This is a genomic window from Arthrobacter crystallopoietes, from assembly GCF_002849715.1.
Classification (GTDB): Bacteria; Actinomycetota; Actinomycetes; order Actinomycetales; family Micrococcaceae; genus Crystallibacter; species Crystallibacter crystallopoietes.
On sequence record NZ_CP018863.1, the window covers coordinates 2,385,331 to 2,438,446 of the forward strand.

Consider the following 53,116-nt stretch of genomic DNA (forward strand, 5'->3'; position numbering starts at 1 on the left):
AGCGGGGCGGTAGAGCAGGGAGGAGGCCGGGCTGACCGGGCGGCTGAACCGGAAGCGGCTGAGCCGAAACGCCGCTAACCGAAACGCCGCTTAACCAAGCGGTGCCGGCTCCCGCAGGAACCGGCACCGCCGTCGTCGTACTTTTATTTCATTTCACTGCTCAGGTCCATGTTCTTGCCTTCCTTGGTGGCCAGCACACAGACGGCCGCCACAACGAAGGACAGGAGCCAGACCAGGCCGACCAGCCACAGCTCCCCGCCGGCGACGATGACCAGACCGGAGACGATCATCGGCGTGAAGCCCGCGCCGAGGGTCGAGGAAGACTGGTAGGTCAGCGAGGCGCCCGTGTAGCGCATCCGGGTGGGGAAGAGCTCGGCCACGAAGGCACCGAACGGGCCGAAGATGACGCCCTGGATGATGCCGTTGGCCAGGAACAGGCCGATGGCGAAGCCCCACAGCGTGTCGGTCTGCAGCAGCCACAGGATGGGGTAGGCCAGGACGGCGCCGGCGATCATGCCGGCCAGCATGACCGGCTTGCGGCCGTACTTATCGCTCAGGCGGGCCGCGAACCAGATGGCCACGATGGTCAGGGTGGCGCCGACGGCCTTGATGTTGAGGACCGAGGTGGTGTCCACGCCCGCTTCGATGATGTAGGAGACGGCCCACACCGTCATCAGGCCCTGCACGGTGTAGGAGCTCATGCCGGCCAGTACGCCCAGCACCAGGTTCTTCGGGTACTTGGTGACGACCTCGACGAACGGGATCTTCTTCTTTTCCGCGGTGGCTTCGAGTTCCAGGAACAGCGGTGTCTCGGCAACCTTGAGCCGGATGACCAGGCCCACGGCGATCAGCACGAGGCTCAGCAGGAACGGAATCCGCCAGCCCCAGCTCATGAACGCTTCCTCGGGCAGGGTGGAGAAGGCCGAAACGGTCAGCGTGGCCAGCACGGCGCCGGCGGGACCGCCCATATTGGCGAAGCTGGCGGCGAAACCGCGGCGCTTGGCCGGGGCGTGCTCGAGGGCAACCAGCATGGCTCCGCCCCATTCACCGCCGACGGCGAGTCCCTGGACAAGCCGCAGCAGCACCAGCAGGATGGGCGCCGCCATACCGATCTGCGCCGTGGTGGGCAGCAGGCCGATGAGCGTGGTGCCCGCACCCATCAGGGTCATGGACACGATCAGGACGGTCTTGCGGCCGATCCGGTCGCCGAAGTGGCCGAAGATCGCTCCGCCCAGCGGGCGGGCAACGTAGCCGACGGCGAGGGTGCCGAAGGACATGAACAGCCCGACGGCGGGGGAGACGTTCGCGAAGAACACCTGGTTGAAGACGATGGACGCTGCCATCGCATACAAGATGAAGTCGTAGAACTCGATGGCGCTGCCGATGAAGCTGGAGGCCAGGATACGGCGCATCTGCTTCGTGTTCAGGCTCTCCGAGATGGAGGATGCCTGGGGCTGCGGGGGAGTCATTGTATTAGCACTCATTGGACAGTGGCCATTTCTTCCAGAATACGGTCAGTGGAGTCAGTACCGAAGGGGATAACGTCAAGATCGTTCGGGACGTAGAAGCGGCCGCCGAAGTCGGCGCCGGCGCTTTCCCACACGGACACGGGCGTGGTGCCTGGTACTAAATGGTGCAGGGCCAAGGCTTTTGCCCCTGCACGGTTGGCCAGTGCGACGGCTTCAGCGGCACTGGTGTGCGATTTCTTGTGGTGGTCGATGGAGGCCTGGCCGGTGGAGTTCGCCGCCGAGCCATACGCGCGCTGCACCCAGTCAAAATCGATCGCCTCGTGGAGCAGCAGATCGGTATCTGCGGCGAGGCGGACCAGGTTGTCGCACGGTGCGGTGTCGCCGGAGATGGTGACGGAGCCATGCACGGTGTCGAACCGGAAGGCGAAGGCGGGGGCGATCGGCGGATGCTTCACCAGCGTTGCCGTCACCGTGACGTTTTCGTCCCGGTAGATCTCGAAGCCCTCCATGGCGGGAGTCGGATTTTCGTTCGGGTGGTAACCACTCGCCGTCGGGATTTGGATGTCCTCGGGTACAAAGTAGTCGAACGGCGAAGGCCGCAGCGCGTCCAGAATGCGGTCGTTCAGGTCCGTGGCGTAGGCAGCCATCAGGTGGGTGAACATCGCCTTGGTGCCGGGCGTCGGGTTCTCCGGGAAGACCGGCGAAGGTGCGACGGCGGCACGCGCGGAAACCGGGGGAAGCTCGCCGCGGTCGCCGGGGCCCATGATCTTGATCTGGTGCTGGTTCTCCTTCAGCGTGAACATGCCGAAGATCGCCAGGCTGCCCAGATCGATCGTGTGGTCCGAATGCAGGTGCGTGATGAAGATGCCGCGCAGCGAGTTGACCGGAAGCCCGGCGAGCATGAGCTGGCGTCCCACGCCATGGCCGGCGTCCACCAGGTAGGTGCTGTCGCCAACAACGACGGCGGTGGCGATCCCCGAGCGCTTCCCGGCATTCTCGCCGGTCCACCAGCGTGGGCCGCCGGCGGTGCCTAGGGTGACGACGCGTGGCGTCAGATCGGTACCGGTCATGTTGCAGAACTCCTTGTGTTGCCTATCACTTCCTATCGATAATCCGGTATCTGCAATGACCTGTAAAACTGTTTAAACCGGAGATCTAAACTGGTTTTACTTATGTGTCGAGCGGGTAACGCCGGATGATGAGGCCGGCCTGCAGTCATCGGGCCAATTAGCTCCAGGTGATGAGGCCCACGGCTGCGCCGGCGCTGAGCAACCCGACCAGCTGCCGCACGGTCAGCCGTTCCCCCAGCACGGTGATGCCCAGGACAACGGGGAGCACCGGATAGAGGGACGAGAGAACGACCGCGATGCTCATCAACTGCAGCTGGGCCGCGAGCATGTAAAGCGTGAGGGCCAGCGCCGCCATGCCTCCGGTCAGTGCGGCGGCCAGGACCGTACGCGTCCCGATGCCGCGCAGTTTGGCGCTGGACGGCCGGGCGAGCGGCAGGATGGCCAGGGCAGCGGCGACGCGGCCGGCAACAATCGGCCACAGTCCTGCTTCTGCCCCGGCCTGCGCCAGGGCGATGTACTGCAGGGCGATTCCGATGCTCGAGAACAGGGCATCGAGCGTGCCGGCAGCGCGTGAACCTTGCGGGCCGTTCTTGGTGACCGAGATCAGCCACAGTGCCGGGATGGCCAAAACGATTCCCAGCCAGGCCGGAACGGTGGGTCGGTCACCCAGGACCGTTACGCCGATGAGGACGGGAAGGGCGGTGCCGCCGACAGCGACGAAAGGAACGACGACGCTCATGCTTCCGTGGCTGAGGCCGCGGTAGAGGAACACCATGCCCATGCCCGTCCCGATGCCGGACACCGCACCCCAGATCAGGTCCGCCAGCTCGACGGACGGTGCCGGGAAGAACGGCGCGGCAGCCAGGCTGAGCAGCAGCGCACCAAACTGGCCGATGAGGGCGATCGTTGTCGGATCTGCCCACCGCGACAACAAACCGCCGACAAAGTCCGCGACGCCGTAAAAAAACGCCGAACCAAGGGCGAACAGAATTGCCACGGCTCAGGCTGTCCCTGCCGAATACTGCATGCCTCATGCAACCATCAGCAGCTGCCCGTGGCAACGGCCGGTAACTGACGGAAGCTTGTCCTGGTATCAACAGGACGGCGCCGTCGTCGTTCTTGAATGGTCCTTGAACATTGGCCGGGTGACGTTCCTCTACCGCGCATCCATCATTGTTCCTACACTGCAGTATGGGAATAGACATCCAGCAGCTGTACCGGGACCTGCATGCACACCCCGAGCTTTCCTTCCAGGAACACCGGACCGCCGGGATCGTCGCCGAGCATCTTCATGCCTTGGGCTTCACGGTGCACCCCGGCATCGGTATCACCGGTGTTGTCGGCATCCTTACCAACGGTCCGGGTGGCACCGTGCTGCTGCGGGCGGACATGGATGGCCTGCCCGTCGAAGAGGCAACAGGACTGGACTATGCCAGCACCGCCCGCGGTACTGACACGGACGGCAAGGATGTGCCGGTCATGCATGCCTGCGGCCACGACGTCCACGTCGCCTGCCTCCTTGGCGCCTTGGAAAGGCTCGTGGACGAGCGCGCAAACTGGCAAGGAACGGTCGTCGCGGTTTTCCAACCTGCCGAAGAGTCGGGCGGCGGGGCCCAGGCCATGGTTGACGCCGGGCTCTTCGACCTTGTTCCCCGCCCCGATGTGGTTCTCGGCCAGCACGTAGCACCGTTTCCCGCGGGTTGGATCGGCATCAGGCCCGGCGTCGCCATGGCCTCGGCGGATTCGATCAACATCACGATGTTCGGTGCGGGCGGCCATGGCTCCAGGCCGGAAACAACCGTCGACCCGGTGGTCATGGCGGCTGCGACAACCATGCGGCTCCAAGGGATTGTTTCGCGGGAGCTGGCGGCCGGCGATTCGGCGGTTCTCACCGTTGGGCAGCTCCACGCCGGAACCAAGAACAACATCATCCCCGCGGAAGCGACGCTGGGAATCAGCCTGCGCACCTTCGACGAGCCGGTCCGGACGAAGATGGTGAATGCCATTGAGCGGATCGTCCGAGGTGAAGCATCGGTATCAGGCGCCCTGAAAGACCCGTTGATCAGCTACGACGAACACTTCCCGCTGACCCGCAACGACGAACAGGCAACTCTTCGAACGACGGCGGCACTGGGCAACGTTTTCGGCCAGCAGATTATTGATCCTGGCCCAATCTCCGGAAGCGAAGACGTCGGGGTGCTCGCGACTGCTGCCGGGGTTCCGCTGGTTTTCTGGTTTCTCGGCGGTTCAGATCCAGCCCTGGCCGAGGCCTTGGCAGCTACCGGCAGGCTGCCTGAGGACATACCGTCGAATCACTCGCCGCATTTCGCGCCGCTCATCCGGCCGACGCTCGGCCTGGGGATCGACGCGCTCGTCGCTGCGGCACGCGAATGGCTGAATTAGCCAATGACGAAGCGGCGGGGATAATGGGCGGGTGAAATCTACACTTTGCCCCTGCCAGAGCGGGCAGGAGTATGCCGAATGCTGCGGCCGGTTCCATCGAGGTGACGCTGCGGCGGGCACAGCGGAGGAACTTATGCGGTCCCGCTATTCAGCTTTTGCTGTCGGCGCCGAAGACTACCTTCTACAGACCTGGTACGTCGAGACCAGACCCACCGCAGTGGAACTGGATCCCAAACAGAAGTGGACGGGACTGGAAATCCTCGGCACTCGCAAGGGCGGCCCGCAGGACAAGATGGGCACCGTCGAATTTACAGCCCGTTTCCGGCAGGACGGCGCCGACCACGAGCACCACGAGGTCAGTACGTTTGTGCGCGACGACAGCGGCCGCTGGGTCTACCGCGAGGCGATTTAGCCCTCGAGCAGCCCGCGGATGTCATCGGCGGTGAGTTTCGAGGAGAACATGGCGTCGTCGTCCATCACGGATGAGAAGAGCTTGGACTTGCCCTCCTTCAGGGCCATGACCTTCTCCTCGATGGTGTTCTTGGCGACCATTCGGTAGACCATCACGTTCTTGGTCTGCCCGATCCGGTGCGTCCGGTCCACCGCCTGTGCCTCGCTGGCGGGGTTCCACCAGGGATCAAGCAGGAAGCAGTAGTCCGCCTCCGTCAGGTTCAGGCCGAAGCCGCCGGCCTTGAGGCTGATCAGGAAGACGGGCGCATGCCCTTCCTTAAAGCGGTTGATGACCTCGGCCCGTCGGCGGGTGGAGCCGTCCAGGTAGGTGTACTCGACGCCCTCGACATCGAGGCGTTCGGCTGCTTTCTTGAGGAAGCTGGTGAATTGGCTGAAGATCAGTGCCCGGTGGCCTTCCGCCAGCACATCCTCGAGCTGCTCGAAGAGGACATCCAGTTTGCTCGACGGCACATTGGCGTAGTCGTCGTGGATGAGCGAAGCATCCAGGCTCAGCATGCGCAGCAGCGTCAGCGACTGGAAAATGGTGAACCGGTTCTTGTCCATGTTGTCCACTAGGCGCATGATCTTTTGCCGCTCGCGCTGCAGGTGGGTGTCGTAAATCTTCCGGTGCTTGGCGCTGAGCTCAACCTCGAGGACCTGCTCCTGCTTGGGCGGCAGGTCCGAGGCGACCGCCTCCTTGGTGCGGCGCATCATGAGCGGCCGGATCCGACGTCGTAATCTGGCCAGCAGGTCGGTGCTGCCGCTGCGTTCAATGGGCCGCTGGTATGTGTCCGCGAATTTCAGCGCCGAGGGGAACAACCCCGGGGCCGTAATCGCGAAGATCGACCACAGCTCCATCAGATTGTTTTCCATCGGTGTACCAGTGATGGAAAGCTTGAACGGAGTCTGCAGGTGGCGGGCGGCCTGGTGTGCCTTGGTGGTGCGGTTCTTCACGAACTGCGCCTCGTCAAGAATCAGCCCGGCCCACTTCTGCTCCTGGTACTCCTCGGCGTTCAGCCGGAAGATTGTGTAGGAAGTGATAACGACGTCGGCCTCTGCCACCGTTTCGGACAGCGGGAGGCGGGTTCGTGCCTGGGTGTCGGTGATCGAGGTGACGCGCAGGCCCGGAGCGAACCGGCGGGCCTCGGTCACCCAGTTGGGTACTACGGAGGTGGGGGCGACGACGAGGAACGGGCCGACGTCGTCCGTTGCGGTTTCCTTGGCGTGAAGCATCAGTGCCAAAGCCTGCAGCGTCTTGCCCAGGCCCATGTCGTCGGCGAGGACTCCGCCGAGACGGTACCGCCACAGGAAGGCCAGCCAGTTGAACCCCTCGGCCTGGTAGGGGCGCAGCTCCGCGTGCAGCCCGGCCGGCAGCGGCGTGGGTTCCACCTGGTCAAGCTTCAGCAGCCCGCTGACCGATTGCTGCCAGGCCTGCGCCTGCTCCGTGTCCTCGGCGAGCTCCTCGAACTCGGCCCACAGCCCGGCCTGGTACCGGCTGATCTGCAGTTCGCCGCTGCCGCGGTCCTGCAGGGCCATGGCCTCATCCACCAGTTCGCGCAGCTTGTCGAACACGGGCTGTTCCAGCGACAGATAGGTCTTGTCCACCAGCAGGAGTTTTTTCTGCCCCTTGGACAGCGCCTTGAAGATGTCGCCAAAGGGGATCTTGCGGCCGGCCACTGTGACCATGACGCCCAGATCGAACCAGTCGGTCTGCTCGGTTTCCACGGTGCTAATGGTCAGTTCCGGCGTCTCAGTGAGTTCGCGGTAGTCAGGCTGCTCGCCGACGACGTCCACGCGCACGCCGTCGATCTTTTCCAACCGGGGCATGGTCTCCTGGGTGAATTCCACGGCACCCATGTCCTTAACCATGGTCTCGGCCGGAATGTGCTCAACGTGCAGGATCTTGCGGACGGCAGCCTTCAACTCGGCTTCGGCTTCTGCGTCCCGGTACCCGGTTTCCTGCGGGTCTGCTTCGAGCGGCTTGCGGGCCGCCGACTCATCGCGGCCGTATTCGAAGGCCCATTCCAGCTTCAGGCTGTTCGCCTTGCCGTAGGTCGCGGTAAGGACCAGCGACGGCGGCAGGATTTCCGGCAGCTCCACGGAGGCGTCGCTGCTGGTGACGCTGATGGTGCGCTGCAGCCGGGGGTAGACCTGTTCGAGGAACTGCGGGACGTCTTCCTCGGGAACGGCGACGGCGGCAGGCCGCTGCAGCAGCTGCTGCTCGCCTGCAGTCAACTGCTTTTGCGTGGGAGCCAGCGTGATTTGGCGCAGCACGTTGTCGTAGCTGTAGGCTCCGTGGTTGCCGATGGCGCCGGCCATTTCCAGCGGCTGCGGTGTCCCGTCGATGTAGAGCGAGGGTTCCAAGGTCAGCCCGGCCTCGGGAGCCCGGGCATCAAGGCGGAGCTCGGCGTGCCGGCCGATGATGACCGCGGTATCCGCCTTGGCGCCGAGCATGGCAATACCGAGGCGCTTGGCCTCGTCAAGCAACTGCCACAGCAGCGGGCTGCTGAACTCATCCAGGTACAGCCAGTCATTGTCTTCGCCGAAATGCAGCTGGCCGCTGGCGCGGTGGAGCGGTACGAACTGTGAAAACCAGCGGTGCTGCTCGGGATCCAGACTCATCCCGAAGGTCTTGAAACTGATGGAATTCCATCGCAGGTTGTTCCTGACCCAGCGGTCTTTGTCGTTCCGGACCACCGGACGCACGCCCAGCTGGATCCGGTTGGTGGGAACGCGGCCGCTATGGCTCACGCCCGATCCGGGCCGCCATTGCTGGTGCGCCTGCAAGGTCTGGTCCCGCACTTCGAACTGCAGTCCCAACGGCATCAGACGGCTGCGTGTCTTGCGGCCGATGCTGCTGGCAGCGCGCTTCGGGGTGGACTGCGGCCCCGTTGCCAGCAACGAGTCCAGCGCCTGCTGCCACTGGGGAACGGCCGGAGAGGCCGATGCGCCGTAACCGGCAAATGGGGCGGGATCAGCGGACAGCTTGAATTCCTCGTTCGCGCGCAGATTCATCAGGTTGCCGTACAGCAGAGTGGCCGCCACGTGTTTGCAGTCGTAACCCACCGGGCAGCTGCAGGAATTATCGAGCAGGCTGTAACCGGCGTCGTGCTTCTTCTTGAGCTGGACCCGGCAGCGGTACGGAACTGCAGCCGTGCCGTTGACTCTGCTCTGCAGCACGCCGGTGTCCGGATCCCAAGTCAGGTCCTCCACGGCATTGCCCGAGGAGTAAGCCTTGCCGCGGGCAAACGCGGCACCGCCGACATGGCGGATGATCTCGCCGGCATCCACCTGCGGAAAAGAAAGTTGGGGCACATCTTCCATCTTGTCACGCACCGCCGACAGGCTGTGGCCGGGTTCGCGCACGGCTCACAGCCGAGGTGGCGCGTACCTATTTGCTGGCGCTTGTGCCGTTGCCCGGTTGGTCAGTGCTGCCGTCGGCATCGCTAGTGTCGCTGTCCGGTTCGAGTTCCGTTCCCGCGGCAACCGACAGGTTCGCCGGGACCTGGCTCCGGGCGCCGAGAACGGCGATGTCGCCGTCGTCGCCGATCTTCGCATTGCGGCCGACGACGACGCCATCGTCGGCGATGACCCGGACCAGCTGGGCATCACGCCCCACCCGGACGTTGTGCAGGAGGACCGAATCCGCAACGACGGCGCCTTCTTCCACAACGGCGCCGGGGCCGATGACGCTGCGCTGTACCGTTCCGTGAACTGCAGCTCCCGCCGCGATCAGGCTGTCCTCGATCCGCGCGCCGGCGGCAATGAACGCGGGCATCAGCTGCGGGCTGGCGGTCAGGACGGGCCATCCCGGATTATGCAGGTTGAATCCGCCGCCGTCGAGCAGCTCCATGTGCGCTTCCCAGTAGCTGGGCACCGTGCCGAGGTCGCGCCAGTACCCGTCCAGCCGGTGCTCGGCCACTACGGCTTTTTCCACTAGATGCGGGACGAGGCTGTCCCCGTAGTCCTGCAGCCCGGCCTCCGAATCTGCGAGCAGATCCATGGTGTCGAGCAGGACCTGGGCGTCGTAGAGGAATACCTCAGCGGCCACCAGTTTGCCCTGCGGTTCCTTCGGCTTGTAGTCGAATCCGTTGACCCGGCCGTCGTCGACCTGGACCACACCATAGCGGGAGGCATCGCCGTCGATCTCTGTGGTGACCATGGTCATGGCGGCGCCGGCCTGCAGGTGTGTGTCCACCAGGTCCCGGAAATCCAGCCGGTACAGGTGGTCGGCGCTGAGGACCAGGACCAGATCCGGATCGAAATCGCGGATCAGTTTGGCCTGCCGGTAGAGCGCGTCCGCGTTGCCTTCGGCGAAACCCTCGCCGTCCGCGCCCTGGTACGGCGGCAGGATCTGCAGTCCGCCGTGCGTGCGGTCAAGATCCCAGGGCCGGCCGTTGGCGATGTGGTCGTTCAGCGAATAGGGCAGGTACTGCTCCACGATCCAAACGTCCGAAATGTGGCTGTGCTTCAGATTGGACAGCGGGATGTCGATCAGGCGGTAGTGGCTGCCGAACGGGACCGAGGGTTTGGACCGCTGGTCCGTCAGCACGCCCAAGCGGCCGCCCGCCCCGCCGGCGAGAATGATTGCCAGGATACTCGGTCGTTTCATCTTCCAAGCCTACTGACTAACGTGCTTCGCCGGGCGAACGACGGCGGAGACTTACCTTTGGCGACAAGCACTGTTAGCGTGGAAATCACCGGCCGCAGGCTCTGCAACGCAGCCTGGGAACGCCGCCTGAGGATGAGAAGGAGAAGGCCAATGAGCACTGACGCCAGCAATCCGCAAGAGGATCCGACGACCGAGCCGGAGGGGACTATCCCCAACACCGAGGACGGCGTGGGCATGGGCGCCGGCGGAGAGGAAAGCACCTTCGAACCGGAAGAAACCCCGGAGGCCACTCCCGAGGACACCGGGCATTCGGACAGCGGTTCTGCCGGCAGCAGCAGTTCTTCCGAGAGCGGTACCGACGACCTCAACGACGGACGGCCCGCCCCGGTAGCGCACGAGGAAAGTTCGCCGGATCTGGGTGCGCCCCAGCAGGCTTCCGCCGAGGACGCATCGGCCGATCCGGAATCAGTCGAAGTTCCGGTGGCAGGCGAACCCACGGGACCGGCAGCGGAAAAGGACCGGCAGCAGCCGGACGACCGCGGACTGACCACGGACACGTCTTCCAGCGAGTAACGGGACTCAGCAGCCGTCCGTCCGGGTGGGGCGCCGGAGGGACGGCTGCTGCTTGCTTGCGTCCTACGGACGGAAACGCGAGAGCGGGTTGGCCAGCGTCCCCTGCAACTGCAGGCTGCCGGACGGATCGGCCAGATCGAGCATCTGCTGGTTGTTGCGCAGCTGCAGCCGGTTCAAGCAGGACAGCGTGAACTCCGGCGCGAAAAGATCGTGCCGGGCGAAGGCGTCCGTGAGTTCGGGATGCTGCTCCTGGTATTCACTCACGACGGCGGCGACGGTGTGCCAGAACTGAAGCTGGTCCAGCTCGCCGTGCTCATGCAGGATCGCGGCGAGGAAACGGAAGAAGCAGTCGAAGACATCGGTGAAAATGGACAGCACTTTGTCCTGCTCCGGCACCTCGACCCGGATGCGCGCGGCCTCGGCCGGCACATGAACCGTGTCGCCCAGCAACACGATCTCTTCGCCGATGTCCTTCATGATGGCGCGCACCGGGACGCCGTCCTGCAGCACCAGGATCAGGTTTTCGCCATGCGGCATGAAGACCAATTCGTAACGGTAGAAGCAGTGCAGGACCGGAACCAGGTACGCCCGCAGGTAGCGGGTCAGCCAGACTGTCGGAGACAGGCCTGAGCGGCGGATCAAAGCGGCGGCCATCGGCTGGCCGTCCGCATCCAGATGGAGCAGCGACGCCATGGTGGCTAACTGTTCTCCCGGTGCCAGCGAGGGCATCGGACTCTCCCGCCACAGCGCCGAAAGCATCTTGCGGTGCCCGGAGCCTGCGGGCGAGCCGGCCTCGAAATAGCGGTTGCGGTAGCCCATGGCAGCGGTTTCGCGCAGGATGCTGAAGCTAAGGTCCTGCAGAGTTCCATCCGACTGGAGAAGGCGGTAGACCCAGTCGTTGATGGCGGGTGTGCTCTCCATGTAGTCGGGTGAGAGCCCGCGCATGAAGCCCATGTTCAGGACCGAGAGTGCCGTTTTGACGTAGCACTTGGTCCCGGCACTGCGGTTGAAGAACGTGCGGATCGACTGTTGTGCCTGGTAGAGATTCTCGCCGGGCCCCAGATAGACAATGTGCTGCCGGGCGATCTCGGCGGCGAAGGTGACCGTCAGTTTGTTCTCCCACTGCCAGGGATGGACCGGCATCAGCAGGTAGTCCTCCGGCGGCAGGCCACGGGAGGTCAGCTCGGCGTCGTAGACGGCCAGGGCCGCTGCACCGAGCTCGGCCTCCATATGCTCCCGGTAGCCCAGTCCGTCTATCGCGTGGAACGCCGCATGGTCCCGGTGCACGGCAATCCACGCCAGGCGCACACTGCTGCCGGTTTCGGGTGCGTACGCGAGATAGTCGTGCAGGCCGAAACCGAGCCGGCCGTTGTTCGCGACGAAACAGGGATGCCCCTCGGACATGGACCGCTCGATGGCCTGGAAGTCCGCGGCGGGATCTGCCCCGCGCGTGACACCCTGAGCCAGCGCCGTGGAATCCGGGGCACCCGGGCGGGTCGCCGGACCCGCTGCAGTATCCCCGGCGGGATCCGCGGCCGGGCCGGAATTCTTGTAGGCATGTCCGGACAGCGTGCTGCTGATCTCCTCCAGATAGACCGGCAGCATGGCCTCGTTGATGCCGAGGGTCCGGCGGAACTCGGTGATGAAGTCGAGGGCATCGAGGGGCCGCTCCGCTCCGTCGATCACGCGGTGGATACTGGCAGCGGGGATCAGCCAGTGGCCCAGCTCCAGCAGTTCGGCGGCGAAGAGATACTGCACCCGCCCGTCGTCGGAGACCAGCCGGTAGGCGCCGCCGCCGCGGGGTTCGGGTATGAAGATCCGCTCGTGCGAGAACTCGGACAGGGCTTTCCGGACCAGATGGCGGTTCGCCGCGGCCCAGCGGGCCGGTGTCAGATGGACAGGCTCACCAGCGGTGGGCCCGGGGGTCGTGACGTTCTCCCAGGCACCGGGGTGAAATGCGGCGTCGTGGGTTGGCAGGGGAGCGGGGCGGGAATCGGCTGCGGTAGTCATGATCGGACTCCTTCGATGGCTTGGCTGAATTGTTCGTGGGTGCAGAAACTGAGCAGGGCGTCCTTGTCCGGAAGGGTGAGGACCCGGTCCTGCCGGAAACCCATGCGGGCGTTGAGGGCGAGGATCTTGGCATTGCGCACGTCCGGCTCGACCACCACCCGTTCGGTTCCGGGCCGCTCGAAGAGGAACTGCATAACGCTGCGGAAGACGGCCGCGGTGTAGCCGGTGCGCGGAACCTCCGGCGGCCCGACCAGCAGATGCATGCCGACGTCGCCGGGTAGCACGTCGTAGCGGCCGGCCAGTGGTGAGTGCAGCGGGTCGTAGCATTCGAGCAGGAAGGCGGGGACACCGCCGTCGCACCCTAGCCAGGCTTCGTGGTGCGGATCGGCGGCAATCTTCGTGTGCTCGTCGGCGACGTCGCCGACGGTGGCGTCCAGCATGTCCCAGAAACGTGCGTATTCCTGCGTGACCCAACTGTGCAGGACGGGTGCGTGAGCAGTGGGATCAACGGGCTCAAAGGTGAAGTTCACAGCGCCACCTCGGCCGCCAGCGGAGCAGCCAGCGGAGCACTCAGTGGAGCGGCCGGGACGGCGACATCGGCCGGTGCCGCCTCAGGCTGAAGGCCGGACGCAGCGGCCGGGGGAACACCGAACTCCTGGAACGCGATGCGCCGCTCCACCGGGTAGTACTCCCAGCCGAGCATCTCGCGGATGATGCAGGAATTCCGGTACGCGGCCATGCCCAGATCCGGCGTGACGAAGCCGTGCGTGTGCAGTTCCGCATTCTGCACGAAAATCTCGCCGGGCTCGACGCCGATGCCGTAGCCGCGGTCCACGTCGAACCTGCCCTGCCCATCCCGGCGGATCCGCCGCTCAATACCGGCCAGGAAATCCGGTTCCCGGTAGGTATAGCCGGTGCCAAGAACGACGGCGGCGCTTGCCACTGTGAATCTCCGGCCCTGTTCGAGGTGGTGCAGTTCGAGCGTGTGGAGTCCGGTAGCCGGGTTGTAATCCGCCGCTTCCAGTGCGGAGTTGGTCAGCAGCCGGGTGCGCACTGGGCCCGCCAGGCTCTTGGTGTAGAGCAGGTCGTAGATGTCGTTGACCAGCGCGCCGTCGATGCCCTTGTACAGATTGTGCTGGTTGGCATTGAGGCCGGAACGGGTTTCCGGCGGCAGGGCGTGGAAGTAGTCCACGTAGTCCGGGGAGGTCATTTCCAAGGTCAGCTTGCTGTACTCGAGCGGGAAGAACCGGCCCGAGCGGGTGACCCAGTTCAGCTCATAGCCGCAGGTATCGATGTCCTGCAGCAGGTCGTAATACAGCTCGGCGGCGCTCTGGCCGCTGCCGACGATGGTGATGCTGGCGCTGTCCTGCAGTTCGCGTTTGCGCTCCGCGTACTGCGAGTTGTGCAGCGCGGTTCCGCCGGAGGCGAGGATGCCGCGGCAGGACTCCGGGACAAAGGGCGCCGTCCCGGTTCCCAGCACCAGCCGGCGGGCGCGGCTGACGGTTTCCCCGCCGCTGCGGGCGTTGCGCGAGCGGACTTCGTAAACGCCGTCGTCATAGCCGACGTGGATCACGCGCTCGCCGAACCGGACGTTGGGCAGCTTGGCCGCCACCCACTGACAGTACTGGTTGAATTCCGCGCGGAGGGGGTAGAAGTTTTCGCGGATGTAGAACGGATACAGCCGTCCGGTGTCCTTCAGATAATTCAGGAAGGAGTACGACGACGTGGGGTCGGCGAGGGTGACCAGGTCGGCCAGGAACGGCACCTGCAGATGGGCATCCTGGAGCAGCATGCCGGGATGCCAATCGAAGCCGGGGCGGGCGTCGAGGAACAGGCCGTCGAGCTCGGGGATGGGTTCCGTGAGCGCGGCCAGGCCCAGGTTGAAGGGACCGACGCCGATGGCAATGAAGTCGTGGATTTTGGTGTTCATGCACGCACTCCCGCCAGGTAGCCGGCGCCGATGCTCCGGACCAGGGTGAGGATCTCCTGCAGGTCTTCCAGCGTGGTCTCCGCGTTGAGCAGGGTGAACTTCAGGTAGTGCCGGCCATCAACCTTGGTCCCGGCAATGACCGCTTTGCCCGAAGCGAAGATGGCCTGGCGGATGTGGAGGTTGAGGGCGTCTGCCGTTTCTCCGTCGAGGCCTTCCGGAGCCTGCGGCAGGTAGCGGAAGACCAAGGTGCTCAGCTGGGCAGGGGCGGCGAGCTCGAAGTCCGGGTCGTGTGCCAGCAGTTCGCCGGTCTGCCGGGCGAGGTCGATCGACTCATCCAGCAAGGCACCGATACCGTCCGGTCCCATGATGCGCAGGGTCAGCCAGAGCTTGAGCGCGTCGAAGCGGCGGGTGGTCTGGATACTCTTGTCCACTTGATTGAGGGACGCTGCGCCGGCCGCGCTCTGCGGGTTCAGATAATCCGCGTAGTAGGCCACGTGCCCCAGCATGGCGCCGTCGCGCACAAGGATGGCGCTTGAGCTAACCGGCTGGAAGAAGGTCTTGTGGTAATCCACCGTGACCGAGTCCGCGGCCCCGATCCCGTCCAGCAAGTGCCTGTGCCGCAGCGAGGTGAGGAGTCCGCCGCCATAGGCCGCGTCGACGTGGAGCCACGCGCCGAACTCCTCTGCCAGCGTTGACAGGGCGGCGAGGGGATCGATACTGCCGAAGTCGGTGGTACCCGCCGTTGCCACGATGGCCAGCGGGACCTCGCCCCGGGCACGGCTGGCCGCAAGCGCCTCTTTCAAGGCAGCCGGGTCCATCCGCTGGTGAGCGTCGCACCCAACCTGGATGACGCCGTCGTACCCCAGACCCAGGAGCGAGGCGGACTTTTCGATGCTGAAATGGCTGGCCTCGGAGGCGAAAATCCGCAGCCTGTCCAGCAGGCCGGGCAGGCGCTCGGAGGCAAGGGCCGGATCTTGCCGAAGCCGGCTGACGGCATGGTTGCGGGCGATCAGCAGGGCCTGCAAGTTGGACTGCGTGCCGCCGCTGGTGAACACGCCATCGGCCGCCGGTCCCAGCGCCAACCGGCCGGCAGTCCAGTCGATCAAGCGGCGTTCCATCAGTGTGGCGCCGGCGCTCTGGTCCCAGGTGTCCAGCGAGGAATTCACCGCCGCGAGGACGGCCTCACCCACGAGCGCGGGGATAACCACCGGGCAGTTCAGGTGGGCCGCGTACTTGCTGTCGTGGAAGTAGACGGCGTCGCGAAGGTAGAGGGCTTCGAGCTCTTCCAGCGCAGCGGCAGTGTCTGCCAGCGGGGCTTCCAGATCGACGGCCTCCACCACGGGAGCCAGCTGTGCCGGCGCGATTCCGGTGAACGGCCTGTCGACGCGGGAAACCTTTGTAGCAACGAGATTGACTGCCTGCAGCACATCGGCCACATAGCGCGGGGAATTGCGGGTGTTGAAGAGCTGGTTGCTGGCGCCGAGGGCCAGTTCAATCCGCGAGCCGAAGTCGGCCCGCTCTTCCGTTTGGGGCAGCAAAGTCATCAGCAGACTCCCTGAGGTAGCCGGGGAAAAGGAACAAAGGTAACCCTTACTTAGGCTTACCTTTGCGTCAAACTTTTGTGCCCTAATTGGTCGGGGCTGAGGAAATCTTGCGACTTAAACGTGGAATCTGCACAGTACATCTTCCGCATCAGCCTCTCCGGGTGGAGAATGCGCGCACGCGAACTGCGCCTATCGAGGGCCGGATGGAATCCGTTTGCCGACAAATTGGCCCCGCCTATCGCGCCGGCCGTCGTGCTGGCTGCGTATTACTGACTGCCCGGTCGGAAGTTGTGAAACAATACACGGGTTCCCGTGATGGCCGGCATACCGCCAGAGCCCGGGACGAAACTCCCCAAGGATAGGAAAATGGCTGATGTCAGCTGACAACAACGTGCCAACCGGAGCGGTGAACCACGCCGACCGGATTGACGACGACGGCGGAAAGCCTGCCAAATGGAAAATTGTCGGCCCCGGGCTCGTCGTTGCGGCGACCGGTGTCGGTGCCGCGGATATGGTCGCCACCCTGGTGGCCGGCTCCCAGTTCGGTTACCAGCTCTTCTGGGCTGTGATCGTCGGTGTCATCCTGAAGATCGTCCTGGTTGAAGGCGCGGGCCGTTACACGCTGGCCACAGGCAAAACCATCTTCGAAGGCTGGCGCACCCTTGGCCGCTGGACCACTTGGTACTTCGGTCCCTACATCATCATTTGGGGCTTCGTCTACGGCGCCACCGCGATGTCCTCGGCTGCCCTGCCGCTGGCTGCCTTGTTCCCGGTGTTCCCGCTCTGGGTTTGGGCGATCCTGATGGGCCTGGCCGGTTTCGCCATGGTCTGGTTCGGCAAGTACGCCACCTTCGAGAAAATCACCGCTGCGCTGGTCGGCATCATGTTCGTGACCGTTGTGGGGCTGGCAGTCATCGCGGTTCCCAACATCCCCGAAATGCTCGCGGGCCTGATCCCCTCGATCCCGGCCGAGGGCGGCCTCCTGTCCACCCTGGCCCTCGCCGGCGGCGTCGGCGGCACCATCACCCTGGCCGCTTATGGCTACTGGCTTCGTGAAAAGGGCTGGTACACGCCCAAGTGGATGCGCGTCATGCGGATCGACAACTCGGTCGCGTACATCATGACCGGCGTCTTCGTGCTGGCCATGCTCATTGTCGGGGCAGAGGTCGTCCGCTCCGCCGGAGTCTCCATCAGCGGCGGCGACGAAGGCCTGCTGGAACTGGCCGGCGTCCTCAACGAACGTTACGGCGACGTCGTCGGCACCGGCTTCCTGGTCGGCTTCTGGGCCGCCTCGTTCTCGTCGATCATCGGCGTCTGGAACGGTGTCTCGCTCATGTTCGCCGACTTCTGGGGCCACATGCGCAAGAAGGAATCCGGCCACCCGGACACCCGCGTGGGCGGCAAGTACTTCAAGTTCTACGTGCTCTGGCTGACCTTCCCGCCGATGCTGCTGTTCATCCTCGGCAAGCCCATCGGCCTGATCCTCGCCTACGGCGTGCTCGGTTCGCTGTTCATGCCGTTCCTGGCCCTGACCCTGCTCGGCCTGCTCAACGGCAAGCGCGTGCCCAAGGAATGGGCCAACAAGCTGCATACCAACATCGCCCTGGGCATCTGTGCCCTGCTGTTCGGCATCCTCGGTGTCCAGCAGCTGGTCAAGGCCATCGCCCCGATCTTCGGCGGCTGACCCCACGGGCAAAATATAGCCTGCTAAAACAACTCTGCCCTGCCGCTACTTCAATGTGCGGCAGGGCAGAGTTGTTTCAAGGGGCCTGCTGGTCGTGGGTGACGATCGAGGCGAGGAATTCGTCTGCTTCGGTCAGGCCACGGGCGGCCTGCTCGAGAATGGCGCGCGCCTCGGTCTCCAGTGTGCGGCCATGGCAGGCGGCCAGCACACGGAGGCCTTCAATGGTGCGCGCATTCAGGTTGGGAATGCTCAGTGTCTCCATGACGCCACCTTCCGTATGGCATCAATGCTAGACCCGGCCTTCCGCGCTGTCACCGGACCGGATGTTGTTACCGGAGCGGATCGAAGGGCCGGATCTCGTCCGGAACATGCCCGGTGGTGATCTGTTCGGCCAGCAGCTTGCCGGTGGCCGGGCCCAGGACGATGCCCCACATGCCGTGGCCCCCGGCGACGTAGACCCCGGGGGAGCGCGTGGCACCGACCACGGGCAGTCCGTCCGGGGTGACCGGCCGTGCGCCGACCCAGATGTCCTCGAGGTTCTCCAGGTCCATGTTGGTGAACAGCGGCCGTACCGAGGCGAGGATGGCGTCGATGCGTCCGGTCTGCAGCGGTTCGTCCGGGCCGCGGAATTCCATCGTGCCGGCGATGCGCAGCCGGCCCTGGTATGGCGTGCACGCCACGCGGCGGGCGGGGAAGTAGATGGGGAATTCGGCGGGATCATCGGTGGCCACACTGAACGAGTAGCCGCGGCCGGCCTGGATCTGCGTCTTGACGCCGAGCGGCTTGGCCAGTTCCGGCAGCCAGGCTCCGGTCGCGAGCACGACGACGTCGGCGCTCACGGGTTCCTGCCCGGCCCTGTCCACGGAGATCCCCTGCGGTCCGTGGCGCAGCGAGCGGACTTCCCCGCCGGTCAGAATCTTGCCGCCGCGTGCCTCTACCGCTTCGGCCAGGGCCTGCACGAACGGGCCGGGTTCCATGAAGCGCTGGTCTTCCATCTCATAAACCGTGGAGACTCCGGCAGACAGCTGGGGCACCTTGACCTGGGGGTTGTCCAGGCGCTTGAGCGGCACGCGCTGGCCTGCTTTCTCCACCTGCTGGATCTCGTGGATGAACGGGCCGCTTTCCTTTTCCTGCTCGAAGCCGATGATAAAGGGGCCCTTCCGCGTCCACGCGTCCACGCCGTTCGATGTCAGTTCGTCGAACGAGTCCAGGGCCATGCGGTCGATCGGGGTCAGCGCGGCCATCGCCTTGGCCCATGCCTTCGTGTTGGCGTGCAGGCCGAAGCGGGCCAGGAACGCCCAGAGCTTCGGATCCAGCCGGGCCGGGATGTGCAGCGGCGCGGTCGAATCGAGCAGCGCCTTCGGGGCGTAGGACCACAGGGTCGGATCGGACAGCGGCATGGCCATGCCGGGCGTCAGCCATCCGGCGTTGCCCCATGAAGCGCCGGCAGCTACACCGGAGCGATCAAGGATCGTCACCTCGATCCCGCGTTCCTGCAGGTGCCAAGCCGTAGCCAGGCCAACCATTCCAGCACCGACAACGACGGCGGTGCGCGGCGACTGTGCGCGTGAGTACACTTTGTTCTCCCTCAAACTATGACTCGTGCCACATGGCATTGACTCCAGTGTGAACAATCTAAAAACAAGTCGCAATTGAATCGACAATGATTCTGCAGGAAGCTGGATTCATGCCGAGTGATTCAACAAAAGCCGGAAGTTATACTCGCCGGCCGAACAACGTTCGACACGTTCAGCATCCTGTCTTGGACGAAACGGACCGCATCATCGTGCAGTTGCTGCAGGCCGACGCACGCACGCCCAACAACGCCATTGCCGCTGCCGCCGGTATAGCGCCCTCCACGTGCCACGGCCGGATCCGCTCGCTCCAGGAGCGGGGCATCATCCGTGGCTTCCACGCGGATGTGGACCCCGCCGCAGTGGGGCGCGGGCTGCAGGCGCTCATCTCCATCCGACTGCAGGCGGATGCGCGGTCCAACCTCACCCGTTTCGAAAAGTACCTGGCCGGCCTGTCCGCCGTCGAGAGCATCTTCTTTGTCACCGGGGACCGGGACTTCATGATCCATGTCGCCGTCGCCGATTCCGAGGCGCTGCGGGATCTCGTGGCCAACAACCTGAGCCTTCGGCCCGAAGTGGCCGGCACCAACACCACGGTGATCTTCGAATACGTCCGTCCGCCCGGCAGCTCGCTCGCACCCTGACGCAGCCTGGCTCACCCCGCCTATTCGACGCGAGACTGCCGATCATCCGGCTATCCCATGCGCGGGCTCGTGAGCGGCGCTTTCCTGCGTCTTGTTGACATGTCAATGAATCTGCCTCTAGGGTAGTTGAAGAATCAACCAACCGACAGAAGGTAATCATGTCCTGGTTCAAGAACCTTTTCCGCTCGTCCAATGGCCGTCGCTCCGCCGAAACCCCTGTTGAGCAGACTCCCGCCCCGATAGCAGCCGAGGCCGCTCCGGCTCCCGCAGCCGAGGCCGCTCCTGCCGAGCGCGCCGCAGGTCTGCCCCGGATCGCCATCGTCACCGGAAGCACCCGCCCGGGCCGCGTGAACGGCTCCGTGGCCGAGTGGGTGCTGGCCCAGACCGCCGGCCGCACCGACGCCGAATTCGAACTCGTGGACATCGCCGACTTCAATCTGCCGCTGCTGGACGAGCCGGCCCCGGCCATGTACCAGAGCTACCAGAACGAGCACACTAAGGCCTGGTCCGCGAAGATCGCCGAATTCGACGGTTTTATCTTCGTTGCCAACGAGTACAACCACACGGTTGGGCCGGCGCTGACCAACGCCCTGTCCTTCTTGAATGTGGAATTCAACAACAAGGCCGCCGGCATCGTCTCCTACGGTTCCATGGGCGGCGTCCGCTCAGCCGAGCACCTGCGCAACGTGCTCGCCGAACTGCAGATTGCCGTCGTCCGCAACCAGGTGATGTTCTCGCTCTTCACGGACTTCGAAAACTTCGCCGACTTCAAGCCGACCGAGCAGAACGCCGGCACATTGGCTCCCATGGTTGACCAGCTGGTCCCGTGGGCCAAGGGCTTCGCCGCCATCCGCACCGAACTGCAGGCCGTCAGCGCCTGAGCGGGCCCGGTCCAGCAGAATAGCTCCGCCCTGCAGCGCTCGTGAAGCGCGGCAGGGCGGAGTTATTTAAAGTACGACTGTGAGACTTTCTTGTAGCTGGTCTGGGACTGGCTGGCAGGATGGGTACTGGCCGTTCCGCCGGCCATGGATGTGACTCGAGCGTACGTTGACCATGAAGTGTCTTGCCGCCGACTTGTCCATCCGTGGCGCGGGCCGGCCGGACCTGTCCGGCCCACCTCGGTAGCTTGATCAGAAGATTGTCCGCCGCCTTGAGGCGCGTGACCCGTCACAGTGCTGTTCCGATGTGTTTCCTACCCGGACTGGTACCGGCCGACAGCGGCCTGACCATCTCCATCACTGAGGAAAGGTGCCGTGACCGCCATTTCTATCGTCGCGCATTCCTACCCGTTTGTCGTGGGCGTCGACACCCACGCCCGCAATCACGTCTACGCGATCCTTGCAGCCAGGACCGGCGAGCTGATCGATACCCGAGACTTCCCAACGACGTCTGCCGGCATCAACAGGGCCATCGCGTGGGTGGCCCGCCGCACCGACGCAGACGCTGACACGCTGTGGGTGATCGAAGGCGCCGCATCTTACGGAGCCGTCCTGGCCGGCGCTGTCGCCGCCGAGGGTTACCCGGTGGCCGAGGCTCCGCGAATGGACGCGAAGAAACGCCACGGCGTCGGCAAATCCGATGCCCTCGATGCGCACCACATTGCCGCAGCCGCGTTGCCGCTGCCACAGGCGAAGCTATGCCGCCCGAGGCTCAACGAGGGGGTGCGCCAGGCCTTGCGGATCCTGGTCACGGCCCGCGACGCCATGAGCGCCGAGCGCACCCGTTCGGTCAACTCGCTCACCGCACTGCTGCGCACCAATGATCTGGGATTGGACGCCCGCAGGGCACTCTCAGCAGCTCAGATCGCTGAAGCGTCGCGGTGGCGCGCCCGAGAGGAGGAACTGTCCCTGACCATCGCCCGGACCGAGGCAACGCGGTTGGCCAAACGTGTCCTCGAACTCGATGACCAGCTCAAAGCCAATGACAAGCAAGTGACCGAGCTGGTACAGATCAGCGAGGCCGCACCCCTGCTGCATGAAAAGGGCTTTGGGTCCGTCACTGCAGCGACCTGCCTCACCGCCTGGTCCCATCAGGGACGGGTTCGGAACGAGGCGGCCTACGCCTCCCTGGCCGGCGTGAATCCTATCCCCGCTTCCTCAGGAAACACCGTCCGGCACCGCCTGAACCGAGGCGGAGACAGAAACCTGAACCGCGCTCTCCACATGGTCGCTCTCACCAAGATGACCCACGACGAGGAGACCCGGAGATACGTGGAGAAACGGCGAACAGAAGGACGCACCGACCGGGAAATCCGCCGATGCATCAAACGCTACCTAGCCCGACGCGTCCACCGCACGCTCAACGCCGCGAGCCCGTGCCTGAAGAGCGCTTGACAGACATAGAAGAGTCGGCGGGACCAGACCGGGTGATCCCCGTCAGTGGCGTGCAGCGAGGATTTCGGATACCGACAGGGTGAAGGCCGGCACCGCAGCTAGAACGGCCACCGTGATAACAACGCGCCCCGCGACGGTGACCCAAGTCTGGCGCCAGCGAGCCTCCCAGTTTGGCGCGGCCCACCGCACCACTGTCCCCGCCAAGGCTGCCAGGATGATGGCACCGATGACGACTCCCGCTGCGGCCGGGGCCGACAGTAAGAGCAACAGGAGCGAGCCGAGCAGCGGCGCGTAGGCCCACAGGTCGCGAGTGCGGCGCAGCAAGGGGATGGCGCGGCTGAGCCGGCCTGCGGCGGCCGCCACGAGCATGCCATGCAGAACTGCGAGCGGGCCGAAGGCAAGGACGGACAGCCATCCCGGTCCGAGAATCTGGAAGTCGCGGTTGCCTGCGCGGAGTGGTTCAACGGCGGACAGCCCCACCAGCAGCAGAGATCCGAAGACCGCTCCGCCCAGCCTGCCAGAAGGCAGCCAGCGCTGCAGAACCGAATAAAGCAGGGCAGTCGCCAAACCGGCAAACAGCCCGGCGAAGACGATGAAGCCGATCGTGCCGTTGAGCGTGATTTCGCCGATCGTTTCATTGGCCTCGGTCAGGCGTCCCTGTTCCTGCGGTGACGTCGCAGCGAGCAGGCGCATGACCAACCGGCCTCCAGCTCCAGCGAGCAGGATTCCCGCGGTGATGCCCGCAGTCAAGGACACATTCGCCCACCAGAGCGTCCGGCGAAAGGCCTCCCAGAGGGGGAAGCCGCCATTGGTCCGGGCAGGGGGAGTGAGGGCATGGCCGCCCCATATTCCGATGATCAGCAGCCCGGCAAGCGCCAGAAGGCCGCAGCCAACCATGACTAACATGCAGCCAGTATCGGTTGCCGGATGATGGGCGTCCAGAGATATTTCGGTCTAGGTTTTCCTCAACCCGGGCGGTGTAGCCTGATGCTCCGGAGTCTGGTCGGCAAACGGCTGTGCGGGACTGACTGCCGCGCCGCGGCAGTCAGTCCCGCACGCGGGCTACAGGTGGATCTTTACGTCTGCATCCGCACGCAGGTCCTTGACCAATGCCTGCGCTGCTTCGCCCTGTTTCTGGCCCTTCAGCTGCTCTTCGAGAGCCGGCTTGGCTTCCTCAAAAGGTGGAATCTCGGCGCTCTGTCCGCCCTCGCCGCCCTGCTGCTTCATCTGCTCCTGCTGGGCCTTGGCCTGGTCGTAGGCCTTCTTCAGCTCTTCTTCCGTGGGCTTGGTGTCCCCGGATTCTTCGGCAACGAGCGCTTCCACTCTTACCTGCTTCTCGATTTCGGACATGACTGTTTTCTCGTCCATGCCCTGGTCCTTCATGGCAGCCAGGAACTCGTCCTTGCTCTTGAGCTGGCTCGACTTCACCAGCTCGTCCAAGGTGGCATCCACTTCCTTCTTGGATGCCTCAAGGCCGCGGTTGTCTGCTTCCTGGATGAGCAGGACCGAACTGATCATGCCATCGGCGGTCTGCTTTTTGAGCTGGTCCTGGTCAAGTTTCTGCCCGCTCATTTGCGACTGCATGGCCATTTGCTGGAACTGGCCTTCATAGGCGGCGACAAAGTCCTTCTTGGCGATCTTTTCGCCGTTGACTTCCGCCACGACATCGGGAACGCCCTCGGTGTCCGGCTTGGGCATTTCCTGCGCCTCCGGATTTGCGCCTTCGGAGGCGCCGCCGCTCGGGGCCGGTGCTTCCTGCTGGGTGCTCGCGCTGTTCCCGGCTTCTCCGGCCGGGGCACTGCAGGCGGTAACGGCGGAAATCGAACCCGCCACGGCCAGGGCCAAAAGCCACTTCTTGCTGCTCATAAAGTCCTTTCCAACGAAGTTAACCACCGACGCTAACAGGCGCTGGCAAATCCATCTCCCAGCCGGCGTTCAGGAATGGCCGGAAGTCCCCGGCGTGCGGAAGCCATAAAACCGCTACTGTCCGGACCTGTGAATACTGCACAGCGCCCATCCTGCCTACCCTTATTTTTCCGCGCGGACGCTGTTAATGTGGAGGTACCGGCCGCCGTCGGTCATGGCCCGCCGGAATGGATCCAGCCGGAGCCAGACGCGCGGCACCAGGAGGAAGTCATGGCATCAAAAGAAGAGATCCAGAAGGAATCGGGGGACGGGGAGCACGCTCTCGGCGTAACGGAGCCGGGCAAGACGGACAAAGACAGCGACCAGCCCCTCGACGAGGATCTGCCCACCGGGCATCTGGAGGCCACCCCGGAGACGGACTGAGCCGAAAAGAAGCTGCACATGAAGGTGCCCTGTACGGTTCGTGTACAGGGCACCTTCTTTCCGGAAACCGGTCAGGTATTCATTCGTGTATCGCCACGATGCCGGACCATGTACGCAACCCCCAGTCCAGCCAGAACCACGCCGACAATGAAGTGCAGCCAGTTGGTAGCCATGTTGAAGGACAGGAAATTGGCCGCGGACTCCAGGTTGATGATCAGGCCATAGATCCACATGGCCAGATACAAGGCGCCTGCCCCAAGCAGGAAGTCCTTGGCCCCGGTGGCCGTGCGGCTCATGGCCCACCCCGCAGCACCGACCACGATATAGACGATGTTCAGCAGCATGGAGATCTGGAATGCGTTGAAGAGCATGGCCTCGGAACCGGCGGCGAATGCCAGCTGGTCATAAGCCATGGTGATGCCTGGAATGAATCCCAGGACGCCGAGAACAATTAGAACAATGCCCGAGCCCATCGCAGCGTTTCGCACATTTCCACGTGAGACATGTGCATGATGCGCAGACGGTGAAGCGGTGGTCATTTCTCCTCCCAAAACTGTGAGTAACAATTTTTCGCCGGGCGCATACCCGGCTGTTGGTAGGGCGTATCTGACGGAGTACCAGCACTTAAATTCTACTGCTGCAGGGGTGCGAAGCATATGGAAAAGTTGCCGCCGGCAATAACGACGGCGGCTGCCTGGCAGCGGTTCCATCGGTCACCGGCGGCGGACAATCGCCTTGAAGACGGTGGCCAACGGCGTAGGCCATAAGTAGGCTGAGTATTACCAGTGCCGCGGCATCGGGTCCCGGCGCCAACCGCACAAAAGGACATGCTCATGGAAACCTGCGATACCTGCGGCAATTCGTACGACAAGACCTTCACCATCACCAAGGGCGACAAAACCGGCACCTACGACAGTTTCGAATGCGCCATCCACGCTCTGGCTCCCACCTGCGAGCACTGCGGCTGCCGCATTCTGGGCCACGGTGTCGAGGCGGGCGAGCGGATGTACTGCTGTGCCCACTGCGCCAGGGAATCCGGGCACCAGGATGTGGCGGACCGCGCCTGAGGCCAACGCCGGCAGTTGCGCGTTGGAACCGGCCTACTAGTTCGATCCGGCTGAAGACACTGCGGTCATGGTAGTTACGGTGGTGGCAGCCATGATCGCCGAAGAGATGGCGTCCCTGACCGCCTTGGAGGCCCAGTCGCCGTCGGTAATTTCCTTCACCCGTTCCTTAGAGACCGGTCCGAAACACTTCTCCAGGATCTTCGTGGCATCCGCCAGTGCGATGACACTGGCGCTGAAGCCGTCGGGCCGGAGACCGGACAGGACGTTGCCAATCCGTTCGCGCAGCTGCTGCTCCGGGACCGGATCGACTTCCGGGTATTTGACGGTGGGAAAGATCCACAGGATCCTGCCTTCTACGCGAGCCACAATGTTCCGATCGGCGAGCAGGTTGCCGACCAGCTTCTTGGGGGAGCGGCTGGCGAACTTCGTCACCCAGTGATCGGTCTTAAATGGTCTGCGGGCGTCGGCGATGAGCTGGAGGAAAGATCCATAACCGCTTGAACTGTCGTCGTCATATCCGGGCGTAGGAACGACCTTCCGGCCCTGGATGGTGATGGCTCCGGTCAGGGCCAGTTCGCTGAGGATGGCTCCGCCCAGGCCATAGCTAAGGGTAGATCCGTCCAGCATTGCCTTGCCGTCTTGGTCCCGTAGGCAGAGCAGCAGGAAGGCTTCGGGAACACTCAGAGGTGAAGAAGCAACCGGTTCCTGGGCCATGAAGCCAGCTTAGCGGCTGCCTGGCCGGTGCGGGCCGGAAATACACACCAGCTGGCCTTGTACAGGCAATCTTTCCGCGGGGCGGGACCAGCATGGCAAACTGTGCGTATGTCATCCAGCGTAGAGAACGAGGACATCCAGGAGAAGGCCGCCCATATCGGGATGCGCCTCGAGGACAAGTGGCAAAGCTGGCGTGAGCGCAAGGCTCGGGGGCGCGGCGATAATGTCACGGTCCTGCCGTTCACCGGCTACGGAACCAATGGCTGGGTCCGGGTGCTCGGACGCGTAGTGATGGCCAAGGAGGGCGCGTTCGAAAACGGGAAGGTTGCCTCGCAGATTCTGGCGGACGGCATCCGCGGCTGGCGCAACTTCATCAGTCCGCCCGTCGCAAACGCCAAGGTCGTCATCGGCATCAATGGTGTGGAGCATGAAGTCACGGCAGACCGCGGCGGCGTTGTCGATTCGCATGTGCCGGCAGAGCTGCCGGAAGGCTGGACCACCGTGACGCTCAGCTGCGAGGGCTCGACCCCGGTGGAGGCTGCGGTCTACATCGTGCCCTCCGACATCAAGTTCGGCATCCTGTCAGACATTGACGATACGGTGATGGTCACCGCGCTGCCGCGGCCGTTCCTGGCAGCGTGGAACACTTTTGTCCTGGACGAGCACGCCCGCAATGCCACGCCGGGCATGGCCGTCATGCTCGAACGCGTCACCCGGGAGCATCCAGGGAGTCCGGTGCTGTACCTCTCCACCGGCGCCTGGAACGTAGCCCAGACCCTCACACGCTTCCTCTCGCGGAACCTGTACCCCGATGGCGCCCTGTTGCTCACAGACTGGGGGCCGACCCGCGAGCGGTGGTTCCGCAGCGGGATGGAGCACAAGACCAGCCAGCTGATGCGGCTGGCCCGAGAATTCCCCGACGTGAAGTGGCTGCTCATTGGCGACGACGGCCAGCATGACGAAGCCATCTACGCAGGCTTCGCCCAGCGCTATCCGGAGCATGTGGCGGCGATTGCCATCCGCCAGCTGTCCGTCAGCGAGGCTGTGCTGGCCGGTGGGCGTTCGCAGGCCAAGCCGGCCAACGCCACGCCCGGCATCGACTGGATCTACGCGCCCGACGGCGCCGGGATCGCCGCCCAGCTGCACGAGCTCGGGATCATCAACGGCTCCTGAGGATGCAACAGCGGAGCCGGAATCGCTCCGGCTCCGCTGGCGGTACTGCCAAGTTGCGCGCTAGGCGCTGGCTGCCGCTTTGACGCGCTTCGGCGTCGTTGTTGGTGTTTCTTCCACGTCTTCCGGGCGCAGGACGTCGTCGATGATGGCGCCGGCGCCGGCTTCGTCCGTGTTCTCGGACAGGGCGAGTTCGGACACGAGGATCCGGCGGGCCTGTTCCAGCTGGCGCTTCTCGCCGGCAGGGGCTACGCCGGACTGCAAGCGGCGGGTCAGATCACGAACAACTTCGCTGATCTTGTAAACGTCCCCGTTGGTGATTTTTTCCTGATTGGCCTTGAAACGGCGGGACCAGATCTCCTTCTCCGTGGAGACCGGGGTGCGCAAGATGCTGATGACCTTCTGCACACCCTTCTTGCCGATCGGCTGGCGTGCGCCGAGGTCCTTGGCCTTGGCGGCAGGTACCTCGATCATCAGTCCATCGTGGTGGACGCGGAACTGCACGTACTTGGTGTCGGACTCGTTAAAGGAGCGGTTGGTAACGCCTGTTACGGTCACTGCGCCGTGCGGCGGGTAGACAAGACTGTCGCCTACGTTAAGCTTCATGAGAATAATGCCCTTTCATGCCATTATGGCAGATACTGCCACATTGGCAGGAGGTGGGCAAACGTGGGATATCCTAGAAACCGGCCGGCGCCATGGGAAGTCCGGGATGGCACCGGAAGGGACGAAAGAGGCGGATGAGGGTCAAAAGCGCAGAAACACGGGCGACGGCGGACCATCCGGCTGCCGTTTCACCTGGTTTGAGGGAGCGCCGGCGGCTGCAAACGCGGGCGGAAATCACCGATGCTGCACTGCGGCTGTTCGCGGAGGGCGGAGTGGCCAGCACTACCGTGGACGATATTGCCGCGGCGGCCGGAGTCTCGGCGCGGACCTTCTTCCGCTATTTCGCCACCAAGGAAGAAGCCGCTTTGCCGGTCCACCAGGACTTTAATGAAGCCATTGCCGCAGGTCTGCCCTCAGTGGATCCGCTGGGCGATGTCCGCGATGAGGTAGACCGGCTCTACGCCCTGACCGTCCTGCCCTACACCGATAATGATTCCCCGTCTGCCCAGCGGATGCTGCAGGTCAGCCAACTGATCCGCAAGGAACCGTCGTTGCGTTCGGCCCAGGTGAGGCAGACGGTGGAACGGACCGAGGACCTGATGGCTGCCCTGAGCGCAAAGTTCGGTCCCGAACGGGCCGACCAGATGGAACTGCGGCTGGCCATCGACATTTCCGGGGCCGTGGCCCGCGCTGCGCTGGACACCTGGGTAGGCCTGCTGGAGGCGGGAAAAGCGGCGGACCTGGCAGAGATTTACGGCCAGGCGCGCGCTTTCGCGCGTTAGCGGCAGGACCGGCGGCAAAGCTGGCAGAATGACGATCATGCGAGCTGCCGAGAAAGCCCTCGACCTGCACATCACTATTGCTGGCACGGAACCTGAGATCTGGCGCGACCTGCGCGTGCCTGCTGCGATCATGCTCACGGACCTGCACAAGGTCATCCAGCGGGCGTTCGGCTGGGACAACCGGCATCTGTACATGTTCCGAAGTTCCAATGCCGCGGGCGAGGAGCGCCGGTTCGCCAGCAACGAGGAAACGATCATCGAACTGGAAACCGAGCCGGCAGCGGTCTTCACCCTTGAGGATGTGTTCAGCTCCAAGAGCACCGAGCTGGTTTACGAGTACGACTTCGGCGATAGCTGGCTGCACGAGATCAGCATCAGCGGCCATGCCGTGGCGCCCGCGGGCCAGCTGACCTGCATCGCGGGCGCCAACCGCGGCCCGGTCGAAGACTCCGGCGGAATCGGTGGCTACCGGGAGCTGTGCGAGATCCTGCTGGACCCGAACCACGAACAGCATGACGGCCTGGCCAAGTGGTACTCCTGGGTTACCAACAAGCCTGCCGCACAGTTCGATCCGCAGGAATTCGACCTGGAGAAATGCAACCGGAGCCTCGCCCGGCTAAGTCCCCAACTCGGGGACGCAACGCCGACGCCTGAGGAAATGGCCGCCGTCGTACTTCCCGCAAAGTGGCTGCTGCAGCGCGTCGGCGCGGACGGGCTCGAGCTGACCAAGGATGGTTACCTCAAGCCCGCCATTGTTGCCGAGGTGATGGCCAGCCTTGCCTGGGAAAAGCGCTGGTACGGCAAGTTCAACCGGGAATCGCAGACACTGCCGGTTTTGGACTTGCGTTCTGCGCTGCAGGAATGGGGCCTGCTGCGGAAATACAAGGGAAAGCTGCTGCGGACCCCCGCGGGACGCAAGACGTACGACGACGACGTGCGGCTCTGGAGCCACCTCGCCGACCGTTTCGCGAACCCGCGCACTCCGGCGGAGAAAATGGTCCGGAGGGTCCTCGTCCTTTGGCTGCTGGAGGACCGCGTGCCGTCTTACGACATGCTTGGTGAAGCCGTATCGCAGACGTTGATGAGCGTCGGGTTCCGGATGCCGGACGGCGCCGCTATCCCCGAGCATGATGGGCGGTACCTGTACAACGAATCGCGCCTCATGCTGAGCACCCTCGGCGTTTTCGAAGAGGGAGATTATTTGCTCAGTTCCCCGTCGCCCAGCGAGGCCGGCATCAAGTTCCTGCTGGAAGTCCAGCGGCGGCAGAATGAACATCATGAAGACTGACACCGAAACGGGTGGGAAGCGGCTGAGCTGTAACGTCCCCATGCGCTGGGGCGATATGGATGCCTACGGGCACATCAACAATGTGGAGATCCTGCGCATCCTCGAGGAGGCGCGCATCCACGCTTTCGGCCCGCCGGCGGGGACAGGCGGGCCGGGGCTGGATGTGGACCTGCCTGTATTTTCCGACCTGCCCGATGGGGCCCAGGCGCTGGTGACCGAGCATCGGGTCAAGTATGTGCGGCCGCTGAACTACCGGAATATTCCGGCGCATGTAGAGGTCTGGGTCAGCGCGTTGAAGGCGGCCAGCCTGACCATCGCCTATGTCATTAGCGACCCGGTGACGCAGGACGAGTGCGTCCGGGCCGAGACAACACTGGCGTTCTTCAACGAGGCGGAGCAACGGTTACTGCGTGTTACGCCGGAGCAGAAGTCCCGCCTGCAGCCGTTCGTAGGCGAGGCAAACTTCCGCTGAGCAGGGGCTATGTCCGTGTCGGGCCAGTCCGTGTACACTAGGTCACAGTTGTAGTGTTGCGCATGTACTTGGAACGGCGAACCCAAAGGGCTAGCCGTTTTTTCTGTAGAAGCGGACAATGGACACCGCGACTGGGGCTTCCCGAAGGTCGGGAACAGTCTCAAACAGAAGGATGCATAAAAATGGCAACAGGTACCGTCAAGTGGTTCAACGCTGAAAAGGGCTTCGGATTCATCCAGCCCGACGACGGCAGCGCAGATGTTTTCGCGCACTTTTCTGCGATCAATTCGGGTGGCTACCGGTCCCTCGAAGAGAACCAGAAGGTTAGCTTCGAAACCGAGCAGGGCCCCAAGGGACCCCAGGCAGTAAACATCACGGTCCTCTAAATAAGGATCTGAGGCTTACGGGCCAGGAAACAGGACGGGATTTCCCGTCCTGTTTCTGTTTAAGCAGCCGGATCGTGGCCGCGTTGCAGCCACCCGCAGCCCTTCCGCCGCGCCGAGGAACCGGCCGGAGTGTTGGACAGGAGCCTCGGCGCCAAGCAGACTGTCGATATGGCGTCCGGTGCAGTTTTGCGAATCTTCACTGTCGGCCACGGCACCAGCAGCCGGGACGAACTGGCCGGGCTGCTCGCCGGAGCAGGCGTCGAAGCGCTCGTTGACGTGCGGCGCTTTCCGGGCAGCCGCAAGCACCCGGACATGGGCAAGGACGCTCTGACCAAATGGCTTCCCGACGCCGGTATCGACTACCGCTGGGAGGAGCAGTTGGGCGGCCGGCGAAGAATTCCGGCCGGCGAGCCTGAACCCGACAGTTGGTGGAAGGTGGCCGCTTTCCGCGCCTATGCCGCATACACACGGACCCCTGAGTTCGACGCAGGCCTGGAGCGGTTGCTGGACTATGCGCGGTCGCAGGCGACAACAGTAATGTGCAGCGAAACTGTCTGGTGGCGTTGCCACCGCCGGCTCATTTCCGACGTCCTGGTCCTTCGACACGGTGTCGACGTGCTCCATGTGATGCCCGGCGGCAAACTGACGCCGCACAAAGTGGCAGAGGGAGCCCGCCTAATCGGCAACATTGTCCGTTGGGACGGCCCCGTAGATTAAGCGCGCTCGACTGCACGCATGAACGAACGCGAACGCGCCCGCGGTCTTGGCCTGAATGGCGGCAGTTGCGCCACCATTCCAGCCGAAACCGCGGACGCGTCCGGAGGTCTTGAGCTTAGGTGCTGGTTACGCGAGGACGCTCAGCTTGGAGTCCTTGCGGCCGAAGAGGGCGTGATCCACCGAAACGCGTCCGGGGCCCACCAGTGCAAGAGTCAGGGCCGCGGTGCCAAGGAGGAGCACCAGTTCGTAGCCGCCGTCCATGGCGAACACGCCGGCCGGGGCGTGAACGAGGAACAAGGCACCGAGCATGTTTACGAGCAGCAGGATGGCAACCGGGCGGGTCAGCAGGCCCAGGATCAGGGCGATGCCGCCCGCCAGTTCGAGGGTGGCGACAACCGGAGCTGCGATCTCGGCGGCGGGAACGCCCATCTGGCCGAAGGAGGCCTGGGTTCCGGCGATCGTCCATTCGTTGAACTTCTGCCAGCCGTGGGCGGTAAAGAGGAAGCCGAGGACAACGCGCAGGACAGTGCGGGCGGTAGTAGTCAAAGCGAATTTGTTCATGATGTTTTCACCGTTTCTTATGGTCAAAGTATCGGCCGTCGGGAACGAGCGATAAGCATCAATTGATTGACGCTTCAATAAAAGAGTGACAGAAAAACACTTGAAGTGTCAAGTCAGGTGTCGCCGGCCCGGCTTGCCGGGCTCCAGTGCCGCCGTCGTAATCATGTTGTTGTGTCCTGGCTGTTCCTGAACATCGTCCAGCTTGCCCTGCTACAGTCCGCTTCGGATGCAGTTCGAGAACCAAGGATGAGATGACCAGCACAGTACAGGACGTTCAGGATTTCGCCGTCGAATGGTGGGGCAGGATTGCCGCGGGCTTCCGACAAGGCCCCGCGCTGGATGCGCCGGCGATAGAGCTGGTTCTCATTCTGCTGGCGGCCTTGATGCTCTCCGTGCCGCGTCCCATGTGGAGGTACTTCGGGTTGTTCGTCACCGTGGTCCACGAGCTCGGACACGCGTTTGCGGCGCTGACCACCGGGCGGATCGTCACGGGCATCCACCTGCGCTTTGACCATTCCGGGGCGATGATCAGCCGCGGCTCGGGGAAGGCCGCAGCGGCGTGGACGGGGTTCTGGGGCTATCCGGTTCCCGCCGTCGTCGGAGCCGCGCTGGTGTGGGCTGCTTTCAACGGCTGGTCCTCGCTGGCGCTGTCCGTGAGCGCGGTTCTGCTGCTGGTGACGCTGCTGTTCATCCGGAACGTCCAGGGGGCGGTCATTGCCGTTGGACTGGCGATCGTGTCCGAGCTGATGGTATTTTTCGCGCCGCCCGTGTTCCTCGGGCATGCGACGTTGGCCATCGGGATTGCGCTGCTGGTCGGGGCGGTTCGGGATTGGCTGAACGTCGTGAGCGTCCACACGCGCCGGCGCCAGCTTCTGGGCAACTCCGATGCCTACATTCTGTCCCGGCGCACGGGCCTGCCCTCCGGTGTGTGGCTGGCCGGTTTCGCCCTGGTGATTGCGGCTTCCTGTGCCGTAGCGGCGGGGACGGCCTGGTCCGCCGTCGGGCAGCTGGCCTTCCCTGTCTAATGACGGTGGTTGGTCAAGTAGCCGTCCACCCGCCCCGGCGGACAGCTACTTGACCGGCTGGGAAAGTTCAGGTACCGGGCTGGTCAGCGAGGCTGCGCGGGATTGGATGGATCTCCCTGCGATGGGGGATTGACGGGTGGCCCGGACGTCGCCGGCGATACGGGCGACCCGGTTTGGTGCCGGGTTACTTCCGGCAGATCCTGCGCCACGGAACCAGTGGGTTCTGCGCCGTTCCGCAATGCCTCGATCCGTTGTTCGAGGACCTGGGTGACCGGCAGGCGGTTGCCGTGCTCGCGCTCGTAGGCCAGCAAAGTGTTCACACCCTCCTCGTCCAGCGCCGTTATCCGTGTTGGCAACGTGCCGAGGGGGATGTGGTCATAGTCGGGCAAGGGGAGCTCGTCATGCTTGGGGGAGTCGTTCATGCTTCCTCCTGAGTCGTGGACACCGGAATGAATCGTTCCCCGCCGCCGCTGGTCCGTGAATCAGGACCGTGGCGGAGGTTCCTATAACCTAACAGCGTGCTGGGCCGAAAGTAAGGGTATACACTACCTTGGTCCCCGGCGGTTCAGGGGAGCTGCCGGAGGCCCCCGAACGGCACTGTAAATGCCCGGGAATTATTTAGGCGTTCAGTTCGTTGTGCAGGCGATGTTGAAATTTTCGCCCGAACAGCTAAAATGGGCGCTCACATATAGGTCAAAACCCCAATACCATCAGGAGCACTAAACCCGCATGGCAACCGATTACGACGCACCCCGCAACAAGGACGACGACCAGAGCAACGAGTCTCTGGAAGCGCTGCAGGCGCAGCGCTCGGGTGGTGCAAAGACCGCGCTCATTGACGTCGAGGACTCGGATACCGCCGAAGGCATTGATCTGCCCGGCGCCGATCTTTCCGGCGAAGAGCTTGTTGTCCAGGTCGTTCCGGCACGTGAAGACGAATTCACCTGCTCGTCCTGCTTCCTGGTCCGCCACCGCAGCCAGGTGGCCCGCGAAAAGAACGGCGAACTGTACTGCCGCGACTGCGAAGGCTAAACAGCTTCGGTGCGAATCACCCCAAACCCCGTGCTTATGAGCGCGGGGTTTGTTGGTGAAAGGACACTTTCCAGCCGCCCTCGCGCCGGACATACAAGGTGCTGACCAGGGCCGAATATTCCGGCTGGCCGTCGCGATGGGCGGTAACGCCGTAGGTTATGACCCCTGTCTCCGCAGTGGGCCACAAGACCTGGGGGACTTCGAGCCGGAAGTCCGACCACGGCGCCCCGCTCATGGCCTCGATGGTCAGGCTCCGGTCCGTCAGGCGCGTCCCGCCGGGCAGAAGCATGACCACCTCCGCGTCGAGTACCGCTTGGTAGAACTCGGCCGCGGTCGGACCGCCGGACGACAAGGCTATCCAACCGCGCTCTTCCAATTCGATCAGTTCGTCGCTGGCATCCATGGCTTCCCCCTAGATCCGGTAGTGCCAGCACACACCAGCGGGACCCGCTAGTCAACCACTTCAATGCCCCCCCATCGGGTCGTGCTCGGCATCCACAAAGGCATGGTTGACGAATGTGTATCGGCCGGCCTCCGCGAACTCCAGTTCGACAAACCCGCCTTGCGCGGCCGCGAGGTCAAGGGCCTGTGCCCCGCCCTGCTCTGCGTTACCCGGCTCCAGCAAATGAGCCCCTCCTTTGAATACGGTGTCGAACTGCCCGCTTACCACGTGGAAGCTGCTCGATGCCCGGGCCGCCACCTGCGCCAGGTCCTCGACATATTCATTCATGGGCTCTTCTCTAAATCCAATGTCTTCGTCAAATGAGAGACATTGATCGCGTTGATGGTTATCCACCCCCGACCGTCTTTGTTGTGCGTTCCATCACATGACGGTAGAATCGAATGTATGTTCGAGTCAATCGTTCCAGCAGAGATGGATCCGGTGAAGCCGGTTCCCGGCGATCCGGGTGCCGCCCTGGTCCGCTCAATGATCCTGGAGCTGGCGAACATGGACCCCGACGTCTCCGAAGGCGTACGGATCGACCGGATCGCCGCCCTGGAAGAACTCAAGGCCGCCTCGGCTGCGGGGCAGGCCCGCGAGACCGAGGCGTTTGTGGCTTCCCGGCGGGAGGCCAGGGCAGCGGCCGGGGTTCCGGCGGAGCGGCGGGGCCGGGGCCTGGCGAAGGAGATCGGGCTGGCCAGGAAGGATTCGCCGAACCGGGGCGGCAAGCACCTGGGGATGGCGACCACGCTGATCAGGGAAATGCCGCACGCCTATAGGGCGTTGGCGGAGGGCCGGCTGAACGAGTGGCGGGCGACCATCCTGGTCCGCGAGACCGCGTGCCTGAGCGTGGAAGACCGCGCCCGCATCGACCGGGAGTTGTGCGCTGATCCGAAGACGCTGCAAGGGTGCGGGGATAAACAGATCGGGGCGATGGCGAAGCAGGCCGCGCTGCGGCTGGACCCGTTGTCGGTGGTCCGGCGGGCCGCGAAAGCCGAAACCGAACGCCATGTCTCCTGCCGTCCGGCGCCGGACACCATGGCCCAGGTGAGCTGCCTGGTGCCGGTGACACAGGGCGTGGCCGTCCTCGCGGCCCTGGCCAAGGAAGCCGACCGGCTGAAGGCGCAGGGCGACGAACGCTCCCGGGGACAGCTGATGGCCGACATCTTCGTCGAACGCGTCACCGGCCAGCCCGCGGAGAACCCGGCAAAGATCGAGGTCCAGCTGGTCATGACCGACCGCACCCTGTTCCAGGGCGATTCCGAGCCGGCGCACCTGGCCGGGTACGGCATCGTCCCCGCCCAATGGGCCCGCGACCTGATCCGCACCGAAGACACCGACACCGAGAACGTGAACGGCAGCGCCGGAACGGACACCACAGACGCCGGGAACGGCAGCACAGATCACCTCGCGGTTGGCAATCCGGTACAAAGTGCCGAGGCGGACAAGATCGTTGCAGGTACAACCGAAAGCAGGGAAACGGACGGTGCTGCCGGTTCAGGCCCGCCGGAAGCGGCCGAATCAATACAGGGCGCTGATGCAGAACTCGGCAACGGCGACACGGGCAATGCTGGTACGGCGACAGGGCCTCCCGGTCCGAAGCGAAGAGCCTCCGGCGAAGACGCCGAGGTAGAAGTGTGGGTGCGCCGGCTTTACACGGCGCCGGGCACCGGGCAGCTGCTCGGAATGGATTCGCGGGCAAGGTTGATGCCCGCCGGGATGCAGCGGATGATCCAGGCCAGGGACCAGCTCTGCCGCACACCCTGGTGCGACGCACCGATCCGCCACCACGACCATGTCGTGCCCTGGCGCAACAACGGGCAGACCAGCGAGGTCAACGGGCAAGGTTTGTGTGAAGCGTGTAACCAGGCGAAGGAAGCCGACGGCTGGCACGCCCAAGCCGTCCCCGGACCGCGGCACACGGTGGAAACCACCACCCCGACCGGGCACACCTATCTATCTACCGCACCGGCACTGCCCGGCACACCACCGGCAACCGAGCAACCTGACGAGACGCCAGAGCCGCTGTCAATCTTCGAGCACGCGCTCGGCCGCATCGACTTCCTCTACCGCCCCGCAGCCTGACTAGCAGGCAAGCAGTTAGTCGTTTGCGCTCCTCAGGTGGATGGCTGCTTCCGGCGTCGCCACCCTGAAACTGAAGGACTGCTCAAGATAGAGGTGGACGTTATCGGCGTCGTGATGGTCATAGCCTACGGAGAGGTCCTGCCCGGACTCGAACAGGAAGTCGCCGCCGCGCAGGCTCATCACCACTGCACCACGAACCCCGGGTGCCCACACAATGGGTCCTTCCAGGATCCGATTAAGATGCTCGGCCAGCAGGTAGCCACCGCGCTCAGCTGTCTCAACTACAGCCGTATAGTGTCCGGGTCCGAGAGCGAGGCCGAAGGGGCCGCCGATGCCTGCCTTCAGCAGCACCGCGACAGCCTTAGCAATGCGCTTGGGATAATCGTTGAAGTCTTCAACCCGGGGAACCGGCGGATGCGGACTGGCTTCGGTAATCCCCTCGATGCCCGCCTGCTCCCAGCCGTGGAAGACCGCAACGTTCTCCGCGCTGGCTACTCGATGGGCAGCCTCGTGGAGGCTGCTCAGATCCACGTCCACCGCACCGCGGTCATTATCCAATAGTTCGGAGCGGGAGACACTGAATCCCGCGCGCATTTCGACCAACGGCAGAACGCGACGTCGCCGAGCAGTAATGCCGTTGTCATCGGTTCCGGACAACGGCTCTGTCCGCCCCACGTTCGTGGCCGAATAGTCCCAGCCGAGCGGACCGGAGAAATCGACAAGCTTCCTTGCGCCCAAGGCAACGGTCAGCCGCTGCTTGGCCTCGGTGTCGAGCAGCCGCCAACCGCCGTCGGTAATCGGGGCGTGTTCACGCAGGAGGTGGTTCATCGTCATGGTCGTGACTCCTTCAGACTGCCGATTCCCAGGGACGGATCCGCAGCCGCCGTCGTTGGCTGCGCAGCGCCGGCTCCGCTACCTTCAGAGCCGGCCTTTTCGGCGGCTTCGCCGTTCGCGACAATATCGCCGTCCTGGAACAGGACTCCGCGGGCAATCTCCCGCCACACGGGCTTGGCCCGGAAGAGATGCTCAAGCTCCATGCTGAAGTGCTTGTATTCCTCGGTCAGGGAGTTGTTCATGATGTTCCGGGCAGCGGCGTCCGGCTCCACGGAAATGCGCTGCTCGTACCAGCCGATGGCCTCGGCTTCCTCCGTCAGGTTGGCGCACATCCGGGCAAAGGTGCGTGTCTCGGCAGAGAGTTCCTCTGGCGGCTCGTGGTATTGATCAAAGCCCATCAGCAATCCTTCGACGAGTGTCTGTGGAATGTTTGCTCACTTGCCAGCCTATCGGCGGCGCACCGCCATGACTACCCCGGAATTGCCCGGAGTTCAGCCTTCCCACCCCAAGTTCCGCGCCATCCGCTGCAGCACGTCAAGGGTGGCCTCATACTCCCGATCGGATACGCCTTCGGTGACCTGTTTCCGATTCCGGTCCACCACGTCGCCCAGCAGCGTCAGACTCTTGCGTCCCAGTTCGGTCAGCGAGTATTTGCCGTCGTCGTCGGTGATCCAATTGCTTTCCAGCAGTTCGTCCAGATGCTCGGCCGAGGACTCTTCGGCGGTCTGGGTGAAGAACGGCTTGAGCGATTCGTTTAGCTCCGCCGCCGTGGCGGGGGCCTCCGCCAACACGTTCATGATCTGCCATTGCCGGCGGGTCACACCGTGCTCCTCCACAGTCGCGTCGAACTGCTCGTTGATCAGTCCGTCAACCAGTCTGAGCCAGAATCCAATAGGTCGATTAGCAGCCATGTCCCCACCATACAAAGCCACGTCAAGACCCCAAAGAGTACGACGGCGGTGCCTCCCGCCGTCGTAAGCCTTGCTGGGGTACGGGTCGGCTTATAGCGTGAAGGCGTACCCATCGAGGAGGACCGCATGAGCAATGAGCCGCAAGAGACGCTGGACAAGGAAAACCCGCGGGAGCCGGCCGTGGATGTGTCCACCGAGACCCAGGATTACCCGGGGTTTACCGAGGAGATGGAGCCGCGGCCCGACCACGGCGAAGACAGCTACAAGGGCAATGACCGGTTGATGGGCAAGAAGGCGCTGATCACTGGCGGCGACTCAGGCATCGGCCGCGCGGTTGCCCTCGCGTTCGCGCGGGAAGGCGCCGACGTCGCTATTTCCTATCTCCGCGAGGAGGAGGAGGACGGTCAGAACTGTCTGGATCTGATCCTGGCCGAAGGTCGCACGGCGCTGGGCGTCCCGGGCGACGTGCGCGACGAGGACTATGCGAAGTCCGCAGTATCCGAGACGATCGACGAACTGGGCGGCCTGGATATCCTGGTCAACAACGCCGGCTACCACCTCGGCCAGCCCAACGGCATCGGGGATATTACGCCGGACCAGTTGCGCCGGACTTTTGAAACCAATGTCTACGGCACGTTCTGGATGATCCAGGCCGCGCTGCCGCATTTGAAGCCCGGCTCGGTTATCATCAACACCACCTCCATCCAGGGGCACCATCCCTCCACAAGCTTGATGGACTACGCGGCCACGAAGGCAGCCCTCAACAACCTGACTTTCAGCCTGGCCGAACTGCTGGGGGAGAAGGGGATCCGGGTCAATGCCGTTGCGCCCGGTCCTATCTGGACGCCGCTGCAGCCCGCGACGACGACGCCGAAGAAGCTGGCTTCCTTCGGCGACAGCACGCCCTTGGGGCGGGCCGGCCAGCCGGCCGAAGTGGCCGGCGCCTTTGTCTTCCTCGCCTCCAACGACGCCCGCTACGTCTCTGGCGAGATCATCGGTGTAACTGGCGGCATGCATCTGGCCTAAGGGCAGACGTACGACGTCGGTGGGCCGGGAACGCGACCCGGCCCACCTTCGGCTTCCGGCGGGGCAGCAGCAGCGGCCAGGCCTTGTCCTCTTCCGTTTCCCCGTGTACAAAACAGGGCAGGAGCCATAGCCTAGCTGTAGTCTGCCCATCGCTGTCGAAGGGAATTTAGGCCATGACTTCTGTAAATACTTTCGGTGCACAAGGCACGTTGAACGCCGCCGGAACCGACTATGAAATCTTCCGGCTGAATGCCGTGGACGGCGCCGATCGGCTGCCGTTCAGCCTCAAGGTCCTGCTGGAGAACCTCCTCCGGACCGAGGATGGCGCCAACATCACCGCGGACCACGTCCGGGCGCTGGCCCAGTGGGATCCGGAAGCAGAGCCGAGCACGGAGATCCAGTTCACCCCGGCGCGCGTGATCATGCAGGACTTCACCGGCGTTCCCTGTGTGGTGGACCTGGCGACCATGCGTGAGGCGCTGGAAGAGCTCGGCGGCGACCCCAAGAAAGTTAATCCATTGGCGCCGGCCGAACTGGTCATCGACCACTCGGTCCAGATCGATGTGTTCGGCAACGCCAATGCGCTGGAGCGCAACATTGAGATTGAGTACGAGCGCAACGGCGAGCGGTACCAGTTCCTGCGCTGGGGCCAGACGGCCTTCGACGATTTCAAGGTAGTCCCGCCGGGGATGGGAATTGTCCACCAGGTCAACCTGGAGTATCTGGCCCGCACTGTGATGACCCGCGAGGTAGAGACTGGAAACGGCACCGTGCTGCGCGCCTACCCGGATACCTGCGTGGGCACCGACTCGCACACAACTATGGTCAACGGCCTGGGCGTGCTTGGCTGGGGTGTTGGCGGCATCGAGGCCGAAGCTGCCATGCTGGGACAGCCCGTCTCCATGCTGATTCCGCGGGTTGTCGGCTTCAAGCTGACCGGTGAGATTCCCGCCGGAGCCACCGCCACAGACGTGGTCCTCACCATCACCGAGATGCTCCGCGACCACGGCGTCGTCGGGAAATTCGTGGAGTTCTACGGCGAAGGCGTGGCCGCCGTGCCGCTGGCCAACCGCGCCACCATTGGCAACATGAGTCCCGAATTCGGTTCAACAGCCGCCATCTTCCCGATCGACGACGTAACGCTGGAGTACCTGCGGCTGACCGGACGCTCCGACGATGAGGTCGCTTTGGTGGAGGCCTACACCAAGGAACAGGGGCTGTGGCACGATCCGGCCAAGGAAGTGAAGTATTCGGAGTACCTGGAACTGGACCTCTCCACCGTGGTGCCGTCCATCGCCGGGCCCAAGCGCCCGCAGGACCGGGTGTCGCTGACCAACGCCAAGGCCCAGTTCCACCGGGACTTGGAAAACTATGTCCACCAGAGCGTGGAAGCCCAGGGCGCCACCGTGGACGAGGCCGTGGAGGAATCCTTCCCGGCATCGGACCCGCCCACCTACACGGAGGCCGGCAGTAAGGTCAAGAACGCCCCGCACCTGACCGTGTCCCGGACCGACCCGGATTCGGGCTGCGCGCACAATCCGGTGGAGGTGTCGATGCCGGACGGCCGCCGGTTCGAACTGGACCACGGAGCCGTGAGCATCGCGTCCATCACCTCCTGCACCAACACCTCGAATCCGTCCGTCATGCTTGCCGCCGCGGTGCTGGCACGGAACGCCGTGCAGAAGGGGCTGGCCTCCAAGCCCTGGGTCAAAACGTCAGTTGCGCCGGGCTCCAAGGTGGTCACCGACTACTACGAGAAATCCGGACTGACCCCGTACCTGGAGAAGCTGGGCTTCTATCTGGTGGGCTACGGCTGCACCACCTGCATCGGCAACTCAGGCCCGCTGGAAGAGGAGATCTCGCAGGCCATCGCCGACAATGACCTGGCCGTTTCCGCTGTCCTGTCCGGAAACCGCAACTTTGAAGGCCGGATCAACCCGGATGTGAAGATGAACTACCTGGCGTCGCCGCCGCTGGTGGTCGCCTACGCCCTGGCCGGAACCATGGACTTCGACTTTGAGGACGATCCGCTGGGCCAGGATGAGGACGGCAATGATGTTTTCCTCAAGGACATCTGGCCTGACCCGCTGGAGGTCCAGCGCATTATCGATTCCTCGATCGACGAGGACATGTTCACCTCCAGCTACAGCACAATTTTCGACGGCGACGAACGCTGGCGCTCCCTGCCGACGCCGGAGGGCGCGACCTTCGCCTGGGACGAGCAGTCCACCTATGTGCGCAAGCCGCCGTACTTCGAGGGCATGCAGGCGGAGCCTCAGCCGGTGGAAGATGTGGCCGGGGCTCGGGTCCTGCTCAAACTCGGCGATTCGGTAACCACGGACCATATCTCTCCCGCGGGGTCCTTCAAATCGGATACTCCGGCGGGCAAGTACCTGCTCGAGCACGGCGTGCAGCGTAAGGACTTCAATTCCTACGGCTCCCGCCGCGGCAACCACGAGGTGATGATCCGCGGTACCTTCGCCAACATCCGCATCAAGAACCAGCTGCTGGACGGCGTCGAGGGCGGCTTCACCCGGGACTTCAGCCAGGACGGCGCGCCGCAGGCCTCTGTTTACGATGCCTCGATGAACTACCAGGCAGCCGGTACGCCGCTGATAGTGCTGGCCGGCAAGGAATACGGTTCCGGTTCTTCGCGCGACTGGGCGGCCAAGGGCACCGCGCTGCTGGGGGTGAAGGCCGTCATCGCCGAGAGCTTCGAGCGCATCCACCGTTCCAACCTGATCGGTATGGGCGTGCTTCCGCTGCAGTTCCCCAAGGGGGAGACCGCTGAGTCGCTGGGCCTGACAGGCACCGAGACGTTTGCCATCGAGGGAGTCACGGAGCTCAACAACGGCTCGACGCCGAGGACGGTCCGGGTGACCGCCACGGCCGAGGACGGGACGACCAGAGAGTTCGACTCCGACTTGCGCATTGATACACCAGGTGAGGCCGACTACTACCGGCACGGCGGCATCCTGCAGTACGTCCTGCGCCAACTGGCAGGGTGAGACTGCGGTGGACGGAGACAACGTGGGAAACGGGGCTGAGGATGTCTCCGTCCATGAGTACCTTCAGGATCTGGTGCTGGACAGCGAAGATGTAGGGCAGTTCCTTAACGAATTCGCTCGTTTCGCCGCCAGGAGCCTTTCAGGAACGGAAGCAGAGATCCTCTGCGGTGTTACGCTCCTGCGGCGGAAATCGGCCGCAACCGTGGCCAGCAGCAGTGAACACGCGAAGAACATGGATGAAATCCAGTATCAATTTGGAGACGGTCCGTGTCTGCGCGCCGCCAGGCAAAAGGAAACCATCTATGTAGCCGATCTTAAATCGGACGATCGTTGGCATGACTATGCGGACGCAGTGCTGAAGCACGGAATCCGCTCGGTACTGGCGGTCCCCATACCCCTGGACGGGGAGGCAGATGCCGGGCTCAATCTGTATTCGCATGTAGTCGACAATTTCGATGAAGAGGCGATAAAGGTAGCGGAGACATTTGCCGGACAGGCTTCCAAAGGTTTGTCCCTGTCCGTGCGCCTTACCCAGCAGGCCGAAACGGCGGCGCATCTAAAAGCGGCAATGCAGTCCCGCACGACGATAGACCTCGCCGTCGGCATCATCATGGGGCAGAACCGCTGCAGCCAGGAGAGGGCGTTCGAGATCCTGCGGTCTGCCTCGAGCAGCCGGAACATCAAACTCCGCGACGTAGCCGCCGGCATCGTCACATCAACTGGTCAAAGCGATCCCGCCACCCACTTCGATCCATAAGTTCTGGTCTGGCGACGGGCATAGGCTTACATCTTTCTTTGGCGTGCCCGGGCATGCCACAAAAATCCGTGCCCTGAATGTTATGGTCGTTCCTCCACAAAAATACTAAGTTGCCTTAGCATTAGGAGTGAGCCCAGCTCCGCGTGAATCAATCATTTGCGGCCTACCCGGACCGCAACAGGACAGATTGGAACGACGCAATGACCGCTTCATCAGGCCGCATCGACGCCCGCGGCAACGAGAAAACCAATGTGCAGAAGGCCGCCATGGCCGTCGGGGCCGTATTCCTGTTGGTCGGCATTCTGGGGTTCATCCCCGGCGTCACGACCAATTACGACCAGATGTCCTTCGCCGGCCATGAATCGGAGTCCATGCTGCTAGGCGTTTTCCAGGTCTCCATCCTCCATAACATCGTCCACCTGCTCTTCGGCATCGCCGGCATTGCCATGGCGAAGACTGTTTCGGGCGCCCGCAACTACCTGATCTGGGGCGGGGCCGTTTACCTGGTGCTGTGGCTGTACGGCTTGATCATCGGACACGAAACCGCAGCCAATTTCGTCCCCGTCAATACCGCGGACAACTGGCTGCACTTCGTCCTGGGCGTTGCCATGATAGCCCTCGGCGTCCTGCTCACCCGCAGCCGCTCAGCCGTCCGGCACACCTAGTCCCATCGAAGAACAAGCGGAGCCGCTCGGAAGTGATGGCAGTGCTGACAGTGCTGCCATCACTTCTTGCTGGCCGGCGAAAGGTGCATCATGAAGAGATCCCGGCTGGCGGTGGCCCATGGCCTGTTCAACTTGACGGCAGGTCTCTGGCCGTTGCTGCACTACCGCAGTTTTGAGGCGGTGTCAGGGCCTAAAGCAGACGCCTGGCTGGTCAAATGCGTGGGCGGCCTGGCAGTCGGCGCGGGCTATGCGCAGCTGCGCGGCCGGGCGTCACCGGAAGGACTGGCCTCCGCTCGACGCATCGGGGTGGGAACGGCGGGGACTTTTGCAGCGGTCGATCTGATCTATGGCGGGACGGGGCGCATCAGCCCTGTGTATCTGCTCGATGCGCTTGTGGAAGCAATGTGGCTGCGGGCCTGGGCGAAGGATCTGATGGTCGAACGCTACGACTGCCCCGCCAGGCCGATCGACCAACGACGGCGGATCGGCCCGGCTTCCGTTCTGGATGTCCCGTAGGACGGGCGGCTGCAGCTAGCCGGGGAACTGCACGTAGGGCGCGTCCCCGTCGCCGTCGTTGTCTGTATCGCCGAAGGCTTTCTTTTCCAGCTCTTCCGCCTTCTCGGGATCTCCGCCGTGCGCGCGGTCCTCGTCCTGCTCAAGCCGGCGGGCTCCGCCTTCGGTGTCGTCCTGGTTGCCAATTATCCCGTCCGATGCGCTGTCCGGGGCCTCGGTATTCGGGTTTTCTTCAGACATGTTCTGCCTTCTTTCCTTCGGCTGAGTGGTCTGCGGGTGGGCCTGCACTCCCAGCCTAGGCAGGCCCAAGAAGCCTGCCAAGGGCTCATCCGGGACCGGCCGGAATGAGTTTTGTTACGCGGCTTCGACGCATGGCGGTGCCCGTTGCTCCGGGGGGCGAATTTTCGTACTCTTATTCCGACCAAAAGCTTGGTCATCGGCCTCTAATGGGAGAGAAGCCAATGAAGTACCACACGCAACGATGCGTACGTCTCGACTTTGCAGAAGTCGGAGACGACCATGGCGCTTTCTGACTACGAGCGTCAGCAGCTGTTCCTGCTTGAGCAGCAACTCAGGGCGGATGATCCCGCCCTGGTGCAAACCCTGTCCCTCGCTCCGGCTCCGGCCGTTCCCCATCGCACCCTCGTAGCCGGCTGGCTGCTGGTGCTTTGCGGAGCGACGGCGGTGCTGTGGGGAGCTTACGCCAGTTTCGTCGGAGCGGCCGTTGTGGGCCTGCTGTTCGTCGCGGCCGGTTTGTACTGGGCAGAGAATCCCGGCAGCAGGAAACTAAGAAGAATGTAGTCGCCCGGGTTCGCTCAGGAATCCTCCGTCCGTCAGCCTTTTGCAGAGTCCGCGTCCGGCTCGTCAGGCGTCTGGCCTTGCTCGACGTCAGCCCCCTCGGCTGGTGCCTGCGGGTGCTGCCCGGAATCGGTGGGCCGCTGGGGGCGTTCGCCTTCGGCGGGCATTTCGCTGTGCTCGCGGGGTTCGTTGCCGGACTCGGCTTCCGTCATGGTGTCCTCCTGGTTGCGGTCCCCATTGTGCGGGCTCCGGTCGTTGATTACTGATCCTTCGCGAGCCGGTTGCTTGATTTCTGCAGCCGATCGATGTGCTCCGACGCTTCGGCCTTGGTCAGGTTGGCGGGCAGTTCCTCTCCGGCCTCACGGGCGAGTGTGTCCAGATAGCTGCGTTGGGCGTCGGTCATTGGTTCATCGCCGGTGACCCATTCCTCCGGGTCCCGGTTGATGTCCCCGCCGGATTCCGGCGTCGGGCTGCCGAGGGTTTCTTCTGCCATGGGGCTGCTCCAATCTCGCTGGGTCGTGTGCGTATGCGTGCGCGTTGGGTGGTTAGTGACTCCGGACATGAGGCTTGATCGGTTTGACGGCGGGGAACAGCGCCACCATCTGGGTGGCGAAAATTCGCAGGGCCAGATTGGCCGGCATGCGCGGCTGGCCGAAGAATGTCTTGCCGCTCGGATTCCTGTGCTTCGTTTCCGTCGGTGCCATAGTTCCCCATGCTCCCACCGGCCGTGGGACCTGTCACGGGGACAGTGGGAATCGGCCTATCGGCTGAGGCACTGATCAGCCGCCGTTAGTCGTCGGTATCGGGGCCCTCTGCAGCGTCCTGCGAGTGCGGATGGGAGACGTAAGGGATCTGCTCCAGCTCTCCTTCCACCGCGTCCTCACTGTGCCGGCGGTCGTTCTCCTGCGGAAATACTGGTGTTGTCATGGCTGCTGTCCTCCAGCGGGCGCGCCCGTCGTACGTAGGCGGGCTGATGCTTCCAAGGTACCCCCGGGCCGGATCCAGTTCCACCCCTGCCGGTCCTGGCCTGCCGACGGCCACCTGCCCTGCGGTATCTGACGGTCAGGAACAGCCGGTGGATCGTGATGACGGTGGCAAGCCAGGCAATGCCCAGCGTCCACGCGACCAGGACATCGGTAAACCAATGGTGGCCCAGGAAGACCCGGCTCAGCCCCATAGCGACGGCGAACAGCGCGGCACCTGCGATAGTCAGCACACGGGCATGCTTTGAGCTATGCCTCAGAACCAACAGGTAGGCGACGACGCCGGCGATGACGATCGAGTTGAGCGAGTGGCCGCTGGGAAAGGACGGCGAATGCTCGAAGGGCGCCACAGCCGAGGAAAGCGGCGGCCGGGTGCGGCCGATGACTTCCTTGCCGGCAATAGTCATGAGTAGGGAACCGCCGGCAGCGGCAGCGGTGAGAACCAGCGGTGTCCAGGACTTTCGCTGCAGCGTCAGCGCGAGAAGCGCCAAAGCTGCAAGAACCGTCATGCCGACGCCGCCGCCGAGATTCGTGAAGGCCGTCATCGCCGCGTTGGCTTCCGGCGACCGCAGAGTCACGGCAGTGTCCAATAGTGGTTGGTCCAGCACGGCGACGCCGTCGGATTCGGCAACGGCTTCGTAGACTTCGGCCGAAAGAGCAGTCAGCGCCGTGGCAATGATGGCCCCGGCCGCGAGCGTGAGCATCAGCGCGGTGTGCGGACCGAGCAGGCGGCTGGCCCTTTCCATCGCGCGGGCGAAAAACCGTCCTACCGGTGTCTTCCACCGCGTGAGATCCTTGCTGCCGACAAAACGGTCCTCTGCAAGCTCCGGCGGCTTGTGCCGCTCAGGTGTCATGCCGCCGGTCCTGTGCTGGAACTGCGTACGACGGCGGCGGGAACCTTGCGTGCGCCGGTGCGGTACCACTGGTGCCACAGCAAGATAATGAGTGCGAGTTCAACGGCGCCCCCGGCGTAGTACATGAGTTGACCTCCGGTTTCTGCCTGGCCGGTAGGGACTCCGGCTGGCGGCATGGCGTACAAGCTCTTGGCCAAAACGTTGTGTGCAGCGATGGTCACGACCAGCACAGTGCACCGGTAGCCATGCTTCGGACGATGCGGAGCCGGATCCCGACCCACGATTGCTGCTGTGAAAAGGTATCCGGCAGCCAGCACATGGCCCATGACCAGCCAGTGGATAAGAACGGAGTCCTGCATGCCCTGATAAAGGGCTGTCCGGTACATCACCCACATGCCGCCCACATTCAGTATCGCGGCAACTGATGGATCGGTTAGAACCCGTGCGGGCTTGCTCTTGAGCAGCGCGGACAGCCGCCGGGCCGGAACCACCTGAAGCGTGCGCAACGCCAAGGTGACCGGCCGGGACAACACAAGGAACAACGGCGCCACCATACCGGCCAGCACATGGGCGGCGACGTTCGCGGTGAAATCCTGATGGCCGAGCGCCGCTAAGGGGCCAGCAAAGGTTGAAGCGGCGGTGATCATGCCGAGAATGAAACAGGCCGAGCGGCGCTTCGGCCACGCTCCGGCTATCCGCGGGGAAGCGGCCGAGAAGAGATAGGCGGCGACTGCGACCAGCGCCGGCAGGAAGAGCGCAGCTTCGAGCAGGAAGCCGCCGTGGTCATGCATCGTGCTCCAGGCCGTCCCGGGCCGGCCGGCCGCGGAACAGCAGAATAGCGCCGGCCAGCATCACCAAGACTGCGGTGACATTCCAGCCGACGTCGTAGGGCAGCAGGTCCACGTTGTAGCGGATCTGGTGCAGGCCCAGCAATTTGTGCTGGACCAGGCCGTCGTACAGTTGGAATGCTCCGGCGCCGATGAGCCCTGCACCCGCCCACAGCCGGCGGCGCAGCTCGTGCCGCCGTCGTAAATCAGCGAACAGGAACAAGCCGGCGATTGTGGCGAACCAGCTGAAGGCATGGAACAGGCCGTCCGAAACGAGCCCGGCCGCTGTGGTGCCGCGGTCGTAGAAATGATGCCAATGCAAAAGCTGGTGGAAAACCACCTCGTCCAGAAAAGCGATGACACCCAACCCGAAGAGCAGCCCGGAAGTGAGGTTCCTCCGCCGGGCTGCAGGAGTCCGCATACTCAGTCCTGCGGGTTCCGTTTCAGCGGATCCTGCTCCCCGGTGGATTCAGCGAGAGCGTCCTCCGGTTTGCGGTCGGCCGCCGGGTCGCCGCTGCCGACGTAGCCTGCGGGAACTGCACCCCCGGCTTTGGTTTGCTGCTCATCGCGGATGTTGTCGGTGTGGTCTTTGTCGTTCACGCCGGTTCCTCGAGGGTGAAGCCGCATTCGCAGCGGTAGGTCGTCACCGGATGCGGCTCGGCCAGCGCGGCGGGATGTACTGCGGCACCTGACGGTTCCGCCCCGACCAGCAGAGGTTCGGTGACGGACAGGTGATCGGCATCGACCACCTGCATCGGCCTGCGGCAGTGCACCCTGTTTCTCATCGTGTGAAGCAGTGATGCGTCCGCGGGAAGGAACTGTGCGAGTGAAGGTGCGCTAAAGGTCGACGGTACTGCGTTCGGTCTGTCAATCATGCTTTCGTTCGTGCCTTCCAAATTGGGGTACTACTAAAGCCAAGCATGCTTATTATGGCGAAGGCAAGCTCGAATCGGCGCCTGTGGATATGCTATGCGGACGCTTGACTACGATGATGGCTTATTTCCACCAAGTCCTGGATTGCCGTTGTTGTCCCCTCCGCTGAGCCGCTTCCTGGCTTCATGGCGGGCGCGCTGGATCTTGTCAGTGTGCTTGCCCTTGGTCGCTTTGTCCGCGGCGTCGGCGGCCCGCTCAACCAGTTTGGCTCCGGCCTGCTTTGTCTTGGGATTCTGCAGCGCCTGCTTAACCTTCGGGTTGCGCGCCAGTTCCTGCGCGATCTTGCCGAACTTGCTGAATCCTGCCATGAGATGTGCCTGCTTTCGTTGCCTCTTCGCCGCGCAGTCCCAGATGACGCGCGGTCCTCCAGCTCCACATCCTAGACAAAGAGTCTGGGGAGTTTCTGGGTGACGGGCCATGCCTGCCTATTGACAGCGCAGATGGGACCTCTGCATTCTGGGCGGACGTGCTCCATTGATGTTCCAGAGGCGATGCCGTCAAGCGGCCAGAGTGGCAGGACAATCGTGAAACGTGACCTCCAGAAACAGCCGGCAGGAAACCGGCGCAGTATCTTGGGCATGGCCGTGGTGATTGCGTTTCTGCTGGTCGCCGGGTGGGGTATGTTCTTCGCCGTCGTATTACCCGGGCAATATGAACTCGCGGACCAAGCACCCTTTGGGCTCGGGCTGGCCTTTACTGCTTTCGTTCTCGGAGCCCGCCACGCGTTCGACGCCGACCATATTGCGGCAGTGGACAACACCACACGCAAGCTCGTGGGGGAGGGCCGCCGGCCGGTGTCCGTGGGGTTCTGGTTCGCGTTGGGCCATTCGACTGTTGTGATCGTTGCCGTCGCGCTGCTGGCCGCCGGCCTGAATCTGCTGGCCGACCAGATCTCCGACGACGATTCAGTGCTCGCCTCCATTACCGGACTCTGGGGCGTTATCGTCTCCGGGCTGTTCCTGCTGCTGATCGGCTCACTGAACCTGTACTCGTTCATCGGGATCGCCCGCATTTTCCGCCAATTACAGAGCGGCGAATATAACGAGGCCGAGATGGAGGAACTGTTGCAAAACCGCGGCCTCATCAACCGCATTCTGGGGCCGCTGGCCCGTCAGATCGATCGGCCCTGGAAGATGTATCCCATCGGTTTGCTGTTCGGACTGGGCTTCGATACGGCCACAACGATCGGACTGTTTGTCATCGGCGGCAGCGCCGCCTTGGCCGCACCGTGGTATGTGGTCCTCGTCCTGCCGGTTCTGTTCACTGCCGGCATGACGCTGTTCGATACGCTCGATGGCATTTTCATGCACCGGGCCTATCAATGGGCATATGCCCGCCCGGTCCGGAAGGTGTACTACAACCTCATGGTCACCGGCATGTCCGTCGTCGTAGCTTTCCTGGTCGGCGGGGTAGGGCTGCTGGGACTGCTGGCAGAGAAAATGCCGGTGCAGAGCGGTCCCCTTGCCTGGGTGGCTTCGGTGAATCTGGAGAACTTCGGCTTCATGATCTGCGGGCTGTTCGCGGTGACCTGGCTGGCCGCCGTCGCGTACTGGAAACTGGGCAAAATCGAGGCCCGCTACTCGCTGCCGGACTGATCGTCCATGACAGCAGCGGCCATTGCCGGGCCTAGACCCCGTGGCTACACTCAAGTTGTACTGCGGTTCGAGTTGCCAGTAAGCACGTCTCTTGAGAATGCTTGGAGTCCGCCGATGTTGCTAAGTACCTTTGAAGTTGAACGCCTGATGACTTACACGGCCGCCAAACTCGCGATGGAGCGGAAGGGCCGTGGGCTGAAGCTCAACCTGCCTGAAGCCACCGCGATTATCACCTCCTATTTGCTAGAGGGAGCCAGGAACGGCGACACAGTTGCGGATCTGATGGAATCGGGCCGTGAAGTCCTCAGCCGGGACGACGTGATGGAAGGTGTCCCGGAGATGCTGGCCCAGGTTCAGGTCGAGGCCACCTTCCCTGACGGAACAAAACTCATCACGGTCACGGGACCGATCCAATGAGGATCACCGAAAACCCGTTCAGCAATCCAGCCCTGACCAGCCGGGAAACGGATGATAATTACAGCCATCCCAGCGACAACCCCGGCTACGACACCGACGTGGTCTATAACCACAAGACGCGTCATCCTTCCTCGGGTGCCAGCGGGACGAGCCAGCCGCGGCGTCCGGGAACCAGCGAACGGCAGTCACCCACCCGGCAAAGCAGCCAGAAAGTGGTGGCTTACGAGCCCATCATCCCGGGAGAAGTCCTTTACGGCGACGAACCGGTGCAGATCAACGCGGGCGCCGAAGTGACCGTCCTGCGGGTCGAGAACACTGCTGACCGGCCCGTCCAGGTCGGATCCCACTACCACTTCGCCGAAGTGAACTCAGGGCTGCAATTCGACCGTGATGCGGCGTGGGGCAAGCGGCTGAACGTCCTGTCCGGCGGCTCCATGCGTTTCGAACCGGGCGCCGCCGAAGAAGTGGAACTGATCCCGATTCGCGGGGCCAGAATCGTCCTTGGCCTCAGAGGGTTGTGCAAAGGAAACCTCGATGGGTGACATCCGGCGTTCAGAGTACGTCGCTTCGTTCGGCCCGACGACGGGGGACCGCATCCGCCTCGCCGACACCAACATCCTCATCGAGGTTGAGGAGGACCGGTGCCGCGGCGGCGACGAGGCAGTTTTTGGCGGCGGCAAGTCGATCCGCGAGTCCATGGGTCAGTCGTCGGCTACCCGGGCCGAAGGCACTCCGGATCTGGTCATCACCGGGGCGGTGGTTCTGGACCACTGGGGTGTTATTAAGGCCGACGTCGGCGTCCGCGACGGGCGGATCGTGGCCCTGGGCAAGGCAGGCAACCCCGACACCATGGATGGGATCCATCCGGATCTTGTCATCGGTCCGTCCACCGAAGTGATGTCCGGCAACGGACTGATCCTGACCGCCGGCACCGTGGACACGCACGTCCATCTCGTCGGCCCCGACATGCTGACCATGGCACTGCAAACGGGCACGACGACGGTGGTCGGCGGCGGTACCGGGCCCACCGAAGGCTCGAAGGCGACTCTGGCGACGCCGGGTTCCTGGTGGATCGAGCGGATGCTTGAGGGCCTGGAGCCCTGGCCGCTGAACGTACTCTTCCTGGGCCGCGGCAACACCACTTCGCATGAGGCCATGTGGGAGCAACTTCGCGGCGGAGCCGGAGGCTTCAAGGTGCACGAGGACTGGGGCGCCACCCCTGCGGTCATCGACGCAGCTCTCCAGGTTGCGGATGAATCCGGCGTCCAGATCGCCATCCACAGCGACACCCTGAACGAATCCGGCTTCGTCGAAGACCTCCTGGCCGCGGTCAACGGCCGGACTTTCCACGCCTTCCACACCGAAGGTGCCGGCGGCGGCCATGCCCCGGACATTATCAGGATCGCCAGCGAATCCTACGTGCTGCCCGCCTCCACCAACCCGACGCGGCCCTTCACCCACAACACCATTGACGAGCATCTGGACATGGTCATGGTCGCGCACCACCTGAATCCGCAGGTCCCCAACGACCTCGCCTTCGCAGAGAGCCGGGTGCGTGAAGGCACCATCGCCGCCGAGGATGTTCTGCAGGACATGGGGGCGCTTTCGATTATGTCGTCGGACGCGCAGGCAATGGGCCGTATCGGCGAAGTCGTGATGCGGACCTGGCAGACGGCACACCGCATGAAGCGCCTGCGTGGTTCCCTTCCCGGGGATGATCGCGCCGACAACCACCGGGCCCGCAGATACGTGGCGAAGTACACGATCTGCCCCGCCGTCGCGCACGGGCTCGAACACGAGATCGGGTCGATCGAGCCGGGCAAATTGGCTGACATGGTGCTGTGGCAGCCGGCGCTGTTCGGCATCCGGCCCACCGCCGTCTTCAAGGGCGGAGTTGCCGCCGTGGCAGCGCTGGGGGATCCCAACGCGTCGGTGCCGACGCCGCAACCGGTTATGGAACGGCTGGGCTTCAGCGCCTTCTCACGTGCGGCCGCGTCCACTTCAGTGGCGTTCGTCGCTCCGGCGGCGATCGAAGACGGACTGGCGGACCGGCTGTCGATCAA

The 53,116-nt window shown here is 63.8% G+C and carries 62 protein-coding genes (2 of these 62 running past the window's edge); 29 read left to right on the forward strand and 33 right to left on the reverse strand.

Annotated features, from left to right (window positions below; translation table 11 throughout):
- Positions 1-13, forward strand: partial view of a LysR substrate-binding domain-containing protein gene (locus AC20117_RS11135; protein ID WP_074699675.1) — the end only. It extends 908 nt beyond the left edge of the window; 13 of the gene's 921 nt are visible here — the last part of the coding sequence; its start codon lies off the left edge, out of view; the stop codon is at positions 11-13.
- A 130-nt stretch (positions 14-143) separates the two neighbouring features.
- On the opposite strand, the gene AC20117_RS11140 is transcribed toward AC20117_RS11135, so the two are convergent.
- The 3 genes from AC20117_RS11140 to AC20117_RS11150 form a co-directional block, all read right to left on the reverse strand.
- Complete coding sequence (locus AC20117_RS11140; RefSeq protein WP_236777274.1) at positions 144-1,469, reverse strand: MFS transporter; 1,326 nt, start codon at positions 1,467-1,469, stop codon at positions 144-146.
- 11 nt (positions 1,470-1,480) lie between these two features.
- A complete protein-coding gene (locus AC20117_RS11145) occupies positions 1,481-2,539 on the reverse strand; it encodes an MBL fold metallo-hydrolase (protein WP_074699673.1) in 1,059 nt (352 codons plus the stop codon).
- A gap of 157 nt (positions 2,540-2,696) precedes the next feature.
- The gene (locus tag AC20117_RS11150; protein ID WP_074699672.1) at positions 2,697-3,536 is read right to left on the reverse strand and encodes a DMT family transporter; all 840 of its coding nucleotides are present in this window, start codon (positions 3,534-3,536) and stop codon (positions 2,697-2,699) included.
- A gap of 194 nt (positions 3,537-3,730) precedes the next feature.
- Here AC20117_RS11150 and AC20117_RS11155 point away from each other — a divergent pair, with 194 nt between their 5' ends.
- Both AC20117_RS11155 and AC20117_RS11160 read left to right on the forward strand, forming a co-directional pair.
- Positions 3,731-4,942: an amidohydrolase gene (locus tag AC20117_RS11155; RefSeq protein ID WP_074699671.1), complete on the forward strand. Its 1,212-nt coding sequence runs from the start codon at positions 3,731-3,733 to the stop codon at positions 4,940-4,942.
- Between the two features lie 133 nt (positions 4,943-5,075).
- Complete coding sequence (locus AC20117_RS11160; RefSeq protein WP_418202254.1) at positions 5,076-5,354, forward strand: YchJ family protein; 279 nt, start codon at positions 5,076-5,078, stop codon at positions 5,352-5,354.
- Here the strand turns inward: AC20117_RS11160 and AC20117_RS11165 are convergent.
- Together AC20117_RS11165 and AC20117_RS11170 are read right to left on the reverse strand one after the other, a co-directional pair.
- Positions 5,351-8,707 carry a DEAD/DEAH box helicase gene (locus AC20117_RS11165; RefSeq protein WP_158300455.1) on the reverse strand — a complete coding sequence of 1,119 codons (3,357 nt, stop codon included), beginning with the start codon at positions 8,705-8,707 and terminating at the stop codon, positions 5,351-5,353. The genes AC20117_RS11160 and AC20117_RS11165 overlap by 4 nt on opposite strands.
- A 76-nt stretch (positions 8,708-8,783) precedes the next feature.
- Positions 8,784-10,004 carry a glucose-1-phosphate adenylyltransferase family protein gene (locus tag AC20117_RS11170; RefSeq protein ID WP_083339609.1) on the reverse strand — a complete coding sequence of 407 codons (1,221 nt, stop codon included), beginning with the start codon at positions 10,002-10,004 and terminating at the stop codon, positions 8,784-8,786.
- 150 nt (positions 10,005-10,154) lie between these two features.
- On the opposite strand from AC20117_RS11170, the gene AC20117_RS11175 reads away from it, so the two are divergent.
- Positions 10,155-10,577: a hypothetical protein gene (locus AC20117_RS11175; protein ID WP_074699668.1), complete on the forward strand. Its 423-nt coding sequence runs from the start codon at positions 10,155-10,157 to the stop codon at positions 10,575-10,577.
- Between the two features lie 63 nt (positions 10,578-10,640).
- On the opposite strand, the gene AC20117_RS11180 is transcribed toward AC20117_RS11175, so the two are convergent.
- Genes AC20117_RS11180 through AC20117_RS11195 form a run of 4 tightly spaced genes read right to left on the reverse strand, consistent with a single transcriptional unit; the run spans position 10,641 to position 16,061 of the window.
- A complete protein-coding gene (locus AC20117_RS11180; protein ID WP_083339608.1) occupies positions 10,641-12,587 on the reverse strand; it encodes an IucA/IucC family protein in 1,947 nt (648 codons plus the stop codon).
- A complete protein-coding gene (locus AC20117_RS11185) occupies positions 12,584-13,117 on the reverse strand; it encodes a GNAT family N-acetyltransferase (RefSeq protein ID WP_074699667.1) in 534 nt (177 codons plus the stop codon). Before AC20117_RS11185 ends, AC20117_RS11180 begins: the two co-directional genes overlap by 4 nt.
- On the reverse strand, positions 13,114-14,517 hold the full coding sequence (locus AC20117_RS11190) for a lysine N(6)-hydroxylase/L-ornithine N(5)-oxygenase family protein (RefSeq protein ID WP_074699666.1): 1,404 nt from the start codon (positions 14,515-14,517) through the stop codon (positions 13,114-13,116). Before AC20117_RS11190 ends, AC20117_RS11185 begins: the two co-directional genes overlap by 4 nt.
- The gene (locus AC20117_RS11195) at positions 14,514-16,061 is read right to left on the reverse strand and encodes a pyridoxal phosphate-dependent decarboxylase family protein (RefSeq protein WP_074699665.1); all 1,548 of its coding nucleotides are present in this window, start codon (positions 16,059-16,061) and stop codon (positions 14,514-14,516) included. The genes AC20117_RS11190 and AC20117_RS11195 overlap by 4 nt, the downstream gene beginning before the upstream one ends.
- 373 nt (positions 16,062-16,434) lie before the next feature.
- Here AC20117_RS11195 and AC20117_RS11200 point away from each other — a divergent pair, with 373 nt between their 5' ends.
- Positions 16,435-17,745 (forward strand): Nramp family divalent metal transporter, encoded by a 1,311-nt coding sequence (locus tag AC20117_RS11200; protein WP_074699664.1) that lies wholly within the window; start codon positions 16,435-16,437, stop codon positions 17,743-17,745.
- 76 nt (positions 17,746-17,821) lie between these two features.
- Here the strand turns inward: AC20117_RS11200 and AC20117_RS11205 are convergent, their stop codons facing one another.
- Positions 17,822-18,007, reverse strand: a complete 186-nt coding sequence (locus AC20117_RS11205) for a FitA-like ribbon-helix-helix domain-containing protein (protein WP_074699663.1) — start codon at positions 18,005-18,007, stop codon at positions 17,822-17,824.
- 67 nt (positions 18,008-18,074) lie between these two features.
- Positions 18,075-19,322, reverse strand: coding sequence for an NAD(P)/FAD-dependent oxidoreductase (locus AC20117_RS11210; RefSeq protein ID WP_074699662.1), 1,248 nt, complete (start codon positions 19,320-19,322; stop codon positions 18,075-18,077).
- Positions 19,323-19,507: 185 nt separating this feature from the next.
- On the opposite strand from AC20117_RS11210, the gene AC20117_RS11215 reads away from it, so the two are divergent.
- From AC20117_RS11215 to AC20117_RS11225, 3 genes are all read left to right on the forward strand, one after another.
- Positions 19,508-19,963, forward strand: a complete 456-nt coding sequence (locus AC20117_RS11215) for an Lrp/AsnC family transcriptional regulator (protein WP_236777275.1) — start codon at positions 19,508-19,510, stop codon at positions 19,961-19,963.
- Between the two features lie 158 nt (positions 19,964-20,121).
- On the forward strand, positions 20,122-20,844 hold the full coding sequence (locus AC20117_RS11220) for an NADPH-dependent FMN reductase (RefSeq protein ID WP_335643718.1): 723 nt from the start codon (positions 20,122-20,124) through the stop codon (positions 20,842-20,844).
- Positions 20,845-21,216: 372 nt separating this feature from the next.
- Positions 21,217-22,296: an IS110 family RNA-guided transposase gene (locus AC20117_RS11225; RefSeq protein ID WP_083339531.1), complete on the forward strand. Its 1,080-nt coding sequence runs from the start codon at positions 21,217-21,219 to the stop codon at positions 22,294-22,296.
- A 42-nt stretch (positions 22,297-22,338) separates the two neighbouring features.
- Here the strand turns inward: AC20117_RS11225 and AC20117_RS11230 are convergent, their stop codons facing one another.
- Together AC20117_RS11230 and AC20117_RS11235 are read right to left on the reverse strand one after the other, a co-directional pair.
- A complete protein-coding gene (locus AC20117_RS11230; RefSeq protein ID WP_074699661.1) occupies positions 22,339-23,202 on the reverse strand; it encodes a hypothetical protein in 864 nt (287 codons plus the stop codon).
- 156 nt (positions 23,203-23,358) lie between these two features.
- Positions 23,359-24,162 (reverse strand): SurA N-terminal domain-containing protein, encoded by an 804-nt coding sequence (locus tag AC20117_RS11235; RefSeq protein ID WP_074699660.1) that lies wholly within the window; start codon positions 24,160-24,162, stop codon positions 23,359-23,361.
- Between the two features lie 270 nt (positions 24,163-24,432).
- Here AC20117_RS11235 and AC20117_RS23295 point away from each other — a divergent pair, with 270 nt between their 5' ends.
- Complete coding sequence (locus tag AC20117_RS23295; RefSeq protein WP_158300456.1) at positions 24,433-24,585, forward strand: hypothetical protein; 153 nt, start codon at positions 24,433-24,435, stop codon at positions 24,583-24,585.
- A 71-nt stretch (positions 24,586-24,656) separates the two neighbouring features.
- Here AC20117_RS23295 and AC20117_RS11240 read toward each other — a convergent pair whose 3' ends face one another.
- Positions 24,657-25,073, reverse strand: coding sequence for a DUF4383 domain-containing protein (locus tag AC20117_RS11240; RefSeq protein ID WP_335643724.1), 417 nt, complete (start codon positions 25,071-25,073; stop codon positions 24,657-24,659).
- A gap of 345 nt (positions 25,074-25,418) precedes the next feature.
- Here AC20117_RS11240 and AC20117_RS11245 point away from each other — a divergent pair, with 345 nt between their 5' ends.
- On the forward strand, positions 25,419-25,652 hold the full coding sequence (locus tag AC20117_RS11245) for a metallothionein (RefSeq protein WP_074699658.1): 234 nt from the start codon (positions 25,419-25,421) through the stop codon (positions 25,650-25,652).
- A gap of 36 nt (positions 25,653-25,688) precedes the next feature.
- On the opposite strand, the gene AC20117_RS11250 is transcribed toward AC20117_RS11245, so the two are convergent.
- Complete coding sequence (locus tag AC20117_RS11250; protein WP_074699657.1) at positions 25,689-26,366, reverse strand: GOLPH3/VPS74 family protein; 678 nt, start codon at positions 26,364-26,366, stop codon at positions 25,689-25,691.
- A gap of 108 nt (positions 26,367-26,474) precedes the next feature.
- Here AC20117_RS11250 and AC20117_RS11255 point away from each other — a divergent pair, with 108 nt between their 5' ends.
- A complete protein-coding gene (locus AC20117_RS11255) occupies positions 26,475-27,539 on the forward strand; it encodes an App1 family protein phosphatidate phosphatase (protein WP_074699656.1) in 1,065 nt (354 codons plus the stop codon).
- Between the two features lie 60 nt (positions 27,540-27,599).
- Here AC20117_RS11255 and AC20117_RS11260 read toward each other — a convergent pair whose 3' ends face one another.
- A complete protein-coding gene (locus AC20117_RS11260; protein WP_074699655.1) occupies positions 27,600-28,142 on the reverse strand; it encodes a CarD family transcriptional regulator in 543 nt (180 codons plus the stop codon).
- A 134-nt stretch (positions 28,143-28,276) separates the two neighbouring features.
- Between AC20117_RS11260 and AC20117_RS11265 the strand changes: the two genes are divergently transcribed.
- The 5 genes from AC20117_RS11265 (at position 28,277) to AC20117_RS11285 (ending at position 31,787) form a co-directional block, all read left to right on the forward strand.
- Entirely contained in the window at positions 28,277-28,924 is a 648-nt protein-coding gene (locus AC20117_RS11265) for a TetR family transcriptional regulator (RefSeq protein ID WP_158300457.1), read from the forward strand.
- 28 nt (positions 28,925-28,952) lie between these two features.
- The gene (locus tag AC20117_RS11270; RefSeq protein ID WP_074699654.1) at positions 28,953-30,212 is read left to right on the forward strand and encodes a plasmid pRiA4b ORF-3 family protein; all 1,260 of its coding nucleotides are present in this window, start codon (positions 28,953-28,955) and stop codon (positions 30,210-30,212) included.
- Positions 30,202-30,684 carry an acyl-CoA thioesterase gene (locus AC20117_RS11275; RefSeq protein WP_074699653.1) on the forward strand — a complete coding sequence of 161 codons (483 nt, stop codon included), beginning with the start codon at positions 30,202-30,204 and terminating at the stop codon, positions 30,682-30,684. The genes AC20117_RS11270 and AC20117_RS11275 overlap by 11 nt, the downstream gene beginning before the upstream one ends.
- 182 nt (positions 30,685-30,866) lie before the next feature.
- Positions 30,867-31,070, forward strand: a complete 204-nt coding sequence (locus tag AC20117_RS11280; RefSeq protein WP_074699652.1) for a cold-shock protein — start codon at positions 30,867-30,869, stop codon at positions 31,068-31,070.
- 129 nt (positions 31,071-31,199) lie between these two features.
- Positions 31,200-31,787, forward strand: coding sequence for a DUF488 domain-containing protein (locus AC20117_RS11285; RefSeq protein ID WP_236777276.1), 588 nt, complete (start codon positions 31,200-31,202; stop codon positions 31,785-31,787).
- 126 nt (positions 31,788-31,913) lie between these two features.
- On the opposite strand, the gene AC20117_RS11290 is transcribed toward AC20117_RS11285, so the two are convergent.
- Positions 31,914-32,348: a DoxX family protein gene (locus tag AC20117_RS11290; RefSeq protein WP_074699651.1), complete on the reverse strand. Its 435-nt coding sequence runs from the start codon at positions 32,346-32,348 to the stop codon at positions 31,914-31,916.
- Between the two features lie 251 nt (positions 32,349-32,599).
- Here AC20117_RS11290 and AC20117_RS11295 point away from each other — a divergent pair, with 251 nt between their 5' ends.
- Entirely contained in the window at positions 32,600-33,373 is a 774-nt protein-coding gene (locus AC20117_RS11295; protein ID WP_074699650.1) for a M50 family metallopeptidase, read from the forward strand.
- An 83-nt stretch (positions 33,374-33,456) separates the two neighbouring features.
- On the opposite strand, the gene AC20117_RS11300 is transcribed toward AC20117_RS11295, so the two are convergent.
- Positions 33,457-33,795 carry a DUF8129 domain-containing protein gene (locus AC20117_RS11300; RefSeq protein WP_074699649.1) on the reverse strand — a complete coding sequence of 113 codons (339 nt, stop codon included), beginning with the start codon at positions 33,793-33,795 and terminating at the stop codon, positions 33,457-33,459.
- 307 nt (positions 33,796-34,102) lie between these two features.
- Here AC20117_RS11300 and AC20117_RS11305 point away from each other — a divergent pair, with 307 nt between their 5' ends.
- Positions 34,103-34,405, forward strand: a complete 303-nt coding sequence (locus AC20117_RS11305) for a DUF4193 domain-containing protein (protein ID WP_074699648.1) — start codon at positions 34,103-34,105, stop codon at positions 34,403-34,405.
- A 34-nt stretch (positions 34,406-34,439) separates the two neighbouring features.
- On the opposite strand, the gene AC20117_RS11310 is transcribed toward AC20117_RS11305, so the two are convergent.
- Both AC20117_RS11310 and AC20117_RS11315 read right to left on the reverse strand, forming a co-directional pair.
- A complete protein-coding gene (locus tag AC20117_RS11310; RefSeq protein WP_074699647.1) occupies positions 34,440-34,808 on the reverse strand; it encodes a nuclear transport factor 2 family protein in 369 nt (122 codons plus the stop codon).
- Between the two features lie 60 nt (positions 34,809-34,868).
- Positions 34,869-35,135: a cupredoxin domain-containing protein gene (locus tag AC20117_RS11315; RefSeq protein WP_236777277.1), complete on the reverse strand. Its 267-nt coding sequence runs from the start codon at positions 35,133-35,135 to the stop codon at positions 34,869-34,871.
- Positions 35,136-35,252: 117 nt separating this feature from the next.
- Here AC20117_RS11315 and AC20117_RS23840 point away from each other — a divergent pair, with 117 nt between their 5' ends.
- Positions 35,253-36,932: an HNH endonuclease gene (locus tag AC20117_RS23840; RefSeq protein WP_074699646.1), complete on the forward strand. Its 1,680-nt coding sequence runs from the start codon at positions 35,253-35,255 to the stop codon at positions 36,930-36,932.
- Positions 36,933-36,947: 15 nt separating this feature from the next.
- Here the strand turns inward: AC20117_RS23840 and AC20117_RS11325 are convergent, their stop codons facing one another.
- From AC20117_RS11325 to AC20117_RS11335, 3 genes are all read right to left on the reverse strand, one after another.
- Positions 36,948-37,766, reverse strand: coding sequence for a family 1 encapsulin nanocompartment shell protein (locus AC20117_RS11325; protein WP_101632582.1), 819 nt, complete (start codon positions 37,764-37,766; stop codon positions 36,948-36,950).
- Positions 37,763-38,164 carry a ferritin family protein gene (locus AC20117_RS11330; RefSeq protein WP_074699645.1) on the reverse strand — a complete coding sequence of 134 codons (402 nt, stop codon included), beginning with the start codon at positions 38,162-38,164 and terminating at the stop codon, positions 37,763-37,765. Before AC20117_RS11330 ends, AC20117_RS11325 begins: the two co-directional genes overlap by 4 nt.
- Positions 38,165-38,257: 93 nt before the next feature.
- The gene (locus AC20117_RS11335; RefSeq protein WP_074699644.1) at positions 38,258-38,677 is read right to left on the reverse strand and encodes a MarR family winged helix-turn-helix transcriptional regulator; all 420 of its coding nucleotides are present in this window, start codon (positions 38,675-38,677) and stop codon (positions 38,258-38,260) included.
- Positions 38,678-38,803: 126 nt separating this feature from the next.
- On the opposite strand from AC20117_RS11335, the gene AC20117_RS11340 reads away from it, so the two are divergent.
- From AC20117_RS11340 to AC20117_RS11360, 5 genes are all read left to right on the forward strand, one after another.
- Entirely contained in the window at positions 38,804-39,703 is a 900-nt protein-coding gene (locus tag AC20117_RS11340; RefSeq protein ID WP_074699643.1) for a glucose 1-dehydrogenase, read from the forward strand.
- 173 nt (positions 39,704-39,876) lie between these two features.
- Positions 39,877-42,711: an aconitate hydratase AcnA gene (acnA, locus tag AC20117_RS11345; RefSeq protein WP_074699642.1), complete on the forward strand. Its 2,835-nt coding sequence runs from the start codon at positions 39,877-39,879 to the stop codon at positions 42,709-42,711.
- A 22-nt stretch (positions 42,712-42,733) separates the two neighbouring features.
- Positions 42,734-43,468, forward strand: a complete 735-nt coding sequence (locus tag AC20117_RS11350; RefSeq protein WP_074699641.1) for a GAF and ANTAR domain-containing protein — start codon at positions 42,734-42,736, stop codon at positions 43,466-43,468.
- Positions 43,469-43,668: 200 nt separating this feature from the next.
- Positions 43,669-44,133, forward strand: coding sequence for a DUF4383 domain-containing protein (locus AC20117_RS11355; protein WP_074699640.1), 465 nt, complete (start codon positions 43,669-43,671; stop codon positions 44,131-44,133).
- A 90-nt stretch (positions 44,134-44,223) separates the two neighbouring features.
- The gene (locus tag AC20117_RS11360) at positions 44,224-44,649 is read left to right on the forward strand and encodes a hypothetical protein (RefSeq protein ID WP_074699639.1); all 426 of its coding nucleotides are present in this window, start codon (positions 44,224-44,226) and stop codon (positions 44,647-44,649) included.
- Positions 44,650-44,664: 15 nt separating this feature from the next.
- Here the strand turns inward: AC20117_RS11360 and AC20117_RS11365 are convergent, their stop codons facing one another.
- Positions 44,665-44,886 carry a hypothetical protein gene (locus AC20117_RS11365; RefSeq protein WP_074699638.1) on the reverse strand — a complete coding sequence of 74 codons (222 nt, stop codon included), beginning with the start codon at positions 44,884-44,886 and terminating at the stop codon, positions 44,665-44,667.
- A 279-nt stretch (positions 44,887-45,165) separates the two neighbouring features.
- Between AC20117_RS11365 and AC20117_RS11370 the strand changes: the two genes are divergently transcribed.
- Positions 45,166-45,447: a DUF3040 domain-containing protein gene (locus AC20117_RS11370; RefSeq protein WP_139186748.1), complete on the forward strand. Its 282-nt coding sequence runs from the start codon at positions 45,166-45,168 to the stop codon at positions 45,445-45,447.
- Between the two features lie 32 nt (positions 45,448-45,479).
- Here AC20117_RS11370 and AC20117_RS23535 read toward each other — a convergent pair whose 3' ends face one another.
- From AC20117_RS23535 to AC20117_RS11395, 9 genes are all read right to left on the reverse strand, one after another.
- Positions 45,480-45,656 (reverse strand): hypothetical protein, encoded by a 177-nt coding sequence (locus tag AC20117_RS23535; RefSeq protein WP_170064960.1) that lies wholly within the window; start codon positions 45,654-45,656, stop codon positions 45,480-45,482.
- Between the two features lie 47 nt (positions 45,657-45,703).
- On the reverse strand, positions 45,704-45,937 hold the full coding sequence (locus AC20117_RS11375) for a DUF3072 domain-containing protein (protein ID WP_074699636.1): 234 nt from the start codon (positions 45,935-45,937) through the stop codon (positions 45,704-45,706).
- 52 nt (positions 45,938-45,989) lie between these two features.
- Complete coding sequence (locus AC20117_RS23300; RefSeq protein ID WP_158300458.1) at positions 45,990-46,148, reverse strand: hypothetical protein; 159 nt, start codon at positions 46,146-46,148, stop codon at positions 45,990-45,992.
- A 176-nt stretch (positions 46,149-46,324) separates the two neighbouring features.
- The gene (locus AC20117_RS11380; RefSeq protein WP_074699635.1) at positions 46,325-47,281 is read right to left on the reverse strand and encodes a phosphatase PAP2 family protein; all 957 of its coding nucleotides are present in this window, start codon (positions 47,279-47,281) and stop codon (positions 46,325-46,327) included.
- Positions 47,278-48,072 (reverse strand): cytochrome c oxidase assembly protein, encoded by a 795-nt coding sequence (locus tag AC20117_RS11385; protein ID WP_074699634.1) that lies wholly within the window; start codon positions 48,070-48,072, stop codon positions 47,278-47,280. Before AC20117_RS11385 ends, AC20117_RS11380 begins: the two co-directional genes overlap by 4 nt.
- Positions 48,065-48,529: a DUF2243 domain-containing protein gene (locus tag AC20117_RS11390; protein ID WP_074699633.1), complete on the reverse strand. Its 465-nt coding sequence runs from the start codon at positions 48,527-48,529 to the stop codon at positions 48,065-48,067. The genes AC20117_RS11385 and AC20117_RS11390 overlap by 8 nt, the downstream gene beginning before the upstream one ends.
- A 2-nt stretch (positions 48,530-48,531) precedes the next feature.
- Positions 48,532-48,708 (reverse strand): hypothetical protein, encoded by a 177-nt coding sequence (locus AC20117_RS23305; protein WP_158300459.1) that lies wholly within the window; start codon positions 48,706-48,708, stop codon positions 48,532-48,534.
- A complete protein-coding gene (locus AC20117_RS23310) occupies positions 48,705-48,893 on the reverse strand; it encodes a hypothetical protein (RefSeq protein WP_158300460.1) in 189 nt (62 codons plus the stop codon). Before AC20117_RS23310 ends, AC20117_RS23305 begins: the two co-directional genes overlap by 4 nt.
- Positions 48,894-49,091: 198 nt before the next feature.
- Positions 49,092-49,349 (reverse strand): Rv0909 family putative TA system antitoxin, encoded by a 258-nt coding sequence (locus AC20117_RS11395; RefSeq protein ID WP_074699631.1) that lies wholly within the window; start codon positions 49,347-49,349, stop codon positions 49,092-49,094.
- Between the two features lie 216 nt (positions 49,350-49,565).
- On the opposite strand from AC20117_RS11395, the gene nicT reads away from it, so the two are divergent.
- The 4 genes from nicT to AC20117_RS11415 all read left to right on the forward strand — a co-directional run.
- Positions 49,566-50,636: a Nickel transporter NicT gene (nicT, locus tag AC20117_RS11400; protein WP_236777278.1), complete on the forward strand. Its 1,071-nt coding sequence runs from the start codon at positions 49,566-49,568 to the stop codon at positions 50,634-50,636.
- Positions 50,637-50,750: 114 nt separating this feature from the next.
- The gene (locus AC20117_RS11405; RefSeq protein WP_074699629.1) at positions 50,751-51,053 is read left to right on the forward strand and encodes an urease subunit gamma; all 303 of its coding nucleotides are present in this window, start codon (positions 50,751-50,753) and stop codon (positions 51,051-51,053) included.
- Positions 51,050-51,595 (forward strand): urease subunit beta, encoded by a 546-nt coding sequence (locus AC20117_RS23705; protein WP_211482282.1) that lies wholly within the window; start codon positions 51,050-51,052, stop codon positions 51,593-51,595. Before AC20117_RS11405 ends, AC20117_RS23705 begins: the two co-directional genes overlap by 4 nt.
- Positions 51,588-53,116 carry the 5' portion of an urease subunit alpha gene (locus tag AC20117_RS11415; protein ID WP_074699628.1) on the forward strand. The gene runs 181 nt beyond the window's last position, so 1,529 of the gene's 1,710 nt are visible here — the first part of the coding sequence; it begins with the start codon at positions 51,588-51,590; the stop codon falls past the right edge of the window. Before AC20117_RS23705 ends, AC20117_RS11415 begins: the two co-directional genes overlap by 8 nt.

What these genes read in the sequence shown, in the direction of transcription:
- AC20117_RS11140 (WP_236777274.1), bottom strand. Translation starts at nt 1,469, where the DNA reads ATGACTCCCCCGCAGCCCCAGGCATCCTCCATCTCGGAGAGCCTGAAC.
- AC20117_RS11145 (WP_074699673.1), bottom strand. Translation starts at nt 2,539, where the DNA reads ATGACCGGTACCGATCTGACGCCACGCGTCGTCACCCTAGGCACCGCC.
- AC20117_RS11155 (WP_074699671.1), top strand. Translation starts at nt 3,731, where the DNA reads ATGGGAATAGACATCCAGCAGCTGTACCGGGACCTGCATGCACACCCC.
- AC20117_RS11160 (WP_418202254.1), top strand. Translation starts at nt 5,076, where the DNA reads ATGCGGTCCCGCTATTCAGCTTTTGCTGTCGGCGCCGAAGACTACCTT.
- AC20117_RS11170 (WP_083339609.1), bottom strand. Translation starts at nt 10,004, where the DNA reads ATGAAACGACCGAGTATCCTGGCAATCATTCTCGCCGGCGGGGCGGGC.
- AC20117_RS11175 (WP_074699668.1), top strand. Translation starts at nt 10,155, where the DNA reads ATGAGCACTGACGCCAGCAATCCGCAAGAGGATCCGACGACCGAGCCG.
- AC20117_RS11180 (WP_083339608.1), bottom strand. Translation starts at nt 12,587, where the DNA reads ATGACTACCGCAGCCGATTCCCGCCCCGCTCCCCTGCCAACCCACGAC.
- AC20117_RS11190 (WP_074699666.1), bottom strand. Translation starts at nt 14,517, where the DNA reads ATGAACACCAAAATCCACGACTTCATTGCCATCGGCGTCGGTCCCTTC.
- AC20117_RS11195 (WP_074699665.1), bottom strand. Translation starts at nt 16,061, where the DNA reads ATGACTTTGCTGCCCCAAACGGAAGAGCGGGCCGACTTCGGCTCGCGG.
- AC20117_RS11200 (WP_074699664.1), top strand. Translation starts at nt 16,435, where the DNA reads ATGTCAGCTGACAACAACGTGCCAACCGGAGCGGTGAACCACGCCGAC.
- AC20117_RS11205 (WP_074699663.1), bottom strand. Translation starts at nt 18,007, where the DNA reads ATGGAGACACTGAGCATTCCCAACCTGAATGCGCGCACCATTGAAGGC.
- AC20117_RS11220 (WP_335643718.1), top strand. Translation starts at nt 20,122, where the DNA reads ATGTCCTGGTTCAAGAACCTTTTCCGCTCGTCCAATGGCCGTCGCTCC.
- AC20117_RS11230 (WP_074699661.1), bottom strand. Translation starts at nt 23,202, where the DNA reads ATGTTAGTCATGGTTGGCTGCGGCCTTCTGGCGCTTGCCGGGCTGCTG.
- AC20117_RS11235 (WP_074699660.1), bottom strand. Translation starts at nt 24,162, where the DNA reads ATGAGCAGCAAGAAGTGGCTTTTGGCCCTGGCCGTGGCGGGTTCGATT.
- AC20117_RS23295 (WP_158300456.1), top strand. Translation starts at nt 24,433, where the DNA reads ATGGCATCAAAAGAAGAGATCCAGAAGGAATCGGGGGACGGGGAGCAC.
- AC20117_RS11245 (WP_074699658.1), top strand. Translation starts at nt 25,419, where the DNA reads ATGGAAACCTGCGATACCTGCGGCAATTCGTACGACAAGACCTTCACC.
- AC20117_RS11250 (WP_074699657.1), bottom strand. Translation starts at nt 26,366, where the DNA reads ATGGCCCAGGAACCGGTTGCTTCTTCACCTCTGAGTGTTCCCGAAGCC.
- AC20117_RS11255 (WP_074699656.1), top strand. Translation starts at nt 26,475, where the DNA reads ATGTCATCCAGCGTAGAGAACGAGGACATCCAGGAGAAGGCCGCCCAT.
- AC20117_RS11260 (WP_074699655.1), bottom strand. Translation starts at nt 28,142, where the DNA reads ATGAAGCTTAACGTAGGCGACAGTCTTGTCTACCCGCCGCACGGCGCA.
- AC20117_RS11265 (WP_158300457.1), top strand. Translation starts at nt 28,277, where the DNA reads ATGAGGGTCAAAAGCGCAGAAACACGGGCGACGGCGGACCATCCGGCT.
- AC20117_RS11270 (WP_074699654.1), top strand. Translation starts at nt 28,953, where the DNA reads ATGACGATCATGCGAGCTGCCGAGAAAGCCCTCGACCTGCACATCACT.
- AC20117_RS11275 (WP_074699653.1), top strand. Translation starts at nt 30,202, where the DNA reads ATGAAGACTGACACCGAAACGGGTGGGAAGCGGCTGAGCTGTAACGTC.
- AC20117_RS11280 (WP_074699652.1), top strand. Translation starts at nt 30,867, where the DNA reads ATGGCAACAGGTACCGTCAAGTGGTTCAACGCTGAAAAGGGCTTCGGA.
- AC20117_RS11290 (WP_074699651.1), bottom strand. Translation starts at nt 32,348, where the DNA reads ATGAACAAATTCGCTTTGACTACTACCGCCCGCACTGTCCTGCGCGTT.
- AC20117_RS11295 (WP_074699650.1), top strand. Translation starts at nt 32,600, where the DNA reads ATGACCAGCACAGTACAGGACGTTCAGGATTTCGCCGTCGAATGGTGG.
- AC20117_RS11300 (WP_074699649.1), bottom strand. Translation starts at nt 33,795, where the DNA reads ATGAACGACTCCCCCAAGCATGACGAGCTCCCCTTGCCCGACTATGAC.
- AC20117_RS11305 (WP_074699648.1), top strand. Translation starts at nt 34,103, where the DNA reads ATGGCAACCGATTACGACGCACCCCGCAACAAGGACGACGACCAGAGC.
- AC20117_RS11310 (WP_074699647.1), bottom strand. Translation starts at nt 34,808, where the DNA reads ATGGATGCCAGCGACGAACTGATCGAATTGGAAGAGCGCGGTTGGATA.
- AC20117_RS11315 (WP_236777277.1), bottom strand. Translation starts at nt 35,135, where the DNA reads ATGAATGAATATGTCGAGGACCTGGCGCAGGTGGCGGCCCGGGCATCG.
- AC20117_RS23840 (WP_074699646.1), top strand. Translation starts at nt 35,253, where the DNA reads ATGTTCGAGTCAATCGTTCCAGCAGAGATGGATCCGGTGAAGCCGGTT.
- AC20117_RS11325 (WP_101632582.1), bottom strand. Translation starts at nt 37,766, where the DNA reads ATGACGATGAACCACCTCCTGCGTGAACACGCCCCGATTACCGACGGC.
- AC20117_RS11330 (WP_074699645.1), bottom strand. Translation starts at nt 38,164, where the DNA reads ATGGGCTTTGATCAATACCACGAGCCGCCAGAGGAACTCTCTGCCGAG.
- AC20117_RS11335 (WP_074699644.1), bottom strand. Translation starts at nt 38,677, where the DNA reads ATGGCTGCTAATCGACCTATTGGATTCTGGCTCAGACTGGTTGACGGA.
- AC20117_RS11340 (WP_074699643.1), top strand. Translation starts at nt 38,804, where the DNA reads ATGAGCAATGAGCCGCAAGAGACGCTGGACAAGGAAAACCCGCGGGAG.
- acnA (WP_074699642.1), top strand. Translation starts at nt 39,877, where the DNA reads ATGACTTCTGTAAATACTTTCGGTGCACAAGGCACGTTGAACGCCGCC.
- AC20117_RS11355 (WP_074699640.1), top strand. Translation starts at nt 43,669, where the DNA reads ATGACCGCTTCATCAGGCCGCATCGACGCCCGCGGCAACGAGAAAACC.
- AC20117_RS11360 (WP_074699639.1), top strand. Translation starts at nt 44,224, where the DNA reads ATGAAGAGATCCCGGCTGGCGGTGGCCCATGGCCTGTTCAACTTGACG.
- AC20117_RS11365 (WP_074699638.1), bottom strand. Translation starts at nt 44,886, where the DNA reads ATGTCTGAAGAAAACCCGAATACCGAGGCCCCGGACAGCGCATCGGAC.
- AC20117_RS11370 (WP_139186748.1), top strand. Translation starts at nt 45,166, where the DNA reads ATGGCGCTTTCTGACTACGAGCGTCAGCAGCTGTTCCTGCTTGAGCAG.
- AC20117_RS23535 (WP_170064960.1), bottom strand. Translation starts at nt 45,656, where the DNA reads ATGACGGAAGCCGAGTCCGGCAACGAACCCCGCGAGCACAGCGAAATG.
- AC20117_RS11375 (WP_074699636.1), bottom strand. Translation starts at nt 45,937, where the DNA reads ATGGCAGAAGAAACCCTCGGCAGCCCGACGCCGGAATCCGGCGGGGAC.
- AC20117_RS23300 (WP_158300458.1), bottom strand. Translation starts at nt 46,148, where the DNA reads ATGGCACCGACGGAAACGAAGCACAGGAATCCGAGCGGCAAGACATTC.
- AC20117_RS11380 (WP_074699635.1), bottom strand. Translation starts at nt 47,281, where the DNA reads ATGACACCTGAGCGGCACAAGCCGCCGGAGCTTGCAGAGGACCGTTTT.
- AC20117_RS11385 (WP_074699634.1), bottom strand. Translation starts at nt 48,072, where the DNA reads ATGCATGACCACGGCGGCTTCCTGCTCGAAGCTGCGCTCTTCCTGCCG.
- AC20117_RS11390 (WP_074699633.1), bottom strand. Translation starts at nt 48,529, where the DNA reads ATGCGGACTCCTGCAGCCCGGCGGAGGAACCTCACTTCCGGGCTGCTC.
- AC20117_RS23310 (WP_158300460.1), bottom strand. Translation starts at nt 48,893, where the DNA reads ATGAGAAACAGGGTGCACTGCCGCAGGCCGATGCAGGTGGTCGATGCC.
- AC20117_RS11395 (WP_074699631.1), bottom strand. Translation starts at nt 49,349, where the DNA reads ATGGCAGGATTCAGCAAGTTCGGCAAGATCGCGCAGGAACTGGCGCGC.
- AC20117_RS11405 (WP_074699629.1), top strand. Translation starts at nt 50,751, where the DNA reads ATGTTGCTAAGTACCTTTGAAGTTGAACGCCTGATGACTTACACGGCC.
- AC20117_RS23705 (WP_211482282.1), top strand. Translation starts at nt 51,050, where the DNA reads ATGAGGATCACCGAAAACCCGTTCAGCAATCCAGCCCTGACCAGCCGG.